Source organism: Nonomuraea sp. NPDC049141 (assembly GCF_040648415.1).
In the GTDB taxonomy this organism is placed as follows: Bacteria; Actinomycetota; Actinomycetes; order Streptosporangiales; family Streptosporangiaceae; genus Nonomuraea.
This window is the reverse complement of the sequence record NZ_JBEZDR010000027.1, coordinates 55667-111392: the sequence shown is the minus strand read 5'-3', so window position 1 is coordinate 111392 and position 55726 is coordinate 55667. Positions and strand designations below refer to the sequence as shown.

Below are 55726 nucleotides of genomic sequence, written 5' to 3'. Positions count from 1 at the left end.
CCTCGGTGAGCCGCATCCCGCTGGACGAGCGGGTGAACAGCTCCACGCCGATCTCCTTCTCCAGTGCCCTGAGCTGCTCGGACAGGGTGGGCTGGGCGATGTGGAGCACGGCGGAGGCGCGGCGCAGGCTGCCCGCGCGGGCGATGGTGATCGCGTTGCGTACGTGGCGTAGATCCATCGCTCACCTCGAGGTGATGGGGATGGGCTATCGGATGATCGCACCTCCGTATTACAAAACGGACTATCTGCTGTGAAGGGGTTCAGTTGCCGTGGGGTGACGATTTCCGTCGCGGCCTGTCGCCGGGAAGTTCGCGCTGCGGCACGCCGAGCAAGCGCTTGTGTATACCCCGCCGTAGCGTTAGCGTACGGGCGAGCACCACATGCGTCACCCGCCGGGGTGGATCGCGCCCTGCCCCGGCGAGTGACCCGGCATTCCGTGACCACAGACCCGTCCGTCCGTCCGTTCGTCCGTCCGTCCGTCCGTTCGTTCGTTCGTTCGTGAGGGCCTGGCAGGAGGTGGGCATGCAGCCCTTCGCGGGCAGGGCGGCCGTGGCCGGTGTCGGCATGACCGCGCTGACGAGGGAGTCCGGCCGCACCGAGCTGGACCTGGCGGTCGAGGCATGCCGTACGGCGTGCGCCGACGCGGGCATCGCACCCGCCGAGGTGGACGCGGTGCTGAGCTACCACATGAACGACTCGGCCCCCGTGACCCAGGTCGCCCGCGCGCTGCACATCGACCGCCTGGGCTGGCACAACGACATAGCCGGAGGCGGCACTCAGGCGGCCTCGATCCTGGGCGACGCGGCCCTGTTGATCCACGCCGGTTTGGCGCGAAATATCCTGATATACCGAGCCCTTAACGGCCGCTCAGGCAAGCGCATGAACACCGTCTCCACCGGCCCGCAGGAGCGGTTCACCTACGGCATGGCCGGCCCGATCCCGCTCTTCGCCCTGGCCGCGACCCGCTACCTGCACGACACCGGCCTGGGCCCCGAACACCTCCACGCCGTCGTCGCCCAGTCCAGGGACAACGCCAAGACCAACCCCCGGGCGCTGCGCCGCGAGCCGCTGTCGTTCGAGGACTACCTGGCCAGGCCGTATGTCTGCACGCCACTGCGGACCGCCGACTGCTGCCAGGAGACCGACGGCGCGTGCGCGCTGCTGGTCAGCGGCGTGCTCGGCGGCCCGCGCATCCAGGCCGTGGTACGCGGCGGCGGCCCCGGCTGCTCCTCGATGGACCGGGCCCCGGACGTGACCGCGATCTTCTCCGAGTACGTGGCCCCCATGCTGTGGGAGGCGTCCGGCATGCGCCCGTCGGACGTGACGGCGGCACTGCCGTACGACGCGTATTCATGGCTGGTCCCCCGGCAGTTGACGGACTTCGGCCTGGTCCGTCGCGAAGACCTGGGCCCCTACCTCCTGGAACGACGGCACGCCTGGCTCAACCCGCACGGCGGCCTGCTGTCGGAGGGCTACGTACACGGCCTGAACAACGTGGCCCAGGCCGTCCGGGAGGTCCGGGCGGGCCGAGAGGTGGCGTTGGTGACGGGCTTCGGCGGCAGCTATGGCAGCGCGGCACTGCTGGCGGCCTGAACCACCCGGCCCGGCGTCACGAAAGGATGTCCCGCGACACGAAGAGCGGATGGCGCTGCTCGGCCTCTTGCGGGCTGAGGTACGAACGAGCGGCCAGCCAGGCCGCCGCCCCCGCGCCGTCTCCGGCAAAGCTCACCGTTTCCTCCCGTAGAAGCGCCAAGACGGCCTGCCGTACGGGGCCTTCCGCGGTGAGGACGCTACCCGCGAGCACGATGGGCAGGCCGGGCACATGCACCTCCATCACCGTCCTGACCAGCCGGATGGCGGCCTCGTTCACGATCTCCAGCGCCACCGGATCGCCGCCCGCCGCGGCCTCGCTCACAAGAGGCGCCAATTCGGCCAGCGCGAGCGGCGCCTGCCCCTGCACCACGGCCGCCAACCGCCCAACCGGATCGTCAAATGGCCCATCGGATAACAGCTGACAGATAACAAGCTCTGTCAGCCGCCCTCGTCGGGGCTGGACATGACCCGCAGTGGTCGGACTGTGTGCGTGCGGGACGTGGCCGGTGGTGGGCGGGCTTTGAGCATCCCGGACCTGGGCGGCGTCGGTCGGGCTGGGGGAGGGGGCCGCTCCCTCAGAGGCATGGGTGGCGGGACTGAGGGTGTGGACGGCGTCGGTCGGATCGAGGGTGGGCGGGGTCGGGGGGAGCGTGGTGATGGGCGGGTTGCGGGCGGAGGCGTTCAGGGCGCGGATGGTGGCGCGGGCGGCAGCTCGGCCGAGCCAGAATGCTGAACCCTCGTCTCCCAGTTGCCACCCGTAGCCGTCCGCTGCGGCCACCTGGACGTGGTCGGTAATTTTTGCCGCGATCGCCCCCGTGCCCGAGATCAGCACCGTGCCCGATGGCGATGCCGTGCCTGCGGCGAATGCCGTGACGACGTCTCCAAGCGTGCGGATCATGTCCACAGGCAGGTGGATCGCCGGCCCCTGTACGCCATTACCGGCCGGCCCGCCCAACACCCGCTCCACTACGGCCTGACGCATCGCCGCGTTACCCGCCATACCGACGACCACCGCCCTGACCAGCGCTCCACCGCTCGTCAGGACGCCGTCTGCCGACGTCAGCGCCCGCCGTACCGCTGTCGCCAAGTTGGCGCAAGCCGTCGGGAAGCCGAGTGCGACCGCGTTGGCGCCGCCCGCGACCCCATAGCCGACCCGCGTGCCCGCCAGCGTGAAGAGTGCGGCGCGGGACGCGGTGCCGCCCGCGTCGACGCCCAGAACCAGGTCCATGTCAAAAATTATTCCCTAACCTCCTTGACGAGGCCAGGATCTGAGCATAATTTTCACCACGTGGAACTACTAGCCCGGATCAGGACCGAGCAGCACGACATGCCCGAGGCGCTGCGCAAAGTGGCGGACGCGATTCTCGGCGGCCCCGCCGAGGCCGCGCGGCTGACGATCGTCGATCTGGCCGAGCGGAGCGGCACCTCCACCGCCACGATCACCAGATTCTGCCGGGCGCTGGGATTCACCGGGTACGCCGAGTTGCGGGTCGCCATCGCGACCGAGACCGGGCGGGTGGCGCAGCAGACCTGGCAGACCGACATCGGGCAGGAGATCCTGCCCGACGACAGCCTCGAACGGGTGCTGGGCGTCGTCTCCGGCAACGACATCCGGCTGATCCAGGAGACCGGTGACCAGCTCGACCTGGCCGTGGTGGGCAAGGTCGCGCAGGCCGTCGCGCGGGCCGGGAGGGTGCTGCTGTTCGGGGTGTCGAGCAGCGCGGCCGTCGCCAGCGAGATGGAATACCGGTTGCAGCGGATGCGCGTACCCACCTGGGGCAGGTCCGACGCGCACAGCGCGCTGACGGACGCGGCGCTGCTCGGGCAGGGTGACGTGGCCATCGGCATCTCCCACAGCGGCCGGACGCGTGAGGTCATCGAGGTGCTCGCCGAGGCGGGCAGCCACGGCGCGATCACCGTGGCCGTGACCTCGCATCCCAGGTCGCCGCTGGCCGAGGTGGCCGAGCTGGTGCTGACCACGGCCAGCCGCGAGACGACGTTCCGTTCGGATGGGTTCGCGGCGATCCATTCGCAGTTGCTCGTGCTGGACGTGGTGTACGTCTCGGTCGCGCAGAAGACCTACGAACGTACCAAGGAGGCCTTCGACGTGACAGTCAGAGCGGTAGCCGGACATCGACTCCCGGAAGGGGATATATGGCGTTAGATCTTGAGGACTACGTCGCCCGCATCGCCACGCTCGTCCAGGACATTCCGAAAGATCCGGAGATCTCCAGGGCCGCCGCACTGTTCACGGCGGCGATCAGCAAGGGCGGCGTCATCCAGGCGTTCGGCTCGGGCCACTCCGAGGCGGTCGCGATGGAGATCGCCGGACGGGCGGGCGGTCTGGTGCCCACGAACCGGCTCGCACTCAGGGACATCGTCCTGTACGGCGGAGCGCCCCGCGACCAGCTTGACCGCTACGACCTGGAACGCGACCCGGCCGTCGCCCACACCATCCTCGACCACGCCCCCGTCCACGACGACGACCTGTTCGTGATCATCTCCAACTCCGGCGTGAACGGCGTGGTCGTCGAGCTCGCCACCCTCGTCAAGCAGCGCGGTCACGACCTGGTCGCGATCACCTCGCGCGCCCACAGCGACGCGGTCACCTCCCGCCACCCCTCGGGCCGCAAGTTGAGCGACCTCGCCGACGTGGTGCTCGACAACCGGGCACCCTACGGCGACGCGGTGCTTCCGCTGCCCGACGGAGGCGCCACCGGGGCCGTCTCCACCATCACCTCGGCCCTGCTCGCCCAGCTCGTCGTGATCGCGACGGTGGGCAACCTGCTGGCGGCGGGCCAGGTCCCACCGGTCTACCTCTCGGCCAACGTCCCCGAGGGCGACGCCCACAACCTCAAGCTCGAAGCGCTGTACGCGGGCCGCATCCGCCGAGGCGCCTGAGCACGTCCCTGATCACAGAGCACGACAGCACTGTTCGGCATGCAGAAAATTCGGGGGCCGTCGAAACAAGGAGAACCCCGCCATGACGCGGAATGCCGTGAGGATCCTCTTCAGCCTGACCCTCCCCCTCATCCTGGTAGCCCTGGCGCTGACCACCCCGGCCAACGCCCAGCAGGCCGTACGCCTCCAGTACAAGACCAGCTCCCCGGGCGCCACCACCGCCCAGGCCGAGCCCTGGTTCCAGCTCTACAACGACGGCACCACGTCGATCCCGCTCAACCAGGTCAAGATCCGCTACTACCTGACCGGCACGGAGACGTACCGCTTCGCCTGCTCATGGGCAGTGGTGAGCTGTTCGACGGTGACGGGGCAGTTCGTCCGTCAGTCGGGTGCCGACCAGTACCTGGAGGTCGCCTTCACCTCCGGCACGCTCGCGCCCGGCGCGAACACCGGCGACCTGCAGCTCCGCTTCTACCGCGCCGACTGGCAGAACTTCACCCAGAGCGACGACTACTCCTTCGGCTCCCAGACCACCTACGCCAACTGGGACAAGGTGACCGTCTACGTCAACGGCCAGCTCGCCTGGGGCCGGCCGACAGGCAGCGACCCGACGCCCACCCCGACACCGACCGTCACCCCGCCCGGTTCGCAGGGCGTGCTGTTCGACGACTTCAGCTACACCAGCTCGGCCGACCCGCGCCTGTCCCAGCGCGGCTGGACGGTCCGCTCCAACTCCGGCGGCCCCGGCGTGGCCGGTGCCACCTGGTCGCCGTCGGCGATCACGTTCCCCGGCGGCCTGCTCACGCTCGACTCCTCGACCAACGGCACCGCCTCGGGCACCGTCCAGACGGAGCTGTCCACCGCCGCCCGCAAGTTCCGCGAGGGTACGTACGCGGCCAGGGTGCGTTTCAGCGACGCCCCGACGAGCGGCCCGGACGGCGAGCACCTGGTGCAGACGTTCTTCACGATCACCCCGCTCACCTTCAACATGGACCCCGACTACGGCGAGCTGGACTTCGAGTACCTGCCCAACGGCGGCTGGGGCGAGCCGGGCAACATCCTCTACACCACGAGCTGGGAGACCTACCAGGCCGACCCCTGGCAGGCCGTGAACACCCACACCGAGGAGCGGACGAGCTTCAACGGCTGGCACGACCTGGTCATCCAGGTCAGTGGCGGGCGCATCAAGTACTACGTCGACGGGCGGCTGTTCGCCGACCACGGCGACATCTACTACCCCGAGACGCCCATGTGGATCATGTTCAACCAGTGGTTCATCGATCTGCAGGGCGGCACCACCCCGCGTAGCTACCGGCAGCAGGTCGACTGGGTCTACCACAGCAAGAACGAGGTCGTCTCGCCCGCCGACGTGCTCAGCCGGGTCAGCACCTTCCGCACCGCCGGAACCGCCTTCCAGGACACGGTCCCCAGCTCCTGAGAGCACCGCCGATACACACCCCCCACCAGAAGGTGAACGACGATGAAGTACCGCATCCTGGCTCTGGCGGCCGTCTTCGCGCTGGGCGCGTGCGGCTCCGATGCCAAGCCGACCGGCGGAGCGCCCGCGAGCAGCGGCCCGGCCAAGCTGACCGTCTGGATCATGGACGGCAGCGTCACGAAGGACCTGCTGAAGACGTTCGAGACCGGCTACGAGGCCGCGCACCAGGGGACGGACCTCGACATCCAGATCCAGGCCTGGGACGGCATCGGCGAGCGCGTGACCGCCGCGCTGGCCAGCACCGACGCCCCTGACGTCATCGAGGTCGGCAACACCCAGGTCGCCCAGTACGCGGCCAGCGGCGGCGTACAGGACCTGACCGGCAAGGTGGCCGACCTCAAGGGCGAGGACTGGCTGCCGGGCCTGGCCCAGCCGGGCAACATCGACGGCAAGCAGTACGGCATCCCCTGGTATGCCGCCAACCGCGTCGTCGTCTACAACAAGGACATATTTCTCAAAGCCGGGATCAAAGCCCCAAAAACCAGGGACGAATGGCTAAATATCACGGCGAAGCTTAATAAGGGGCAGGACCAAGGCATCTACCTCACCGGCCAGACCTGGTACGCCCTGGCCGGGTTCGTCTGGGACGAGGGCGGCGACCTGGCGATCCAGGAGGGCGGCAAGTGGAAGGGCGCCCTCGACACCCCGCAGGCCCTGGCCGGCATGGACTTCTACCAGCGCCTCCAAGCCCTCGGCAAGGGCCCCAAGGACGCCGACGAGGCCAACCCGCCGCAGCACGAGGTGTTCGCCCAGGGCAAGGTCGCCCAGATCATCGCCGTCCCCGGCATCGCCTCACGGGTCCTGGAGGTCGAACCGAAGATGAAGGGCAAGATGGGCTTCTTCCCCATCCCCGGCAAGACGGCCGACAAGCCGGGCACCGTGTTCACCGGCGGCTCCGACCTGATCATCCCGGTCGCCTCGCAGCGCCAGGAGCAGGCGTACGAAGTCGTCAAGGCGCTGGCCGGCGAGCAGTTCCAGACGGAGCTGGCCAAGACGATGAGCTTCGTGCCCAACCGCACCTCGCTCGCCGGCGTGCTGGCCGGCGACGAGGGCACCGCCGCCATGGCCACCGCCGCCGCCAACGGCCGGGCCACCCCCAACACCCCCAACTGGGCCGCCGTCGAGGCCACCTCGGTCATCAAGCAGTACATGACCGCCGTGCTCACCGGCGCCGACCCGGCGGCCGAGGCGAAGAAGGTCTCCGAGACCATCACGACGACCCTGAACAGCAAGTGAGGTCGCGTTCGCTCTGGCCCTACCTGCTCGTCGCGCCCACGGTGGCCGGTGGGGCCTTCCTCCTGCTCTATCCCCTGCTCAAGGCGGCCCTGATCTCGTTCCAGCACTTCCGCATGGGCGAGCTCATCAGGGGCGGGGCCGCGTTCGCCGGCCTTGCGAACTACCGGGAGCTCCTGACGGGCGCGGAGTTCTGGCAGGTGCTGCTGCGCACCCTCGGGTGGACCGCGACCAACGTGGTGCTCATCGTGGTCCTGTCGACCGGCGTCGCCCTGATGCTGGTCCGGCTCCGCCGCGGCCTGCGCCTGGCCGTGATGAGCGGGCTCGCCCTGGCCTGGGCCACCCCGGTCATCGCGGCCACCACGATCTTCCAGTGGCTCTTCCAGTCGGAGCTCGGCGTGGTCAACTGGCTGCTGGTCACGCTGGGCCTCGACTCCTTCCGCGGCTACACCTGGTTCGCGAACGGCACCGCCACGTTCGCCGTGCTCGTCGTCCTGGTCGTCTGGCAGTCGGTGCCGTTCGCCGCGCTCACCCTCTACGCGGGGCTGACCACGATCCCGGCCGAGCTGTACGAATCCGCCAGGATCGACGGTGGCACCGGCCGGCAGGTCTTCTGGAAGATCACGGTGCCCATCCTGCGGCAGCTCTTCGCGCTGATCACCTCCCTGGAGGTGATCTGGGTGGCCAAGTGCTTCCCGCAGATCTGGGTCCTCAGCCAGGGCGGGCCCGACGGCGCCACCACCACCCTGCCCGTCTACGCGTTCAAGATCGCCAGAGTCCTGCACCGGTACGACCTGGGCTCCGCGGTCGCCATGCTCACCGTCGTCATCCTCGCCATCGCCCTGATCAGCAACCTGCGCAGAATGGTCCGCTCATGAAACGGCTCGCGCTCAACGCGGCGGCGCTGGCCGTGCTCGCGATGACGATCTTCCCCGTGTACTGGATGTTCCTCACCGCGTTCAAGCCGACCAGCGACATCCAGGCGGCCACCCCCACGTTCTGGCCGGCACACCCCACCCTCGAACACTTCGCCACGGCCGTCGCTGCGCCTGACTTCTGGACCTACTGGCGCAACAGCCTGGTCGTGACCGTGGTGGCCGTGCTGCTCGCGCTGGTCGTGGCGCTGCTGGCGGCGTTCGCGGTGACCAGGATGCGCTGGCGGGGCAAGGGGGCCTTCGTGCTCGCCGTCTTCGCCGCCCAGATGGCGCCGTGGGAGGCGCTGCTGGTGCCGGTGTTCATCATCGCCAGGGACACCGAGCTGCTCGACTCGCTGACCATGCTGACCGGCGTCTACTTCATGATCACGCTGCCGCTCACGATCGTGACGCTGCGCGGGTTCCTGCAGGCGATCCCGCTGGAGCTGGAGGAGGCGGCGCAGGTCGACGGGTGCGGCCGGCTCATGGCGTTCCGGCGGGTGGTGTTCCCGTTGCTCGCGCCGGGGCTGATGGCGACCTCGCTGTTCGGCTTCATCACGGCGTGGAACGAGTTCGCGTTCGTCAACGTGCTGATCATCAAGGATCAGGACCGGCGGACGCTGCCGGTGTGGCTGTCGTCCTTCCGCGACGTGTTCGGCACCGACTGGGGCGCGACGATGGCCGCGGCCAGCCTGTTCGCGCTTCCCGCGCTGCTGCTGTTCCTGTTCCTGCAGCGCCGCGTCGGCGCCGGCATGACAGCGGGCGCCGTAAAGGGCTGAACGCGGTCAAGGGTTGAGGGTGAACGCCGCGTGCAGCGCCCGCCGGTCGGCCTCCGGCAGCAGGTCGCGCGCCGCCAGCCAGGCCGCCGCCCCTGCCGCGTCCCGCGCCGTGGCCACGCTCTCCCCGCCCAGCAACTCCCGTACGGCCTGCCGTACCGGCCCCTCACTCGTCAGCACGCTCCCCGCCAGCACCACCGGCCCTGACCGGTGCACCCGCCGGACGGTGGCGACCAGCCGCTCGGCGGCCTCGTGGGTGATGCCGAGCGCGAGCGGGTCACCTGCTTCGGCTGCCTGACTGACCACCGCGGACAGGGCGGCGAGGCGCATGTGGTCGGCCTGCGCGAGCCGGACGATCCGATCGGCCACCTTACGCGGCGTGGGACCGCGCTCGGCCCCCAGGAAGTGCTCGACGACCAGCTCGACCAGCACCCCCTCCGAAGAGCCGCGATCCAGCGCGGCGATGACGGCCTTGGCGCCCGCGCGCCCGATCCAGAAGCCCGATCCCGCGTCGCCCAGCAGCCACCCGAGCCCGTCGGCGATCGCGTCCAGCTCGTGGCCGGCGATCCTGGCCGCCACCGCACCCGTCCCCGAGAGCAGCAGCGAGCCGTCCGGCTCGGGCGACCCCGCGACGTACGCGATCACCACGTCCCCCATGAGCCGCGGCCCCGAGGCGATGCCGTGCCCCGCCCACACCTTGCCCAGCTCCGGCTCCATCGCGTCGACGACGCCCGAGACCCCGGCCAGGGAGGCGACGACCGCCGACGCGTCCTGCCCGGCCAGCGCCCGGCCGAGCGCGTCGTCGATCGCGGCCACCGCGTTGGTCAGCCCGTGGGCGGTCGGATTGCCCGCGCCCGCCCTGGCATAACCGACCCGGGTGCCGTCCAGTGCGTGGACCGCGACGCGGGTGGAGGTGGCGCCGGCGTCGACCCCGATGGTGAGCGAATTGGTCACGGTCCGATTGTGGGACTTGACTCAGCGGAGAAGCAAGAATAATTTTCGGCGGAAGACCGGGTATCCGGAAGGAATATTCGTGACTTCAGGTGCCCTCGGGCGTGTGGAAACAGAACTACCCGGTTTGCCGGAGGCGTTGCGCAGGGTCGGCGAGGTGATCCTCGGTGATCCGGCCGAGGCGGCCCGGTCGACCATCATCGCCCTGGCCGAGCGCGCGGGCAGCTCGCCCGCGACCGTGACCAGGTTCTGCCGGGCCTTCGGCTTCTCCGGTTACGCGGAGCTGCGGGTGGCGCTGGCCACCGAGACCGGCCGGGCCGCGCAGGCGGGCTGGGGCGCGGGCGTGGGGCACGAGATCGGGCCCGACGACCCGCTCGACGCGGCGATCGAGGTGATGGCCGCGGCCGACGCCCGGCTCATCCAGGACACCGCCGCCCAGCTCGACTCGGAGATCGTCGCCCAGGTGGCCGACGCCATCGTCGCCGCGCCGCGGGTCCTCCTCGTCGGCGTCTCCACCAGCGGGAACGTCGCCACCATGTACGAAGGCCGGTTCCGGCGCATCGGCGTCCCGTGCTGGAGCGCGGGCGACGCGCACGTCGCGCTGTCGGACGCCGCGCTGCTCGGCTCGAGCGACGTCGCGATCGGCATCAGCCACCGGGGCCGGACCCGCGAGGTCATGGAGGCCCTGGCCGAGGCCGGCAGCCACGACGCCACCACGGTCGCCGTCACCTCGTTCGCCCGCTCACCGCTGGCCGAGCTGGCCGACCTGGTGCTCACCACCGCCAGCAGGGAGACCACGTTCCGGCTCGGCGGGCTGGCGGCCGTCCACTCGCAGCTGTTCGTGCTCGACGCCGTCTACGTGGCGGTGGCCCAGCGCACCTACGAGCGCACCAACCAGGCGTTCGGGCTCACGATCAGCGCCGTGGAGAGCCATCGGGTGGAGAGAGGCTGAATGACGTTCGCAACGAAGGCCCTGGAGCTGGCACACCAGGTCGTGGAGTCGCAGGCGGAGCCGGTACGCCGCGCCGCCGCCCTGCTCGTCACGTCGCTCAGGGCGGGCGGCGTGGTCAACGCGTTCGGATCCGGGCACTCCGAGGCCATCGCGATGGAGATCGCCGGCCGGGCCGGCGGCCTGGTGCCCAGCAACCGGCTCAGCCCGCGCGACCTCGTCCTGTACGGCGGGCAGCCACCGGGCGTGCTCACCTCCGAGCTCGAACGCGATCCGGCGATCGCCCACCGCATCTATGAGCTGGCGCCCGTCGCGCCGCAGGACGTGTTCGTGCTGATCTCCAGCTCGGGCATCAACGGCGCCGTGGTCGAGCTGGCCACGATCGTCAAGGACCGCGGCCATCCCCTGATCGCGCTGACCTCGGTCGAGCACAGCACCCAGATGACCTCGCGCCACCCGTCGGGCCGCAAGCTGCTCGACCTGGCCGACGTCGTGCTGGACAACGGCGCGCCGTACGGGGACGCGATCCTCGAACTGCCGGGCGGCGGCGGTTACGGCGCGATCTCGACGGTCACCTCGGCGTTGCTCGCGCAGATGGTGGTCACCGAGGCGGTGGACGAGCTCGTGGCGCTCGGCGAGACCCCGCCCATCTACCTGTCGGTCAACGTGGCCGGCGGCGACGAGCACAACAAGGCCCTGGAGAGCCGCTACGCAGGGCGGATCCGACGCGGAGCATGACTAGTCAGGAGTAGAAATATGCCGAACACCCCCCGTTTCACCAGGCGAGAGCTCCTCCGGAGCGCGGCTCTGGTCCCCGTGGCGGGCGCGCTCGCCGCGTGCGCGACCCCGGCCGCGAAACCGTCGGCCTCGTCGTCGGCCGCCCCGGTCGCGACCAGCGCGGCCAACCCCTTCGGCGTGTCGGACAGCAAGCCGCTGGAAGTGTGGATCTTCGACGGCGGTTTCGGTCAGGACTACGCCAAGAACATCCACCAGCCGCTGTTCAAGTCGAAGTACCCCAAGGTGGAGATCAAGCACAACGCCACCAAGGAGATCACCAAGGTCCTCCAGCCGAGGTTCGCCGGCGGCAACCCGCCCGACGTGATCGACAACTCGGGCGCCAACGCCATGGACTTCGGCGCCCTCGCCCAGGACGGCCAGCTCCAGGACCTCACCCCGCTGCTCGACGCGCCGAGCTGGGACGACCCGGGCACCAAGGTCAGGGACACCATCGACCAGGCCGTCATCGACATCGGCACCTACGACGGCACGTTCAGCGTGCTCGGCTACGTGAACTACATCTTCGGCATCTGGTACTCGCAGAAGGCGTTCAAGGACAACGGCTGGGTGCCCCCGAAGACCTGGGACGAGTTCCTCAAGCTCAACGAAGCCATCAAAAAGTCCGGCAAGATGGCCCCCTTCACCTACGCCGGAAAATTCCCGCAATATCTGTACGAAGTGCTGCTCACCATGGCCGCGAAGATCGGCGGCGCCGAGGTCCTCGTCAACATCGACAACCTCGAGGACGGCGCTTGGACAACGGAGGCCATGAAGACCTCCGCCACGGCCTGGGCCGAGATCGGCGCCAAGTACCTCATGGAGGGCACCGCCGGCCTCGACCACGTACAGACCCAGACCGCCCAGAACAAGTACAAGGTCGCCATGCTGCCCTCCGGCTCCTGGCTGGAGAACGAGCAGAAGACCACGACCCCGCCCGACTTCGAGTACGGCATGTTCCCCGTCCCCGACTTCACCAGCTCCGACAAGCTGCCCTACGGCACGCTCCACAGCCAGCCGAGCGAGAACTTCATCGTCCCCGCCAAGGGCGCCAACCCGCAGGGCGGCATGGAGTACCTGCGCGCCATGCTGTCGAAGAAGGCCTCGGGCGACTTCAGCGAGATGGTCAAGACCGTCTCGACGGTCAAGGGCGCGGGCGAGGGCCGGCAACTGTCGCCGGGCGCCGCGAGCGCCACCAAGGCCTACACCGCCGCCGGCGCGAACATCGTCTACTACCGCTGGCAGACCTGGTACGCCCAGCTCAAGGACGAGGCCATCGCCGCCACCGGCCAGCTCATGACCGGCGGCCTCACGCCCGACAAGTACCTGGAGCGCCTGCAGAAGAAGGCCGACGAGATCAAGAACGACTCCTCGATCAAGAAGTACAAGCGCTGATGCTGTTCAACAGGTATCGCCGAGGGCTGTTCATCACCGCGTTCCTGGCAGCCCCGGTGACCCTCTATCTGGTTTACGTGATCTCGCCGTACATCCAGGCGTTCTACATCGCGATGACGGACTGGCGCGGCGTCACGGCCACGCCGGCCTTCATCGGGCTGGAGAACTTCGGCCGTCTTCTGGGAGATGAGATCTTCTGGAAGGCGGTCACGCACAACGCCGGGCTGCTCGTCCTGCTGCCCCTGGTCACGATCGTCATCGCGCTGTTCTTCGCCTTCCTCCTCAACGTGGGCGGCGGCGGGCGGGCCGTGGGCGGGATCAGGGGCTCCAAGTTCTACCGGGTGGTGTTCTTCTTCCCGCAGGTGCTGGCCGTCGCGGTGGTGGCGGTGCTGTTCCAGCAGGTGTTCCGGCCGGACGGCAGCGGCATGCTGAACGGGCCGCTGATGGCGCTGGGCGCCAAGCCGATCGGCTTCCTGTCGGATCCGGGCGTCGCGTTCTGGTCGGTGCTCGGGGTCATGGTCTGGCAGGCGGTCGGGTTCTACGTGGTGCTCTTCTCCGCCGGGCTCGCCTCCATCCCGAACGACATGTTCGAGGCGGCGCAGATCGACGGGGCCGGGCGGCTGAGCCTGTTCTTCCGCATCACGCTGCCGCTGCTGTGGGACACCGTCCAGGTGGCCTGGGTCTATCTCGGCATCCTGGCACTCGACGTGTTCGCGATCGTGTGGGTGATGACCGACCAGCACGGCGGCCCCGACTGGTCGACCACGGTCATGGCGGCCGAGATCTACCGCAACGCCTTCCAATACTTCCGCTTCGGATACGCCTCGGCCCTGGGCGTCGTGATGTTCTTCTTCACCGTCGGGTTCGCGATCCTTTCGCTGCGCTTCACGCGGCGTGAACGAATCGAGTACTGATGCCCTGGACCATAGCGACCTCGCGCAAGCTGGCCCGCCAGGAGAGCCGCAGGCGGCTCGGGCCGCTGGCGGTCCTGTCGCACGTCGCGCTGCTGCTGTGGACCCTGCTCACGGTGGTGCCGATCCTGTGGACGTTCCTGGCGTCGGTCAAGAGCGAGGACGAGATCTTCGGCGACGCCTGGTCGCTGCCGTCCACCCTGCACTGGGACAACTTCGCCAGGGCCTGGGAACAGGCGCACATCGGCCAGTACATGCTCAACAGCCTCATCGTGGTCACCTTCAGCGTGTTCGGCACCATGCTGCTCGGCTCGATGGCCGCGTACGTGCTGGCGCGCTATCCCTTTCGCGGCAACCGGGCCGTCTACCTGCTGTTCGTGTCGGGCCTGGCCTTCCCGGTCTACATGGCGCTGACGCCGCTGTTCTTCGTCGTGCAGAACATGGGCAACGTCCCGCTGATCGGCCCGCTCATCGGCCTGAACACCCACGCGGGCCTCGTGCTGGTCTACGTCGCCTACTCGATGCCGTTCACCGTGTTCTTCCTGGCGGCCTTCTTCCGTACGCTGCCCACGGCGGTGGGGGAGGCGGCCATGGTCGACGGCGCCTCGCACACCCGCGTCTTCTTCCAGATCATGCTGCCCATGGCCAGGCCGGGCCTGGTCAGCATCACGATCTTCAACATCCTCGGCCAGTGGAACCAGTACCAGCTCCCCCTGGTGCTGCTGCAGGAGCGCGACAAGTGGGTGCTCACCCAGGGCATCGCCGACATCTCGACGGCCGCGGGCTACGACCAGGACTGGTCGGCTCTGTTCGCCGCGCTGACGCTGGCGATCCTGCCCATGCTGGTCGTCTACACGGTCTTCCAGCGCCAGATCCAGTCGGGGCTGACCGCGGGAGCGCTGAAGTAAATATCGCTCGCGCGCCGGTCCCGGCGGTTCTAGGCTGCGGGTGTGATCGGCGACATCCGCGCGTTGCTGGCCCGCCACCTCCCCGACGTCGAGGTGCGCTCCGTCACCGAGTCCGGGCAGGGCCTGGACAACGAGGTGTACGAGGTCAACGAGGAGTTGATCGTCCGGGGCAGCCGGGCCGCCGATCCGGTGGCCACGCGGCGCGAGGTCGAGCTGCTGGCCACGGTCCGCGACCTGGCCACCGTGGCGGTGCCCGAGGTGCTCTTCGCCGACTACGAGCAGGGCGTGATCGCCTACCGCAAGCTGCCGGGCGAGCCGCTCAACCTGCACCCGGTCCCGGACCCCGCACTGCTGGCCGCCCCGCTGGGCCGCCTGCTCAGCGCCCTGCACAGCGCCGAGCCGGGGGAGCTGCGCGAGCTGGCGCCGCTCGACCGCTACCCGGCGCCCACCCTGCTGATGGACGCCGGGCTCGACTACCGCGACGTCGAGCGGCACGTGCCCTACGATCAGCGGCCGCTGGTGGAGGAGTTCTTACGCGGCACACCACCCGACGAGCCGCCTACCCTGCGCTTCTGCCACAACGACCTGGGCGGCGAGCATCTCCTGGTCGACGTCGCGACGAGCACGCTGACGGGCGTCATCGACTGGACCGACGCCGCCGTCACCGACCCGGCGCACGACTTCGCGCTCATCTACCGCGACCTGGGCCCCGCGGTCTTCGAACAGACCCTCTCGCACTACGACCGCGACTTCGACGAGACGGACCGGGCCAGGGTCCTGTTCTACGCCAGGTGCGCGCTCATCGAGGACCTCGCGTACGGCCTGAGCACCGGCCCACGCCACTACGCCGACGCCGCCCTGGCCCACCTCGCCTGGACCTTCAGCTGATCACGTAGCGCCGAGCTCGTCACGCAGGCGCCTGGTCGCGCCGACCACGTTCGCCAGCGCCGCCTCCACCTGCTCGTAGGTACGGGTCTTCAGCCCGCAGTCCGGATTCACCCAGACCCGCCCGGCGGGCAGCACCTTCAGCGTCTCGCGCAACAGCCCCTCCACCTCGGCCTCGCTCGGCACCCGCGGCGAGTGGATGTCGTAGACGCCGGGCCCGAGCCCACGCCCGAAGGAGCCCACCGCCCCCAGGATCCGGGCCCCGGACCGGGCCGACTCGATCGTGGTGACGTCGGCGTCCAGGCCGTCGATCGCCGCGAGAATCTGGTCGGCGTCCGAATAGCACAGGTGCGTGTGGATCTGGATGCGGTCACTCGCGCCCGAGGTGGCCCTCCGGTACGCGGCCACGGCCCACTCCAGGTAGTCGGCCTGCGAGGCCCGCCTGAGCGGCAGCAGCTCGCGCAGCGCCGGCTCGTCCACCTGGATGATCGACACGCCCGCCTCCTCCAGGTCGCGTACCTCGTCCCTGACCGCGTCGGCCACCTGGAACACGACGTCGCGCAGCGGCAGGTCGTCACGGACGAACGACCAGGCGACGATCGTGACCGGCCCGGTGAGCATGCCCTTGACCGGCTTGTCCGTCAGCGACTGCGCGTGGCGGGCCCACCGGACGGTGATCGGCGCGGGCCGCCCGACGTCGCCGTGCAGGATCGGCGGCCTGGTGCAGCGCGAGCCGTACGACTGGACCCAGCCGTTGCTGGTGACCGCGAAGCCGTCGAGGTGCTCGGCGAAGTACTGGACCATGTCGTTGCGCTCGGGCTCGCCGTGCACGAGGACGTCGAGCCCGAGCCGCTCCTGCAGCCGGATGACCCGCTCGATCTCCGCCTCGACCCGCCGGTCGTAGCCGGCCTCCTCCAGCGTGCCCGCCACCACGGCCGCGCGGGCCGCGCGCAGCTCGCCGGTCTGCGGGAACGACCCGATCGTGGTGATCGGCAGCGCGGGCAGCCGCAGATGCGCGGCCTGCGCCGCGGCGCGCTCCGAGTACGGCCCGCGCCCCTCGAACACGACCGGGTCCGCCAGCGCCACCGACGCCGCCGGGGCCTCGGCGCCGCGGAAGTCGGCGCGCGCCAGCTCGACCACCTCGGCCACCTTCTGCTCGGCGAAGGCCAGCCGCGCCCGCAGCGCCGGGTCGAGCCCGTCTTCCCCCGCCACGTCGTACGGCACGTGCAGGAGCGAGCACGACGTGCTGACCACCACGTCCGCCGCGTGCTCCCGCACCGCCCGCAGCAGGCTCAGCGCCCGCCCCGGAGCGGTACGCCACACGTCCCGCCCGGACACCACGCCCGCCACCACGGTCTTGCCCGCCAGCGCCGAGAGCCGGTCCAGCCCGCCGCGCACCAGGTCCACCCCGACGGCCTCCACCGGCGTCGCGGCCAGGACAGGCAGCGCCTCGCCCAGATCGCCGAAGTAGGAGGCGACGAACAGCCCGGGGCGCGAAGGAGCGGACCCGAGCCGCTCGTAGGCGGCCGTGACGGCGGCCAGCTCCTCGGGAGACCGGTCGGCCACCAGCGCCGGCTCGTCGAGCTGCACCCACTCCACGCCCTCGGCCGCGAGGAGCGCCAGCAGCTCCTCGTAGCAGCCGAGCACCTCCTCCAGCCGCTCCAGCGCGCCGGCCAGCAACAGGAACGTCACCGGACCTATCACCACGGGCCGGGTCTCGAAGCCCAACTCCCGAGCCTGCCGCAGCTCGGCCAGCGGCTTGGCGGCGTCGAGCTTGAACACGGTCTCGGCGTCGACCTCCGGCACGATGTAGTGGTAGTTCGTGTCGAACCACTTCGTCATCCGCAGCGGCGCCAGCCCGGCGGTGCCCCTGGCCATCGCGAAGTAGGGGTCCTCGGCGTCCAGGTAGCGCCGGGGCACCGCGCCGAGCAGCACGGCCGTGTCCAGCACCTGGTCGTAGAGCGAGAAGGTGTTGGACGGCAGCCCGGCCAGGCCCAGCTCGGCGAGCCGCCGCCAGGTCCGCTCCCGGAGCTCGGCGCCGGTCTCCTCCAGCTCCGCGCGGGTCGAGCGGCCGTCCCAGTACGACTCCAGCGCCCGCTTCAGCTCCCTTCGCGGGCCGATCCGCGGATATCCGAGCACGGTGGACCGGGGAAATGACGACATCAGGTTGCTCCCTGCGTGGACGGCTTGATCGAACGCGGAGAATTCACCACACCCGCTACCCCTGGTGCATCCTGTATTCGTGCTGCTTATGCTCAAGGAGGTCCAGTGCTTCGCCCGCGTGGCCGCCCGGCTCAGCTTCTCGGTGGCCGCCGCGGACCTGGGGATGTCCCAGCCCGCCATGAGCCAGGCCATCACCAGGTTGGAGCGCGCCACCGGGACCAGGCTGTTCGACCGGACGGCCCGCGCGGTGCGGCTCACCGCCGCGGGCAAGGCCCTGCTCCCGCACGCCGACGAGCTGCTGGCCGCCGCCACCGCGTTCGCGGCCGAGGCGGCCCGGCTGGGTCGGCCGACTATTCATCTCGCTTATCCACCGCTCGTCGGCGCGCTGGCGGCCAGGGTCGCCCGGCGGCTCGCGGGCCGTACCCCGGCCATCGGCGTGGAGCTCACGGTCGCCGGACGCGGGGTGGCGTCCGACGCGCTGGATCGGGGGGAGGTGTCGGCGGCGATCCTCACCACGCCCGCCCCGGCGCGGTTCGTCACCGCCGCCAGGTTCCACGTCTCCGTGGACCAGCTCGCGGTGCCGCTCGGGCACGCGCTGGAGCCACGGGCAAAGGTCGTGCCCGGCGACCTCGCCGGGCAGGTACTGCTCACGCCGGGTAGCCGGGCGTGGGCCGGGCTGCCGGGGCGCTCGCGCGTGGTGGCCGACGACGACTTCGCCGCCGCGCTCGACCTGGTCGCGGCGGGGGCCGGGGTGCTGCCGATCCCGCAGCTGCTGGCCAGGACGATCCGCCGCGACGATCTGCGGTTCGTCCCGCTGGACGCGGGTGACCTGCGCATCACGTACGCGCTGGCGTGGGCGAGGGAGCGCGTCACGCCCGAGCTGATGGCCCTGGTGCAGGCCGTACAGGATGCTCTGTGGACTAGGTAGCCGGCAGGTTGCGCAGGGCCTCGCGGCGGCTCAGCCCCGAGATGCCCTTGGTCCGCACATAGCGGATGACCTCGGCCGGATTGGTCTTGGCGTATTCGCGCAGCGCCCAGCCGATCGCCTTGCGGGCGAAGAAGTCGTTGTCCGACAGGCTCGGCTCGATACAGGCGTAGAGCAGCCCCGTGTCGGTGCGGGCCTTGAACCTGTTCTGGCACAGGATCGCGGTGCGGCGCTTCCACAGGTCGCCGTCGCGCGCCCAGTCCAGCATGAGCGGGCGCATCGAGTCGGGGAACGCGGTGAGCAGGCCGCCGATCCGGTGCGTGGCCAGCTCGTCGACCAGGTCCCACCAGGCGCCGCTGACGATCATCTCCTCGTACATCGGCACCGTGTAGAGCGTCTGGAACTCCCGATAGAGGTGATAGCCGGTCAACTCGACAGCCGCATAGCGCTCCTCGCGGTATTCGGCCGGACGCCACAGGCCGAGCACCGCCCGGCGCCACTCCGGCGCCGTGCCGATGGGGTGAGCCGCGAACACCCGCCGCAGCGCGGCCCGTCTCCGCACCGCCTGCACGCCGAGGAACGGCATGTCGGACTTCATGTACGCACGCATCGTGGCGGCCTTCGCGGGCTCCGCCGCCTCACGCAGTGCCGTTCGCACCGCCGTACCAAGGCTCATGCCTGCTGAGTGGTCCGCTCACCCGTGGCCAGGCCGTCGAAGAGCACCGTGATGTAGTGCTCGGCCAGGCCGGTCGTGTTGAGCCGGCCGCCGGGGCGGAACCAGCGCACCGCCACCCAGATCGTGTCGCGGATCATCCGGTAGGTGAGCTTCGGGTCGACGTCGGCACGGAACTGCCCGGCCGCCTGGCCCGCCTTGATCTGCGCGACCCAGATCTGCTCGACCTCGTCCTCGGCCTTGACCAGGTAGTTGAACCGCTCGAACTGCCGCAGGTAGTTCCAGTCGTTCTGCATCACGGTGATCGCGGCGCGGTGCGGCTCCAGCGTGCCGAAACCGATGCGCACCATCTCCGACAGGATCGAGCGCGGGTCGGCGCCCGAGCCGATCGCCGTGCGGTAGCGGGCGACCAGGTCGTCGAGGAAGGTGGAGAGCACCTCGTCGACGATCGTCTCCTTGGAGTCGAAATGATGATAGAGACTTCCCGAGAGGATGCCCGCCTCATCGGCGATCTCGCGTACGGTCGTGGCCTGGAATCCCTTGCGGGCGAAGAGTTCCGCGGCGAGCTTGACGAGGTGGTCACGGCGCTCCGACGCCGGTCCCGACGAGGTCGTGCGCTGACGCTTCGCCGGGGCGGTCGTGCTCTGCCCGGAGTTCTTTCGCGTTGTCACGTCTCCCATTATGAGCCCTCAGACAATCGCTTGTTCACCGAACCCGCCCAGCTCACCCGGCGTTCCGCGTGCGACCAAGCGCTTGCTACGATGCGGGTGTGAACGAGGCATACATCGTCGGCGCGGTCAGGACCCCGGTCGGGCGCAAGAACGGCGGCCTCGCCCGGGCCCACCCCGCCGACCTCGGCGCGCACGTACTCGAAGAGCTGATGACCCGCACGGGCGCCGATCCGGCGGCGGTGGCGGACGTCATTTTCGGCTGCGTCGACACCATCGGACCGCAAGCCGGAGACATCGCCCGCACCTGCTGGCTGGCCGCCGGGCTGCCGGAGGAGGTGCCCGGCGTCACGATCGACCGCCAGTGCGGCTCCTCGCAGCAGGCGCTGCACTTCGCCGCCCAGGCCGTGCTCTCGGGCACGAGCGACCTAGTGGTGGCCGGCGGCGTACAGAACATGAGCATGATCCCCATCTCCTCGGCGATGCTCGCCGGCCGCGCCCTCGGCCACGACACCCCCTTCAGCGGCTCCAAGGGCTGGCTCTCCCGGTACGGCACCCAGGAGGTCTCCCAGTTCACCGGAGCCGAACAGATCGCTGCCAAGTGGGACATCTCCCGGCAGGACATGGAGGCGTTCGCCTACGAATCGCACCGGCGGGCCATCGCCGCCATCGACGAAGGACGCTTCGCGGACCAGCTCACCCCCTACGAGGGCGTCACCACCGACGAGGGGCCGCGCCGCGACACCACTCCGGCCAGGATGGCCGGGCTCAAGCCCCTGGTCGAGGACGGGCGCCTCACCGCGGCCCTGGCCTCGCAGATCTCCGACGGCGCCGCCGCCCTGCTCATCGCGTCGCCGCGCGCCGTACAAGATCATGGGCTGCGCCCGCGCGCCCGTGTGCACCACCTGTCGGTACGCGGCGGCGACCCGATCATGATGCTGTCGGCGCCGATCCCCGCCACGGAGCACGCGCTGCGCAAGGCCGGGATGGCGATCGGCGACATCGACGTCGTGGAGATCAACGAGGCGTTCGCCTCGGTCGTGCTCGCCTGGCTGAAGGAGAGCGGCGCCGACCCCGCAAGGGTCAACCCGAACGGCGGCGCGATCGCGCTCGGCCACCCGCTCGGCGCGACCGGCGCGGTCCTGGCCGTGAAGCTGCTGCACGAACTGGAGCGGACCGGCGGCAGGTACGGCCTGCAGACGATGTGCGAGGGAGGCGGCCAGGCGAACGTCACCATCATCGAACGCCTATGACGTCCGAAGATGCCTCTAGCAAATAGGAAACTTTCCTATTAGATTTCGGATCATGCTCAAGAGCGGTGACCTGTTGTGCCTTGCCGATGCCGTACTCCTGCCCGGGTTCGAGGGGCGGACCCCGCCCGACTGGGTCCGCCGCCGGCTGGGGGAGGGGCTGGCCGGGGTGGTGCTGTTCTCCCGCAACATCACGGGAGCGGCCCAGGTCGCCGAGCTGACCGCCGTCCTGCGCGCGGAGAACCCGGCCGTGCTGGTCGGCACCGACGAGGAGTCGGGCGAGGTGACCAGACTGGAGGTCGCCACCGGCAGCAGCCGTCCCGGCGCCCACGCGCTCGGCGTCGTGGACGACATGGCGCTGACCGAGGCGCTGGCCAGGGACCTCGGCGGGGAGCTGGCCGCCGCGGGCATCACGATCGACTTCGCCCCCTCGGCCGACGTGAACTCCAACCCCGACAACCCGGTCATCGGCCTGCGCTCCTTCGGCGCCGACGCCGCCCTGGTCGCCCGGCACACCCGGGCGTTCGTCCGCGGCCTGCAGTCCGCCGGGGTGGCCGCCTGCGCCAAGCACTTCCCCGGCCACGGCGACACCTCGATCGACTCCCACCACGGCATGCCCATGGTCGCCACCGACGGGATCGAAGACGCGCTGACCCCCTTCCGCGCCGCGATCAGGGAGGGCGTCAAGGCCGTCATGACGGGCCACCTGCTGGTGCCCGCGTACGACGCCGTGCTGCCCGCCACGCTGAGCCCCAAGGTGCTCACGGGGCTGCTCCGTGAGGAACTGGGCTTCGACGGCCTGATCATCACCGACGCCATCGAGATGGCCGCCGTCTCCGGGCCGTACGGTATCGGGGGCGCCGCCGCACGGGCGATCGCCGCCGGGGCCGACGCCATCTGCGTCGGCGGGGAGCGCGCCGACGAGGCGACCGCCGTCGAGGTGCGCGAGGCGATCGCCCAGGCCGTACGCGACGGGCTGCTGCCGGAGGAACGCCTGGCCGACGCCGCGCGCCGGGTCGGCGAGCTGGCCGCCTGGACCGCCTCCGCCGCCGCCCCGGTGCCCGAGGACGGCCACCTCGGCCTCACCGCGGCCCGCCGCGCGATCAGGGTCACCCGCCGCACGAACGCCCCCATCCTGCCGCTGACCGCCGCGCCCCACGTGGTGGAGCTGACCCCCGAGATGAACCTGGCCATCGACAAGAACACCCCGTGGGGGGTCGGCGAGCCGCTGGGCAGGCTGCTGCCCGGCACCGCCGTGACCCGGCTGGCGGCCGGCGAGGCGACCGGGGTCGCGATCGAGCGGCTCATCGCCGGCGCCGACGGACGCCCCCTCGTCGTCGTGGTCCGCGACGCGCACCGCCACCCCTGGCAGAGCGAGGCGCTACGGCACCTGCTCAGCGCCCGCCCCGACACCGTGGTGGTCGAGATGGGCCTGCCCGCCCGCTCCGACCTGGGCGCCGTGCACATCGCCACCTACGGCTCGGCCAGGGTCTGCGGCCAGGCCGCCGCCGAAGTGATCACCGGTACCCTTTGACACCGTGAACTTCGAAGACGAGGACCTCTCCCACACCACGCTGACCGACCGGCTCGCCCCGGACGAGACCCACGTCTTCCGCAACTGCGACCTGACCGAGGCCGACCTCCGGCGGGCGCCGCTGGCCGACGCACGCTTCGAGTCGTGCGTGCTGGACCAGGCCGACTTCCGCCGGGCCGACCTCGACAGCGCGGTGTTCTCGGGCGGCGGCGGGATGCGGATCAGGTTCAACGACGCCGAGCTCATCGACGTGGCGTTCACCGACGTCGACCTGTCCTCCGCGCAGTTCGGCGGGGCGCTGGTGACCGACGTGACCTTCACCGGGTGCCGCATGATCGGCGCCTCGCTCACCGGGGCGCGGGGCACCGGCTTCAAGGTCGCCCGGTCCAACCTGACCATGGCCAACCTCGGCGGCTGCTCGCTGCGCGGAGAGTTCATCGAGGGGGTCCGCTTCGACGACGCCGACCTGTCGGGCTGCGACTTCACCGAGGCGACGTTCAGCGACTGCCGGTTGCGCGGCAGCAAGCTGCTCAAGACCGTGTTCGTCAAGGCCGACCTGCGCGGCGCCGACCTGGGCGAGCCCGACGACGCCAAGCTGCGCGCCTACGCGGGGGCGACGATCAACCAGGCCCAGGCGGCGGCCATCCTGGCCGCCCGCGGCATCACGGTGCTCTGAGCGCTTCCAGCACGACCGCTGCCTCTGACATGACGCGGTCGATCAGCTCCCGGCAGGACGGCAGGTCGTCGAGCACCCCGACCACCTGCCCGGAGGCCATCACCCCCAGGTCGGCCCGCCCGTCGACCATGGCGGCCCGCAGCAGCACCGGCGTGTTGGCCGCCTGCAGCACCTGCGCCCAGGTCAGGTCGCGGCCGTGCCGCGTCCGGCGCCCCTCGCGGAGCAGCTGGGCCCACGTCAGCCCCGACAGCCGCTTGAACCTGGCGCCGTTGACCACGGCCCTGAGCAGCCGCGAACGCTCCAGCGACTCCACGAACGGCGTCCTGAGCACCCGGTGCGGCACACCGTCGACCTTGGTGGTGACCAGCGTGTCGGCCGTCGCCAGGTAGACCTTCTTCACCTCGTCCGGCACCGGCGAGTCGCTCGTCAGCAGGAACCGGGTGCCCATCGCGATGCCGCACGCCCCGTACGCCAGCGCGGCCACCAACCCCCGCCCGTCGAAGAAGCCGCCCGCGGCGATCACCGGGATGTCCACCGCGTCCACCACCTGGGGGAGCAGCAGCGTCGTCGCGACCGGCCCGGTGTGCCCGCCGCCCTCGCCGCCCTGCACGATCACCGCGTCCACGCCCCAGGCGGCGACCTTCTCCGCGTGCCGGCGCGCGCCCACCGACGGGATCGTGACCACGCCCGCGTCCTTCAGCCGGTCGATCAGCTCGCGCCGCGGCGCCAGCGCGAACGACGCCACGCGCACGCCCGCGCGGATCATCACCTCGACCCGTTCGGCCGCGTCGTCGGCGTCGGAGCGGATATTGACCCCGAAGGGGGCGTCCGTGCGTTCTCGCACGCTGTCGATCGCCTCGGTCATCTCGCCGACGGACATCGTCGCGGCCGCGATGATCCCGAGCCCGCCCGCCTCGGACGTGGCCGCCGCGAGCCGCGCGCCCGCGACGTACCCCATCCCGGTCTGCACGATCGGATACCGGCACCCCACCAGGTCCGTCAGCGCGGTCCTCATAGCGTGATCTCCGGGCCACTCGGCGCGGTTCCGCCGCCGCTCAGCGCCGCCCTCACGCCGCCACCTCGCGCTCGCGGGACCCGCGCGGGTCGAGCACCTCCTTCAGCAGCCGGCTCTCCTCGGCGGTCGGCTCCCGTGTCTCGGGCACGTCCTCGGGGATCACCAGCTCGAACCCGGTCGCCGCGACCACCTCCGCGACGCTCACCCCCGGATGCACCGAGGCCAGCCGCATCGACCCGTCCGGCGTGCGGAAGTCGAGCACGGCCAGGTTCGTCACCACCCGCCGCAGGTCGTACGCGCCTCTGTCGGTGCCCAGGCCGCTGACCACGTCCACTCGCGGCACGAACACCTTGGGGGAGTGCCGGGGGATCCAGTAGCTCGTCGGATCGCAGCGCGTGTTGCCCGGCGCGCCGCGCACACCGAGGAGCTGAGCCTTGGGCCGCGCCCAGTCGCCGATGCAGGAGATGTTCGAGTTACCGAAACGGTCGATCTGGCTCGCGCCGAGCATCACGTGCCGCCGGCCGTTCAGCACCAGCCACAGGTGATCGCGGAACGGCAGCCAGCCCTCCACCACCTCGGGCCGCTCGCCCAGCGCGGGCACGTCACCCGTCAGCAGGCAGACGCCGTCATGCGTGAGTAGTTCGGGCTCGAACGTCAGCCTGGCCAGCCGGGCCGCCAGCACGGTGACCGCCCCGCCGATCCCGGCCGCGAGGATCTCCCCGTCACCCCTGAACGCCTCCGCGCAGGCGACCACGCACACGTCAGCCCTGCTCATGGAACTCCTCCCACGGCGTGTCCACGTACCGCCGCTGCTCCCGCTCGTCGCGGCCGTAGTCTGGTTCGCACGCGGTGAAGCCCGCGCCGCCCGGCGCCTCGACCACGCCGGTCACCATCGACCGGCTGATCAGCAGCGACTGCACCGGTCCCTCCTTCAGCAGGTCGGCGGTATCCACCAGCCGCTCGCACGACACGTAACAGCGGGCCGCCGCCTTGGCGTAGAGGTCGTCGAAGTACGGGTCGGGGCCCAGGTACTGCGCGTTGCCGCGCCGATCCGCCCGGTTGAGGTGCACCAGCGCGACGTCCATGGCCAGTGCGGGCACGGCGACCAGCTCCTCCCCGTCCTCGTACGGCGAGCGGACCGTGCGCAGGCCCGGGTTGACCCGCATGACGTCGGAGCCGAGCCCGGCCCGCGTGGGCAGGAACGGCAGCCGGTGCGCCGCCGCCAGCAGCCCGAACATGAACATGCCCTCGTCGTACTCGGTGAACTCGATCGTGCCGCCCTGCCTGGCCCGCCTGAAGTGTGGTTCGAGCGGGATGGAGTCCAGCGTGACGAACGGGGCCACCACCCTGCGTACCTTCCCGGCGGCGCAGAGCATGCCGACGTCCGGGCCGCCGTACGAGATGAGGGTGAGGTCCCGGACGTCGGATCGCAGCAGGCCGTCGACCAGAGCCATCGGCTTGCGCCGCGACCCCCAGCCGCCGATCCCGACCGTCATGCCGCTCTCGATCTCCGCCGCGACCTCCTCGACGGACATGACCTTGCTCACGAGCCCTCCACGAAGCGGTCCCGGTGCCTGTCGCCCGCGCCCATCAGGTTCAGCTCGAACGTGAAGCCCTGCTCGAAGCGGTAGGAGCGCTTCACGTCCACGGGGTCGATGCCGTTGAGCGACTCCTTGGCGCGCCGGATCACGTACGGGTCCTTGTCCGCGATCTGGCCCGCCACCTCCAGCGCCGCGTCCCGCAGCTTGTCGCGCGGCACCACCTCCAGCACCGAGCCGAACGCGTGCAGCTCGGCGGCCGTCACGTTCCGGCACGTGTAGACCATGGCGCGCATCAGATGCTGGGGTACCAGCCGGGCCAGGTGGGTGGCCGCGCCGAGCGCGCCCCGGTCCACCTCCGGCAGGCCGAAGTAGGCGTCCTCGCTGGCCAGCACGATGTCCGCGTTGCCCACCAGCCCGACCCCACCGCCGACGCAGTGGCCGTGCACGGCGACGATCACCGGCACCGGGCAGTCGTATACAGCCGCGAACGCCGCAAAGCACCCTTTATTTGCATTTATCAGGGCAGTGTGGCCCTCGGTGGCCTGCATCTCCTTGATGTCCACGCCGGCGTTGAAGCCCCGGCCCTCGGCCCGCAGCACGACGACCCTGGTCTCTTCGTCCCGCCCGGCGTCCGTCACGGCTCCGGCCAGCTCGTGCCAGGCCCGCGCCGGCAGCGCGTTCACCGGTGGAACGTCCACGACGACCTCGGCGATCGGGCCGTCCCGCAGCGTGATTCCCATCCCGCTCCCTGGTTGCACCTAACGCTTGCTTGGTACGGTAGCACCCGTGACGGTGACTTACGACTACACGGGCAAGGTCGTCCTGGTGACCGGTGGGACCAAGGGGATCGGCGCGGGCATCGCCACCGCCTTCGCCACCGCCGGAGCCGAAGTGATCGTCTGCGCCCGACACGATCCCCCGCCCCCGGTGCCGCCACCGAGTCCCCCTCCCCGCTCGGCGGCCACCGGGGTGCGGTTCGTGCGGGCCGACGTGCGGGACGCCGACGACCTGGAGCGGCTGTTCTCCGGGCTCGACCGGCTCGACGTGGTCGTCAACAACGCGGGCGGGTCGCCGTACGCACCGCTGGAGGGCACGTCACCGCGCCTGCACGCGCGCATCGTCGAGCTCAACCTGATCGCCCCGCTGCTCGTCGCGCAGCGCGCGTATCCGCTGCTCGCCGCCTCGGGCGGCTCCGTCGTGATGATCGGGAGCTCCAGCGGCGTGCGGCCCTCGCCGGGCACCTCGGCGTACGGCGCGGCCAAGGCGGGGCTCCATCAGCTGGCGAACTGCCTGGCCGCCGAGTGGGCCCCCGGTGTACGGGTCAACACGGTCATCGTCGGCCTGGCCGCCACCGAGGACTCCCTCGATCACTACGGCGGAAAGGACGTGGGGTCCGCCGTCCCGGCCGGGCGGATGGCGACGCCCGCCGACGTGGCCTCGGTCTGCCTGTGGCTGGCCGCGCCCGGCTACGTGACCGGGGCGCAGGTACACGTGCATGGAGGCGGGGAGATCCCCGCCTGGCAGAACCTGGCTTCCGACGACATTTCCTGATATCTCTGCTTGATCTTCTGGGAGGTCCGTGTGGGAATCTGTGACGGCCGCGTCGTGATCGTGACCGGAGCCGGGCGCGGCATCGGGAGGGAGCACGCGCTGGAGTTCGCCAGGCAGGGCGCCCGTGTGGTGGTCAACGACCTGGGCACCGGCCGCGACGGCGACGGCAGATCCGGCGGCCCCGCGCTGGCCGTGGCCGAGGAGATCCGTACGCTCGGCGGCCAGGCGGTGGCCAGCAGCGACGACGTGGCCGACTGGGACGGCGCGGCCCGGCTGGTGAAGACCGCCGTCAGCGCGTACGGCGGCCTCGACGTGCTGGTGAACAACGCCGGGTTCGTCCGCGACCGCATGCTGGTCTCCATGGGCGAGGACGACTGGGACGAGGTGATCCGGGTCCATCTCAAGGGCCACTTCCTGCCGCTGCGGCACGCGGGCGCGTACTGGCGCGAACGAGCCAAGTCCGGCGACCCCGCGGCCGCCCGCGTGATCAACACCTCGTCGGGCGCGGGCCTGCTCGGCAGCGTCGGCCAGGCCAACTACTCGGCCGCCAAGGCGGGTATCGCCGCACTGACCCAGGTGGCCGCCGCCGAACTGGGCCGGTACGGCGTGACGGTGAACGCCATCGCCCCCGCCGCCCGTACCCGCATGACTGAGGAGGTCTTCGCCGAGACCATGGCCGCACCCGAGTCCGGCTTCGACCCGATGCACCCGGCGAACGTGTCACCGCTGGTGGTCTGGCTCGGCTCGGTGGCGTCGGAGGCGGTGACGGGACGGGTGTTCGAGGTGGAGGGCGGAGTGATCTCGCTCGCCACCGGCTGGACCCACGGCCCACGCGCCGATCGCGGCGCCCGCTGGTCCCCTGCCGAGGTGGGCGACGCCGTCACGAAGCTCCTCGAAGAGGCCCCCGACCCACTCCCCGCCTACGGTGCCCGTCCGTCTGCGGTCTGAGGCCCGTCTATGGCGCTTGGCCGTTTACGGCGCTCGGCCGTCTTCGGCGTGAGGTCCGCTAGGCGTCCACTGGGGGTCGTCTACCGCTTGAGCAGGTAGGCGCCCTCGGACAGGCGCGCGCGGATCTCGGCGGCGGTCTGCTCGGCGGTCAGGCCGCCGGAGTCGAAGGCGTGCGGCTCCAGCTCACCCAGGTCGGCGAACTGCTGGTACATCTGCAGCACCGGCTCGGGATCCGTGAGCGCGTCCAGCCCCCGGCCCGTGGCCCTGAGCAGCGTCGTCTCCCGGTCAGGCCGGAGCACCACATAGTGCAGCGGCGCGCGCCGTACCTCGGCGAAGGCGCCGACGAACCACGGCCCCACGACACCATCCACCACCACGTGATAGCCGCCGTCCGCGTACCCGAAAGCCGCGCCCGCCAGCACGCCCATGACGGTCTCGTTCTGACGCTGAGCCTCCGCCAGGTGCGGCGCGATGCCGCCCCGCCAGATGAACGCCCAGAAATCATCCGTATGCAGGTGCACGCTAGGCGTGACGGCATCGGCCAGCAGCCGGGCCACGGTCGACTTCCCCGCCCCCGGAGGCCCGGACACGATCACTACCTCCATACCCGCCTGCCAGATCACCTCAAAAGCCTTTAACCGGAGCCGAAATCCAGACACGACCGCCGTTACGGACCGTGGCGGCCGGGCGGGGAAGCGGTCCTCCGACATCATTGATCCGATACGTCTCCCACGGCGCTCTCATGAATCGTGGTGCTGCATGAAACCTCTGGCCGCCGTCCTGGCCATCGTCGTTCTCGTCGCCGTGCTGGGTGTCATGGGGATCGGTGTGGGCGCCCTTTCGTTCTTCGCCTCTCATGGCTGTGGCAGCGGCGAAGACCGGTTGGCCCAGTCCCTCGCGGCGCACGGCATCTTCGCCCAGCGCCCGTCCGGAGCCCGGCCACAAGGCGAGCGGACGGCGATCTGTGACGTGGATGACCGGATCGTGGATGTCGAGCAGGTCTATCGCGTTCCCCGGGCGGGGAACGACGTGTTCGATTTCTACCGCGAGGTCGCCGTGAGGGACGGGTGGAAGCCCTCGACCGAGGAGGAGGACGCGGGTGGGTTCTGTTTCACCAAAGCCATCGCCGACAAGGACGTCGATTTTTCGGTTTCGGTGGACAAGCCGGACATGGTCTATGTGCGCATGAGTTCATCCGTAGACGGTGGCGGCTGGTGCTGAACGCGAGGGCCTTTAGCGGAGCGCTGATCGGGCCGTAGGGGCCAGGCGGAGGCGTTGTGGGGGAGCGGTCAGCCGGGACTCCAGTCCGGGCAGCGCCACTTCACGCTCCTCAGAGGGCCGGTCGAACCGGGCGAACCACATGAAGACCTGCTCCCCTGTGCGTACGGGGAGCGCGGGGAAGGTGTTCTCGGCGCTCTCGGTCTCGAAGCACGCCACCGGCGGCACCCCGGCCTCCTTGAGCACGGGTACGGCCTCCCGGGCGAAGAACTCGGCGAACTCGTCCCCGACGTGGTAGATCATCGCGACGTACAGCGACTCGGGCAGGACGGTGGCGCCGACGGGCGGTCGCGCCATACCCGGAAAGGGATCGGCAGCGGGCCGGAGAGCATGGCTGGGCGCGGACTCGTGGGAAAAGCCGGGCGCCGGGCGTAGGAGCAGCACGTTGTCGGAGTCGAGCATCGTCGCGTTGGCCGCGTCCCGGTTGGCCTTCCAGATGGGGCCGCCGTAGAAGTCCGTAAGCGCCGCTCGCCGAGCCTCCATGTCTGGAAATTTCCGCATCCACGGATACATGTTCGGATCGTCCAGATCACGGAACTGGCCCACCACCCCCATCCCGGACGCCTCCTGTCCTTCGATGAACTCCCGCTCGAACAGCTCGATCAACGTGTCGCGCCGGCCGGGACGCAGCGTGTAGTTCCGGAACTCATAAATCATGCGGGGATGCTACGAGCGGACAACTGACACCGACTGTCAGCAGAATCGGGCTAGAAGAATATTCTGATTACCTACAGCTACATAACTACTACGCTTCGTATATGATCGCTTTGGCTTTGATCCCACAACGTCAAGGAAAGTCACTGAAGTGATCAAGAAGTTGCGTGTCACCGGTGCCGTCATGGCGGCGGCCGCCGGCGTCACCCTGCCGGCCGCACCCGCCCAGGCGGACGGCTGGAGCGACAACTGGAGCGGCAACACCTACTCGTCCCAGTCCGGAAACAACTTCGGCGACATCGCGGCGTTCAACGAGGGCGCCGGCAGCGCGACCAACGTCAACAACATCAACGGCATAGCCACCACGGCGTCCAACGGCGGCACCACGGTGACGTACATCTTCTACTGACCCCGATCCCCCTTCCTCGCACACCGGTCGCCATCGTCCGACGGAGTCCCCAGTCCACGAGAACGCTTCGGAAGGAAGTCGAAATGATCAAGAAGCTTTGCGCCACCGGATTCGTCGTCGCCGCGGGCACGGTCCTGATGGCCGCTGCCGCTCATGCCGACACCGACAACCGCAGCTCCAACTCCTCATCCACGCAGTCGGGCAACATCTTCGGCAACCTCCAGGTCAGAAATGCCGGTAGCGGTTCCAGCACCAATGTCACCAACGTCAACGGCAACGCCGCCACGGCCACCGGCCGCAGCGGCGTAGGCGTGAGCACCACCTCCGACTAGGGGCCGAGGCTGAGCACGGTCGGGCCCGGAATGGCTGGACTAACATCTCGGGGTGTCTATCTGTGCGTATGCGACGTTTTACAATCCCGACGACCATGACGATGAGCGCGACGGGGTTCTGGTCGCGTGGCGCGAGGCGGGCATCGAGGGCCGTGCCGAGCAGTGGGACGATCCGACGGTCGACTGGAGCGCCTACGACGCGGTGGTGGTCCGGTCGGTCTGGGACTACCTCGACCGCCGGGCCGACTTCCTCGCCTGGGCTCGCCGGGTAGAGCGCGCCACCAAACTGCTCAACCCGGCCGCCGTGCTCGAATCCAACACCGACAAGACCTATCTCCGAGATCTGGGTGTGCCCATCGTGCCGACCCACTGGTCTCCGGAGCACCTGCCGTACTGGGAGGAGTACGTCGTCAAGCCCGCCATCTCGGCGGGTGCCCGAGACACGATCAGGACCACCGACCGAGGCCAGGCCGAGGCGCACGCCGCCGCGCTGGCGGCAGCCGGACGCGTCCCCATGGTCCAGCCCTACCTCGACATGGTCGAGTCGGAGGGCGAGACCTCGCTGCTGTACTTCAACCGCCGGTTCAGCCATGCGGTCCGGCGCACCCCCATGCTCACCCCAGGAAAGACGGGCGCGGACCAGGTTCTGGCGGATCCGCGCACACCGGCCCCGGACCAGGTCGAACTCGCTGAGAAGGTGCTTGCCGCCATCCCCCAGGCCCTTCTTTACGCCAGGATCGACCTGGTCCGGCTCCCTGACGGCAGCCCGGTGGTCATGGAGGTCGAGCTCACGGAGCCGTACCTGTACCTGCGCTACGAGCCCCACGCCGCCGCGAACCTCGCCACCGCGCTGCGCGAACTGCTCTGAGATCTCCCAGGGGGACTAGCAGGAAATGCCGCCGTCAACCGGAATGACCGTCCCCGTGAGGTAGGCGCCGGCGCGCGAGGACAGGTAGATCGCCGCCCCGGCCATGTCATCGGGGCGGCCGATGCGGCCCATCGGCACACTGGACACGACGCTCTCCCGGATCGCCGGATCATCCAGCGCGAACGCCATCATCTTCGACTCGAACGGCCCCGGCGCGATCGCGTTCACCGTGATGTGCTCGCGCGCCAGTTGCCTGGCCAGGTGCCGGGTCAGCATGTGCACGCCGGACTTCGAGGCGGAGTAGGCGTAGTTCTCCACCGACGGCACCCTTATCCCGTCGATGGACCCGATGTTGATCACCCGCGCCGGATCCTCCGCGCCGGCCGCCGCCCGCAACTGCGGCAGGAACCGCTGGGTCAGGAAGAAGACCCCTTTGACGTTGATGTTCCAGAGCTTGTCGAAGGCGTGCTCCGGATACTCCTCCAGCGGCGCGCCCCAGGCCGCGCCCGCGTTGTTCACCAGCACGTTCAGCGCCCCGTCCACCGCCGCCACCAGCGTGTCCACCCCCTCGGGCGTGGACAGATCAGCCGGTACGGCGACACAGCCGAGCTCCTTGGCGGTCCGCTCCACCTCGGCGGTTTTGCGCGCGGAGATGTACACGGTCGCCCCGGCCTCGACGAATCCGGTCGCGATCATGCGCCCGATGCCACGGGAGCCACCGGTGACGACGACGGTCTTGCCTTCCACCGAGAACAGAGTCATGTTCCGGAAGCATGCCATACCAACCGGTCGGTAGCTAGCGCCGCCGCTCAGCCGGAGTCCTTCACCCACAACCCGAGCAGACCGCGGAAATGCTCCACGAAGCGGTCCCTCTCGTGCGCGGGATACGTGGCCGTCACCGTGTCGACCAGCAGCCGGTCGAAGTCCGGCCCGGCCACCCAGTCCAGCACGATCTCATCGAGGTGGCGTAGCCGGCTGTCGCAGAAGTCCTGGTAGCGGTCGGTCTCGAAGTAGTCGTCGGCCAGCCGCCGATAGGCCGCCAGCCGTTCCTCGTACGACCCGGTGACCGCGAAATACTCCCGCGTATCCAGATCGAGCCGCGGCCGCCGCCCGGTGCCCACGCAGAACACACTCCACCGGACCAGCGCCTTGATCGCCCAGGGGAAGTAGTAGTGCAGGCTCGTCAGCGCGACATCCGGGCAGGCGTTGGCGTAGTCGATCGGGTGCACGTCCGCGCCCTTGACCAGCGTCTCGCAGGAGTTGAACTCCCATCGGAAAAACGCGTTCACCAGCCGGCCGATCGTGACCACCTCGTCGCCCACACTCGGGGCGAGGAACTCGTGGTCCACGACATACCGTGCGTGCATCGGCTCCTCAGGCCGGAACCGCATCACCATGGTCTCCGCCCCGATCGACAGGGACCGGGCGAACGCCTCGTACCCCTCGACCGCCTTCTGCAGATGCATGAGCATCTCGCCGCTCTGGTCGTAGGCCCGATGGAGCTCGTCGGGGTTGCGCACCAGCGACACCCCGCGCCACGCCCCGCCGTCATAGGGCTTCATGAACATCGGATACCCGATGCCCTCCGCGACCGCGTCAAGATCGAACGGCTGGTTGTAGCGGGCCGCCGTGTAGGCGTACTTGGTGTTGTCGGGCGGATTCTTGTACGGCACCAGCACCGTCTTCGGGACCTTCAACCCGAGCCGCATCATGGCGCAGTAGGCGGCGTGCTTCTCCATCGACTGGAAGGTGAACGGGCTGTTCAGCAGATAGACGTCGTCCATCATGGCGATCTTCTTGAGCCACTCGCGCGGGTGGTAGTACCAGTACGCCAGCCGGTCGATCACCAGATCGTGCCGGGGCTGATCGCGCAGGTCGAACGGCTCGATCGTGATGCGTTCCACATCGAACTCGCCGACCCCTTTGACCGGCCCCAGCCGCCGCAGCACCGTCTCGAACGCCGACGGCCAGTCCTCTTCCGTCCCCAGCAGCAACCCCAGCAGATGCCTCACGATGCTCCTTTCGCAGAGCTCCTTTCGCAGAGCTCCTTTCGCAGAGCTCCTTTCGTAGAGCTCCTTTCGTAGAGCTCCTTCCGTAGAGCTCCTTCCGTCGGGACCGCGTCGGAGCGTCGGCGGCCACCCGCACGCCACGGGGGCCAGGCGGTCACACTCCCGGGAGGCGGCCGTTGCGGAAGAGGTCGACGAACCGTTGGTGGTCTTCCCGGGCCTGTGCCCCATAACGGTGCGCAAAATCCACCAGCATCCCGATAAATCCGGGCCTGTCGCCATTTACCACGCGCATGATTGACTCCTCAGTCGAGAAGCTCACCAGGTCGTGGCTGGACTCGTCGTCCGCGACCGAGTGCATGCGCGCCACCGCCCGCCCCAGGTCGCGCATGATCGACCGCAGCTCCGCCGGCTCGTTGACGTCGTCCCAATCCAGGTCGGCGGAGTACGGGGAGACCTCCGCCACCATTTGCCCCACCCCGTCCAGCGTCGTGTACCCCAGCCATGGATCGGCGTACGCCTGCAACGCCCGCTGCGACTCCGCGGTCCGATGCCCCTGGTGGTGGAAGTAACGCGCGACCTTCTCGTCCGGAATGTAACGAGCCACCGCGGGCACCTGCGCCTGCTTCATGTAGAGGATGACGTCGTTCTCCAGCGCCTGCGAGCGTCCCTCCAGCAGCAGGTTGTATGACGGCAGCCCCGCGGACCCGATCCCCACACCCTTGCGCAGCGCCACGTCCTTGATCACGTGCTCGACCGGGTTCGACTCCGTGGGCAGGGTCGTCAGGTAGTCCTCGAACGCGGCCAGCACGGCGTCCCGCGTCGCCGCGCCGACGGGCTCGCGCCCGTCCATGAACGCGAACCGCCGGTCGTAGTCGTCGATCACGGTCTCGACGTCCAGCATCGCCACCCGTGTGCTCAACCGGGCCGTCTGCAGCACCCGGTGCAGCACGCCGCTGGTGGTGTCGAGCGTGAGCGACCCGATCGCGTCGTCCCCACCGCGCGCGATGCCGCCCAGTTCGGCCAGGTACGCGCTGGCGAAGTCGCCCACGAGCCCGCTGATCGCCTCGTCCGACAGGGCCTTGGCGTACCCGATCAGCGCCACGCTGGCGGCGAACCGCTTGAGATCCCAGACGTACGGCCCCACGTACGCCTCGTCGAAGTCGTTGACGTTGAAGACGAGCACCCCTGAGGCGTTCATGTAGGTGCCGAAGTTCTCGGCGTGCAGATCGCCGTGGATCCAGACGCGGCTGGTCGGTTCGTCAAGGTAGGACTGGTCCGCGAATCCTTCGGTGAGGTCCGCGTAGAACAGGCAGGCGCTGCCCCGGTAGAACGCAAAAGGGGAGGCCGCCATCTTCCGAAATTTCCGCCTGAACGCCGCGGGGTCTTGCTTGATCGACTCACCGAACTCCGTCATGAGGACATCTAGCAGGTGGGAAGCGCGTGTGCCCATGTCTCGGACACTAAGTCTTCCCCGCCTGCCCGCCTACCCTGGTCTTTCCCTGTCAGGGTGGAGGCCCGCCGATCTTCAGACGGTCACCTGTCCCGGTCGTACGGCCGGCAGACCGCGGAAGCCCGCGACCGCGAGCAGCACCACCATGACGACCAGCGCCACGCACTGGCCCACGCTGGACGCCCACAGCACGTCCGGTCCCGAGCTCAGGTAGCTGTTGTCCACCACCGACAGCCGCGACGGCAGCATCAGCGTCCCGAGGATCGCCAGCGCGAGCGGCACATACGGGGGCAGGTGGCGCGCGAGGCAGACGATCCCGGCCGCCACGAGCACCACAGTGGCCAGGCCCATCAGGTCCACCCACGGCCACAACAGCGGCACCTTCCCCAGCGCGGGCGCCAGCAGGGCGAGGACGACGGCCCTCAGCACCAGCCCGGCGGCCAGCGGCAGGAGGGTCGGCAGCCATGCTCGCCGCACCGGCGGGACGTCGCTGTGGAAGCCGGCGAACAGGGCCGTCAGCGGTACCACGACGTTCAGGACCGGTGACACCACGTCCAGAGGCACGAACAGGCCGCCCGCGAGCTGCCAGGCGGCGAGCTCGGCCAGGGCCGCCACTCCGGCCGCGAGCGCCACCGGCTTGGCCGTCCGGACGTGCCCGCGCATCAGCAGCACGAACGCCGCCGCCCAGAGAGCCGCCGCGAGCACACCGAGTGGCCGCGTCATCGAGCCGGGCGCCGCGAAGGCGAGGGAGGTGAGGGTGAAGGCGCCGGCCGCCGCGTGGAAGGCGAGCCCCAGTGTCGCCACCAGCCTGACGGCCGCGCCCCAGGCGACGAACCGGGGTATCGCGCCCGCTCCGCCGAGCCGTACGCGCGTCGAGAGGGCGAGCACGCTGGCGATCTCGCCCCAGCCTGGCCGGGGATTCTCCTCGTCGGGCACCTCGCCGCCCTCCATGAACGCGGCCACCATCTCCTCCTCCCGCTCGGCCCGGTACGCACGGGGGAGCAACCGCAGGACGGTGCGGTAACGCTGTTCAAGCAGCTCGTCCAACGCGTTCACCCGGCACCTCCGGCATCGGCGACGGCGGCGGTTCCGCGGAGCAGGCGGGAGAGGGCGGTGGCGGTGGCGGTTCCGGGGTGCAGGCGGGCGGTGCGGTCCCGGAGCCGGGCGGTCGCCGCGCGGGCGTTGGCCGCCAGGCGGGCCGCCTCCTCCTCCAGCGCCCCGGCCCCGGAGTCCGTCAGCCGGTAGTAGCGGCGCAGCCGGCCCTGGGCCACCTCTTCCCGGTCGAGCGCCACCAGCCCTTCCCCGGCCAGCCGGTCCAGCACGCCGTACAGGGAGCCGATCTTGAGTTGCACCCGCCCGCCGGACAGCCGGTCGACCTCCTGGACGATCCCGTAGCCGTGCCGCGGCTCGTCCACCAGCGCGGTGAGCGCCAGGAACATGGGCTCCGTTATATTCACCCTCGCACTATATCTTGTCTCTCAGGACATAGTCACGGGTGCTGCGAGGAGACGGAGACGATCTCGCCGGTCATGTACGAGGAGTAGTCGCTGGCCAGGAAGACGATCACGTTCGCCACCTCCCAAGGCTCCGCCGAGCGCCCGAACGCCTCCGCCGCCGCCAGCTCCGCCAGCAACTCCTCGCTAGTCACCTTCGCCAGGAACGGGTGTACGGCCAGCGAAGGCGCCACCGCGTTGACCCGCACGCCGTGCTCGGCCGCCTCCAGTGCGACGCACCTGGTCAGCGCCATCACCCCGGCCTTGGCCGCCGCGTAGTGCGACTGCCCCCGCTGCGCCCGCCAGCCGATCACGGAGGCGTTGTTCACGATCACCCCGGAGCCCTGCGCGATCATCTGCTTCAGCGCGGCCCTGGTGCAGCGCATGGTGCCGTTCAGGGTCACGTCGATGACGGTGCGCCACTGGTCGTCGGTCATCTCGGCCAGCGACGCCGTACCGCCGAGCCCGGCGTTGTTGACCACCACGTCCAGCCGGCCGTGCGCCTGCACCACCGCGTCGAACAGCGCCAGCACCTGGGCCTCCGACGTCACGTCGCACGGCACCGCCAGCGGCTTGACGCCGGTGAGCTCGGTCAGCGAGTCGGCCGCGGCGGACAGGCGGCGCTCATGCCGGTCCGAGATGACGATCGTGGCGCCCTCCTCGGCGCAGCGCTTGGCCGTCGCGTACCCGATCCCGGCCCCCGCCGCGGCCGTGACCAGCGTGACCTTGCCGTCGAGCAGCCCATGCGCCTTCGGATAGGGGGGTGCCATCGTGCTCCAATCAGCGGGGGGTCAGCGGGGGAGTTCAGCGAGGGGAGTTCAGCGAGGAAGTCCAAGGGTGCGCTCGGCGATGATGTTCCGCTGGATTTCGCTCGAACCCGCATAGATCGTGTCCGCCCGGCTGAACAGATACAGCCGCTGGAGATCGTTGAGCTCACCGTTGCGGGCGACAAGTCCGGACTTCTGCTGTACGGCCTGCGCCAGCTCGCCCAGCCTGCGATGCCACTCCGACCAGTACAGCTTGGCGATCGAGGCCACCGGCCCCGGATCGGCCCGCAGCGCGTTGAGCCGCATGATCTCCAGCTCCAGCCACGAGCGCACCAGCCGGTCGCGCAGCACCGGATCGTCGGCCGCGCCCGTACGCCGGGCGACCTCGATCACCCGGGCCAGCTCCCGCCGGAACCCGATCTGCTGCCCCAGCGTGGAGACGCCCCGCTCGTAGCCGAGCGTGGCCATCGCGACGCGCCACCCGTCGCCGGGCGCGCCGAGCACGTTCCCGGCCGCGGTCCTGGCCCCGTCGAAGAACACCTCGTTGAACTCGGACGTCCCCGTCATCTGCACGATCGGCCGCACCTCGACGCCGGGCTGGTCCATGGGCACGAGCAGGTACGACAGTCCCCGGTGCCGCTGGGAACCCGCTTCCGTACGGCAGAGCGCGAAGCACCAGTCGGACACGTGGGCCAGTGACGTCCACACCTTCTGCCCGGTGATGACCCATTCGTCGCCTGACAAGTACGCCTTCGTCTGGACGTTGGCCAGATCGGAGCCCGCCTCCGGCTCGGAGTAGCCCTGGCACCACAGCTCGTCGCCGCGCTGGATCGGCGGCAGGAACCGGGCCTTCTGCGCCTCGGTGCCGAACTCCAGGATCGTCGGCCCGATCAGCCCCTCGCCGATGAGGCCCACGCGGGCGGGGGCGTCCGCCAGGGCGTACTCCTCGTGGAAGGCGACCTGGTCGGCGAGCGAGGCGTCGCGGCCGCCGTACTCGACGGGCCAGCCCAGGCAGGTCCAGCCCGCCTTGCCGAGGTGGCGCTCCCAGGCCAGGCGGACCTCGTGGCCCTCGTGCTCGCGCCCGGGACCGCCGAGGCCACGGGCGTGCGCGAAGTCACCGGTGAGGTTCTCGGCCAGCCAGGCGCGCGCCTCCTCACGCAGGCTCAACGTGGCCTCCTGAGAGACGGGAGACGGGCTCGGCGAGATCAGGCGGGCTCAACGAAGCCGCCGTAGCCGCCGCGGAAGAACAGCAGCGGACCGCCGTCCGCGTGCGTGTCGAGCTGGAGCACCCGGGCCACCACGATCATGTGATCGCCCGCCATGTGCTCGGCCTCGATCGCGCAGTCGATCCAGGCCAAGGCGCCTTCGATCACCGGGTTGCCGCCGGGCGAACCGGTCCACCGCAGCCCGGCGAACTTGTCGCCGCCCCTGCTCGCGAGCTGGGCGCAGACGTGCTGCTGGTGCTCGGCGAGCACGTTCACGGTGATGACCTTGGCGCCGCGCACCTTGGGCCAGCTCGTGCTGGTGTGCGCCACGCAGAACGCCACCAGCGGCGGGTCGAGCGACACCGAGGTGAAGGAGTTGGCCGCCAGACCGCACGGCTCACCGTTCATCGGGTCGAGCGCGGTGATCGCCACCACACCGGTGGCGAACCTGCCCAGCACCGACCGGAACCTCCGGCTGTCGAGCTGGCCGTTGCCGCTCTCGTGGGACTGGCCGTTCGGCATCGAGGCTCCGTTGAGAGTCCTGCGCTGGTACGGCGCCGGGGGGCCGCCACAGCCGTCCGGCGTGATCAGCCGGGCAGCGTGTGTGCTCATGGTCTCCTCCTCATCGCCGCTTGCATCGTATCTTACCAAGCGCTTGCTTGGACGGTAGGCGTGCGGCGGAAAAGGTGTCAAGCGAAATGCGGCGCAGGTTGGCATGCCAGGCGTACCTCCCCGTTGACATATGTGGACGGTGGGGCCTAGCGTTTCAGGATGGCCAAGCGCTTGCTTGAGTTCCGGGACCGTACGGCCGTGGTGGGGGTCGGTTACACGCCCTTCACCAAGGACTCGGGGGTCAGCACGCTCACCCTGGCCTGTCGCGCGATCCTGGCCGCCCTCGACGACGCCGGCCTCGGCCCCGGCGACGTCGAGGGCTTGGCCACGCACCGAGTCGGCGACTCGGCGGCCCCGTCCCTGGTGGGTCCGGCGCTCGGCATGGCCGATCCGACCTGGTACCTCGACCAGTTCGGCGGCGGCAGCGTCTCGCACGCGGTTGTGGCGCAGGCGGCGCTGGCCGTGGCGACCGGCATGGCCGAGACCGTCGTCTGTTACCGCGCGATCAATGCCCGGTCGGAGTTCCGCATGGGCGGCACCGGGCGGGGCCTTCCGGTAAGCCCCGAGGTGCAATATCAAGCGCCATATGGCTATTTCGCGCCACCACAGCAATATGCGATGTATGCCCAAGCCCATATACAGAAATACGGCACTAAAGCGGAGCATTTCGGGCAACTGGCCGTCACTCAGCGGGCGAATGCCGTCAAGAATCCGCGCGCTCTCATGCGCACCCCCATCACCCTCGACGATTACCTGGCCAGTAGGTGGATCGCCGAGCCGTTCCGCCTGCTGGACTGCTGCCTGGAGACCGACGGCGCGTGCGCCCTGGTCATCACGACCGCCGACCGCGCCCGCTCGCTGCGCCGCCCGCCGGTGCTGATCTCCGGCGCGGCCTGGGGCGGCGGCGACTCGCACCTGTCCGGCGGCCGGGCCGACCCCACCACCACGGCCGCCGCCGCGCTGGCCCCGCGCCTGTACGCCCAGGCCGGACTCGGCCCGGCCGACATCGACGTGGCGGAGCTGTACGACTGCTTCACCTACTCGGTGATCGTCCAGTTGGAGGACTACGGCTTCTGCGCCAAGGGCGAGGGCGGCCCGTACGTCGCGTCCGGCGCGACGGCCCTCGACGGACCGCTCCCGGTCAACACGCACGGCGGCTTCCTGTCGGAGGGCTACGTCCACGGCATCAACCACATAGCCGAGGCCGTCTCCCAGCTACGCGGGGACGCGGGTGACCGGCAGGTCGCCGGCGCCGAGGTGGCGCTGTCGACCGCCCAGCCCGGCTACATCCTGCCCGCCACCTCGGCCCTCCTGCTCAGAAAGGGCTGACCGATGCCTGACCGGTACGGCAGGCCGCCCCGCGGCGTGCGGCCGACCCCTGATCGGGACTCCAAGGACTGGTGGGACCGGCTCGCCGGCCACGAGTTCACGGTCCAGCGCTGTGACACCTGTCACACCCCTCGCTTCCCGGCCAGGGCCTTCTGCCCGGCCTGCCGTACCGAGAGGTGGCATTGGGAGGTGGTCGCGCCGCAGGGCACGGTGGAGAGCTGGATCGTCAACCGCCGGCCGTTCATGCCCGGCTCGACCGAGCCGTACGTCGTGGTGCTGGTGCGGCTCTCCGCCGTGCCCGGCTGCCTGATTCACGGCGGGTGGGACGGCGATCGCGAGCCCGAGTACGGTCAGGCGGTCCAGGGGGTGTACGCGGACATGGGCGATGACCTGGCACTACTCAATTGGCGGCCAGCTGAGTAGCACGCATCCCCGGGAAATCCTTCGCGGCGCCACCAAGTCGGGAACGATAGGTAGTAATGGGCCTGAAAGCCAATCCCGGTCTGGCCGCCTCCGCACCGCGGCCGGCCACGCACGCCGGGCGCCCGCCTCCGGGGCAGGGCTGGACCGGGCTTGGTGTACGGCGCGGGCCTGGCTAGGCGCAAAGAATGGTGGTCAAAGGCGCGAAGTGCCACAAATGTTATGGAAAAGGAGGAACGCGCGCCCTGGCGGGCGTGGGGGACCCGCCAGGACGCGCTTCCTGCCCCGTGTGCGGCGACACCAGGACTCCGGCGAGGGATGGAGTCCTAGGCCGAGTGTTCGCACACGGAGTTCGTGGGGGAGCGACCCTCTTTCGAGGACTCCGGATGTTGGTAGTGGTCGACGATACGTTGGGCCGCGCCGACGGGGTCATCGATGGGATGTGAGACGGTGGCGCCCTCCTCATTCCAGATGAAGGAACCGTCCTTGCTCCACACGGTCAACTCGGACATACCGTTCCCATTGCTCTGGTAGGTGTGGCAGGGGCCCTGGCGGTGCAACGCGTAACGCAGTAAACGTGTTGCTTCACGAGGGTCTCGCCAGGGCAGGTACGGCGTGCCCGCGTGGACTGGTAACACCGGCCCTCACCCCCTCACCGGCCTTTCGATGGATTTGTACCAACGATTGGATGATGCGGCTGTCAATGGCCATTGGTCAAGGGGTTGTGGCCTGTTAGAACCAGATCGTCTAAATTGTTGGAACAAAAGGGGTGAAAGTGGCAAGGTCGGTCCTGTACCAGCTGGTGGCCTCAGAGCTGAGGAGAGCCATCTACTCCGGTGTACTCGGCCCCGGGGCGCAGCTGCCGACCGAGGCGCAGCTCATGGAAGACCATGGGGTGAGCCGCAACACTGTCCGACTCGCCCTTGGGGAGCTGGTCAACGAAGGGTTGGTCACGCGAACCCCGCGGCGTGGCACGGTCGTCCGTGACCGGAGACCGCTGCTGATCTATCCGCAGCGCGAGCTGGAGCCGCAGCCGTCCGGCGAACTACGCGAAGCTTTCGCCTTCGCCGTGACGCAGGAAGGTCGTGCGCCCAGCCAGTACATAGAGGTCTTGACCGTCTCTCCGGTCGAGGAGATCGCCAGCCGGCTCGAACTGGCCGAAGGGGAACTGGCCGTCGTCCGGCGGCGCCTGCGGTTCGTCGACGGCCAGCCGTACAACACCAACGATTCCTACTTTCCACGTGACCTGGTGGCCAGCACGGAGATCGCCCGGCCGGGCGATATTCCGCGGGGGGCCAACCGGGTGCTGGAGGAGCTCGGACACGAGCAGGTGCGGGTGGTGGACGACATCTGGGCGCGTATGCCCAACCAGGAAGAAGCCGAGCGTCTCCAACTTGAGCTCGGCACACCGGTCATGGTTTACGTCCGGGTTGGTTACGACAACGGCGACATGCCCGTGCGTGTCGCGGTGTCGGTGCTCCCCGCCGACAAGCACTTGATCAGATACGAGCTCGACAGCCGCTGAGCGAGCTCGGTTGGGGGTGATCCCACCGGCCGCCTAAGACGAGCCTCCCGCCTCGCTGGGCAAAGGGAGTCCTGCGCACTCCCTTGATGCGCGATTTCTCGATAGATGTCGCCTCAAACCCCCCGTGCGAGCCAGCGCGCGCTCCAATAGTCACGTTCTGTGTTCGCATGGACACCCGATGTCATGAAGGGCTGAACCGTGCTTTCGAACACCCTGCTCCACCCGCTCGCTCTCCGCCGCGCCGACGCCGCCGATCTCCCGGGCGTCCTGACCCTCCTCGCCGACACGTCCGAATGGCTGCACTCCAGGGGAGTGCGGCAGTGGCCGCGGGGAGGCTTCGGGCCCGAGCGGATCGAGCCACTCATCGCCGAGCGGGTGCTCTACCTCGTGGACGACGAGCTCCGGTACCTCGAGCTGGACGACGAGGCCCCGCCCGTCGCCACGATCGCCCTCGACGACCACGCCGACCCGGAGTTCTGGCGGCGGGCCGACGACCCGGGCTCCGCCCTGTACGTGCACAAGCTCGCCGTCGCCCGGCCCTGGTCGGGCTTCGGCCTCGGGGACGCCCTGCTGGACTGGGCGGGCTCCATGGCGCACGCCTCCGGGTCGCGGTGGCTCCGGCTCGACTGCGCCAAGAACAACCCGCGGTTGCAGGACTACTACCGCAAGCGCGGCTTCCGGCACCTGCGTACGGTCGATCTGCCGCACCGCTCCTCGGGCGCCCTCTTCGAGCGGCCCGCGGAGGAGGCCGCGACGACGGCGTTCCGCGACCTCACGGTCGCCGAGTTGATCGGCGTCTGAGCACACCTGACCGGCGTCCGCCGGTACGACCGTGCCCTGCTTCCCTCAGTGGGGCACGGCCGGCGGGGACTTTTATCCCCCTTCACCCACGGAAATGGGCAGAGCACCATATAACCTCTCCAGCATGACCGGATCCCTCCTAGAGGTGATCGCGCTGAACGTGCGCGACGCCGTGGCCGCTGAGCAGGGCGGAGCCGACCGCCTGGAGGTCGTCGCCGACATGGGTGCCGACGGGCTCACCCCTGCTCCGGAGACGGTCGCCGCGATCGCCGCGGAGTGCCCGCTGCCCCAGATGGTGATGCTGCGCTGCGACGCGACCTTCACCGCCGGTCCCGAGGTGCTCGACCGGCTCCGCCTCGACGTCAAGGCGCTGGCCCAGGCGGGTGCGGCGGGATTCGTGTTCGGCTTCCTCGACGATGCGGGCACCGTCGACCTGGCCGCCACCGAGGCGCTGATCCACGCGGCGTCGCCGCTGCCGTGGACGTTCCACCGCGCCGTCGACCACGCGGCCGACGTCCAGGCGTCGTGGCGGGCGGTACGGCTGCTGCCCAACCTGGCCACGGTGCTCACGGCGGGCTCGCCCGCCGGGGTGCGGTCCGGGCTGCCGGTGCTCAAGAGCCGGGCCGACGCGGGCGACGGCTCCATCATCCTGGCGGGCGGCGGACTCAAGCCCGCCTACGTGCCGTCCCTGCTGGACTACGGCATCCGCGCGTTCCATGTGGGCTCGGCCGTACGGGAGAACTGGTCGATGCCGGTTGACCAGCGCCGCGTCCGCCAGTGGCGCACCCTGGTCGACCGCGACTGACCCCAGCGCGCCCGGGCCGGGCGCGACCGCTCTCAGCCGAGCTCAGCCGAGCTCAGCCGAGCTCAGTCTGGGAGCGTGAGCGCCGCGTCGGCGCGGCGGAGCGCGGCGGCGAGCGTCTTGATCGTGGCGGGCTCGTCCATGACGCCGCCCCCGGCCGCCCGCCGCTCCTCCCAGGCCCGCACCCGGTCCCGGTAGGAGTCGTAGCGCGCCAGATGGAAGGCGTAAACCGTGGCGAACCTGCTCACCAGGTGCGAGGGGTGCATGTCCCAGCCCTGGTAGAACCCATGCCCCAGCGAGTGCCTGACGAGCTCGGCGTGCCGCCGCCACAGCGCGTGCACGTCCTCGGCCGACCCGGAGGCGGGGGAGGCGGCCAGCGACCCGTCGGAGAGCTCGACCCCGGTGCCCGCGAACGCCGTCTGCATCACGTGCCGCGCGTGGTCGCAGGCCGGATGGTCGAGCCGCTGTTCGTGCGGCGGCAGCCCGAGCGCCGCCGTGTAGTCGAACACCCCGAAGTGCGCGCCCGCCAGCCGCCCCCCGAACGACTCGGCCAGCTCCCCGCGCAGGAACAGCACGGTCTGCGGCGCCTCGACCTGGATCTCGAACCGCAGCTCGACGTCCAGCTCCCGCTCCAGCCGCTCCAGGAAGCCGCAGAACTGCCCCAGGTACGCCTCCATGAGGACCTTCGGGAAGGTGACCACGAACCCGGCGGGCAACTCGCCCACCCGCTCGACCACCCCGGTGACGAACCCGTCGAGCGTCCGCACCGACCGCCCGGGATCCCCGTCGGCGAACGACTTGACCCGCAGCCCCCACCGGCGCGGCAGCGCTCCGGCGGCCCGCATCACGGCCACGGCCTCGACGGCTTGCTCGACGTGGCCGTCCTCGTCGCCGGGCCGCCCGCCGTAGCCGTCCTCGAAGTCGATCCGCAGGTCCTCGATCGGCTCGCGGGCGAGCTTGCGCAGCACTCTGTCGTGTACGTCCCGCGCGAGCGCGTCCGGCAGCCCGAACACGGCGGCCAGCTCATCGGGGCCGCTCAGATGCTCCTTGACCAGGTCAAGTGCCTGCGCGCGCCACCCCACGACCGTGCTCGGCGACAGCCGGTCGGCGGGCACGTAGACGGTGTGCACCGGCTGCCAGCCCGGCTCGGCGGCCGGATAGCGGGCCCGCTGGACCCGGTGGGCTTCCTCGAATCCGGGAAGGGACTGGTCTCTCACTGTGGCGCGTCCGTGGTCAGGGTCGGCAGGCCCGCAGCATGGCCTCCAGGCCGGCGAGTTTGACGCGCTCGCCCCGGCCCAGCGACTTGGCCAGCGCGCCCTCCGCCGCCTCGATGGCCAGCCATTCGTCGTACGTCACCGGCCGCACACCCCGTTCTAGCAGCAGCGCGTCGATGGGCGCCGACTGTGTCCGATCATGGCCCGCCAGGTCGGACAGCAGCGTGCGGACCGTCTCCGCCGCGTCCGACTTGTTGGTGCCGATCACGCCTGTAGGGCCGCGCTTGAGCCAGCCCGCCACGTACTCGCGGTCGCGCACCCGTCCGGCCTCGTTGGGCACCGTCATCGACCGTTCGTCGAACGGCACCCCCGGCAGCGGGATGCTCTGGTAGCCGACCGAGCGCAGCACCATGCCCACGGGGAGCGTCTCGAACTCGCCCGTGCCCACCACCCGGCCCTCCTCGGACAGCCGGGTGCGTTCGAGCCTGAGCCCCTCCACCCGGTCCGTGCCGAGGATCTCCACCGGGCGCAGCCAGAAGCGCACGTCGAGGCGGCGCGGGCGGCCGACCGGGGGGCGGGCCGCCCAGGACTGAAGGACGTCGATGTTGCCGCGGATCTGCCGAGGGAAGTCGCCGCCCAGTACGACGGCCTCGTCGTCGCGGACGCAGACGTCGGCGTTCGCCAGCTCGCCGAGCTCCCGCAGCTCCTTCAGCGTGAACTTGGCGTGCTCTGGGCCACGGCGGCCGATCATGTGGATCGCCTTGACCTGGCTGGCGCCCAGACGTTCGAGCACGTCGTGCGGCACGTCCGTGGAGCTGAGCTCGTCGGCGGTCTTGGCCAGCACGCGGACGACATCGACGGCCACGTTCCCGACGCCGATGACCGCGATCTCGGCGCTGTCGAGGGTGAACATGGAGGCGGAGACGTCGGGATGGCCGCAGTACCAGTTGACGAAGTCGGTGGCGGCCACGCTGCCCGGCAGGTCCTCGCCCGGGATGCCGAGCTTCCTGTCGACCATCGCGCCCGTGGCGTAGGCGACCGCGTCGTAGTGGCTCAGCAGGTCCTCGACCGACAGGTGCTCGCCGAGCGTGACGCCGCCGAGGAAGCGGACCTCGGGGAGTTCGAGCACCCGGCGGAGGTAGTTGGCGATCGACTTGATCGACGTGTGATCGGGCGCGACGCCGTATCGCACGAGCCCGTACGGCGTGGGCAGCCGCTCGACGACGTCGACCCGCACGTCCTCCTGCGCCTGTTTGACCAGGGCCTCGGCCGTGTAGATACCGGCAGGGCCCGACCCGATGACCGCCACGCGCAACGTCACGCTGCCTCCTCCATGTCGGCGATTCTGTTACACGGGGCAAGCGTCCCACCAGATGCAACCAGGCGCTGTGATCGATGTATCCCCGATCGCCGGGACGAATGAACCCATCTTCCGCAAAGGGGGTTCATTCGGCGGTCCTTCAGGAGGCGGACGCGCGGGCGCGGAGGACCATCTTGTCGATCTTGCCGTTGGCGTTGGCGGGCAGCGCCTCGACCACGATGATCCGCTTCGGCACCTTGTAGTTGGACATGTTGTCCTTCGCCCAGCCGAGCAGCGTGCCCGGATCGACCGTCATCCCCGGCCTGGGCACCACATACGCCCAGCCCGCCTCGCCAGAGACCGGGTCGGGCACGCCGATCACGGCCGCCTGCGCCAGCGAGCCTTCGCGCAGCAGCAGCGACTCCACCTCGGCGGGTGAGACGTTGAAGCCGTTGACGATGTAGAGCTCCTTCTTGCGGTCCACGATGGCGAGATTGCCCGCCGGGTCGAGCACGCCGATGTCACCCGTGTGCAGCCAGCCGTCCGGATCGACGACCTCGGCGGTCTTGCCGGGCTCGTCCCAATAGCCGCGCATGACCCCGTACCCGCGCTGCAGGATCTCGCCGCGCTCCCCGGTGGCGACCTCCTTGCCGTCGTCGTCGACGATCCGCACCTCGATCCCGGGCACCGCTCTGCCGGTGGTCGCGGCGATCACCTCGATCGGGTCGCCGGACCTGGTCATGGAGACGACGGTGCCCTCCATCAGGCCGTACGCGTTGATCATCCGCTCCAGCCCGACCCGTTCGACCAGCCGGGTGATCAGCGCTGCGGGCACGGCGGCGGCGCCGCAGATGGCCACGCGCAGCGACGACACGTCCCAGTCGGCGCGGTCCAGCTCGTCGAGCAGCCGGTGGAACAGCGTCGGCGGGCCCGCCAGGATGCTCACCCGGCCGTCCGAGATCAGCGACATCAGGGCGTCGGGGGTGAAGATCCTGATCGGCATCATGGTCGCCCGCCGGAGCACGCAGGCGATCAGCCCGGCGTTGAGCCCGAAACCATGGCTGAACGGGGCGATCACCGGATATCGGTCGTGCTCGTCCAGGGTGACGATCTCGGACCAGTCCCAGTAGCCGCGCAGGACCTGGGCGTGGTCCAGCATCACGCCCTTGGGGGTGCCGGTGGTGCCGGAGGTGGACATGATCTCGCACAGATCGCCTGGTCGTACGGCCAGCGCCCGCTCCTCGACGCCCGCGGGGTTTGTGAGGAGCCGCGCTCCCCGCGCCGATCCGGGGCTCAGCATGTGGCGCAGGCCGGTGCCCGGCGGCAGGAGGTCGGCGAGCACGACGCCGGGCGGGCCCTCGCCCGTGACCAGGACCTCGGCGCCGGTCTTCGCGATCATCGCCGCCGCCTCCAGGCCCTTGGCGCGCGAGGAGAGCGGCACGATCACCGCACCGGCGTCCCAGATGCCGAAGGCGTGCATCACCCAGTACGGGTCGTTGACGCCCCACATGGCCACCCGGTCACCCGGCCGGACACCGAGCTCGATGAGCTCGTGTGCCACGCGGGCGGCTCCGGCGCGGAGCTCCGCCATGGTCACGCGGGTGCCGCCGTCGACGATCACGATCGTGTCCGGGTGGCGGTCCGCCTGGTCGCGAAGCATGCGGGGGAGCGTCCCCCAGTCCGGCATCGGTCCCATCGGTGCGCGCCTCCGGTTGCACGATCAAACGGTTACACGATCAGCGCCCGGTCGCGGCCCAGGTGGTGGCCGCGCAGGTCGGTCAGCACGCCGGGGCCCGGCGCCTCGGCGATCTCCGGTGCGATCTCCACGCCGAGCGAGATCGGGGTCAGCCCCTGGATCGCCTGCTGGATCCGCCCCCGCCACATCGGATTGCGTACCAGGCTCTCCCTGCCGAACGTGACCGTGAGCACCGCGGTGTCCAGCGTGCCCGGCCGGCTGATCGTCAGCTCCCATCGGGACACGCCGTCGATCTTGGCCAGCGCCTTCTCGATCCGCGGCAGCGACAGCCACACGCCCCGGACCAGCACGTGCTCGCCGACCGTGTGCGCGGGAGCGGGCAATCCTGGGTCACCGGCTCGCGTGTCGTCGCCGGACGCGGGGGAGTCGGAAGCGGGCGAGTCGGACGCGGGCGAGTCGGTACGCACCACCTGGCCGGTACGCAGGACGGCGTCGCCGAGCGCCGAGTGACCGTGAGGGGTGATCACCAACTCGGCCACCCCGGACGGCTCCGAGTGCCGCAGCACGTCCTTGGTCAGCGAGGCCAGGTGCAGCACGCCGTCCGCCAGGGGAGTGAGCGGGTCGTTCTCGGCCGCCCGCCAGGCCAGGGCGCCGCCGCTGAAGGGGTTGGCGTACACCTCGGTCACGTGGGCGTCGAACTCGCCCGCCAGGTGGCGGAGCGTCCGCTTCGAGGCGATCTCCCCGGTCAGGACGATGTGCCGCAGTCCCAGGTCAAGCGGGTCGAGAAGGAACTCCAGGTGCAGCCTGGCCAGCAGGTCCATCGCACCCGTCGGGGTGGCGACCAGCGTGGTGGCGCCCAGGGCGGACAGCGCGTGGATCAGCCGCATGCGGCCGCGCGGCCCCACGGAGGCCGCCGCCGACGCCACGTCCGCCGCCGCGGTGGCCCAGAGGGCGCCCGCCGGTTCGGACAGCGCCACCACGACCCGGTCGCGTCCGCCCACGCCTGCCGCACGCAGCGCCGCCCCGGTCAGTCCCGCCGCCTCCGCGCGGTCGCCGGACCCGAGCGGGAAGGCGCTGGAGGCGTCGGGAGCGACCAGTAGCAGCCCCGTGGCGGACCGCGCGCCCGCCCGGAGATCGTCCCGCGTCAGCCACCGCGCGGCGGCGGCCTCGGCCGACGCGTCCCGGCCGCTCGCGGAGCCGGCCGTCGGGCCGGCCGTCGGGTCGGTCGTCGGCCCGGTCGTCGGGTCGGCCGTGGAGCCGGTCCCGCCGGTCTCCGGGGCGGTCACTTGGCCACCTCGGTCATGAACAGCGTCATCGCCTCGCACACCCGGTCGTGCGCCAGCCCGCCCACCTGCGCCTGGATGATCAGATCCGTCGCCCCGGCCTCCGCGATCCTGGCCAGGGCCTTGCGCGAGCCCGCCACGTCGTCCACCACGACCATCAGGTGCTCACGCAGCGTCGCCATCGCCTCCTCCGGCGGCATCCCGGCCGCGAGCTGGCCGAGGACCCGATGGGTGGCGTGCCGCGCGTCGTAGTAGTCCGGTGGGGTGACGAGGTTGACCTGGCGGCGGATGTACCAGAGGACGGCGTCGGCGGCCGTCTCGTTGGCCTCGTCGCGGGTGGGCGCGACGAACCAGGGGATCATCAGCGCGACCCGGCGCGAGGCGGGATCGAACCCGGCCGCGGCCAGGCGCTCGCGGTACTGGGCGATGTCGGCGGCCACGTCGTCGATGCCCTTGACCATCGTCATGCCGAGCAGGTTGTAGCCGTGCTCGGCCGCCGCCAGGTAGCCCTCCAGTGATGTCGAGGCCACCCAGACCGGCGGGTGCGGCTGCTGCACCGGGCGCGGATAGACGGCCACGTCCGGGATCTCGAAGAACTCGTTCGAGCGGCTGACCGGCTCTCCGTCGGCCCGCCAGATGGCCAGTGTCGCCTCCAGCGAGTCCTCCCAGATCTGCCGCGACTTCTCGAACGGCCGCTGGAACGCCTGGTACTCCAGGGGTGAGGCTCCGCGCCCGGTGCCGAACTCCACCCGGCCGCCGCTCAGCACGTCAAGGGTGGCGACCCGCTCCGCCGTACGGATCGGCGACTGGAACGGCAGCAGCACCACGCCCAGCCCGAGATGGATCCGTTCGGTCCGCTGGGAGATCGCGGACAGCACCAGATCGGGCGCGGAGGAATGGGAGAACCCTCGGGTGAAGTGATGTTCGACGAACCAGGCGGTGTCGAAGCCGAGCCGGTCGCCGAGCACGACCTGGTCGATCACGTTCTGGAACGCCTGTTGTTCGACCTCGCGGGAGCGCCCGCGGACCTCCAGCTCGTACCCCAGGCTGATCCGTAGGGACGTCATCGCGCCTCCGGCGAAAGTAGTAAACCAAGCGCTCGCTTGGTAGAGACTATCAGCACCAAAGACTTGCGGGAAGGGCGCGTTCGCGATCAGAGTGATGCACGTGAGGCGAAAGCACGCGCTAAGGCGGCCGAAAGATGGCACGCTTCCCGATATGCGGGACGATGACTTCTCGCTCACGAGCGGGCGTGGTTTCGAGGCGTTCGGCCGGGTGATGGCCGCCCTCGCGACCGAGGCCGAGTTCATCGAGACGTGCCGGGATCTGACCTGGTGGCGCGGCGCCGACCACAGCTGGCACATCGAATGGCGCGACGGCCCGTACGCCTCCGAAGTGGCGGCGCTGCTGGCCGCGCAGGTGCGCAATCCCGCGTACGAGGACGAGCTCGGCAGGCCCGCCGGGCCGGGCGACAGCCGGTCGGCGGTGCTCGACGTGATGGGCGTCCGCTTCGAGCTGCGGGCCATCGATCCGCTGGGCCGCGAGCGCGTACGCGACAAGCCGGGATTCTGGCGGCTGGCCGAGGCGCTCGACACCACCCGCAGCACGAACGCCCCGCGCCCCTGGGAGACGCTACTGGGCGGTTGACCGGCCGGCGGGGCCCTGGAAGACGTACGCGGCCAGCCGTTCGCGGTGCGCCCGCGGCGGGCAGAAGAGCTGCGCGTCGGAGGTGGCCCGTTTGAGGTAGCGGTGGGCCGGATGCTCCCAGGTCATCCCGATCCCACCGTGGACCTGGATGTTCTCGCCCGCCGCCGTCAGATACGCCTCGGTGCAGTACGACCCGGCGATCGCCGCGAAGGACTCGGACCCGGCCGCCGCCCGCGCCGCCGACCTGGCCGACTCGACGAGCAGCAGCAGGTCGGCCAGCTTGTGCTTGACGGCCTGGAAGGAGCCGATCGGCCGGCCGAACTGGTGGCGCAGCTTCGCGTGCTCGACGGCCATCTCCAGGCAGCGTTCGGCCCCGCCCACCTGCTCGGCCGCCAGCGCCGCGATGCCGAGGTCGCGCACCCGGCTCCACGCCGCGCCGTCGCCGGCCGGCCGTACCTGGACGTGGTCGAAGGACAGCTCGGCCAGCGGCCGGCTCTCGTCCATGGTCTGGTGCGCCACACGCCGCGTGGGCACGGCCTCGACCAGGAGCCCGTCCGCGTAGGCCAGCACCACGTCGCCCTCCAGCGCGTACGGAACGACGCCCGTGAGCAGGCCGTCCTGGAGGGTCAGGTCGCCCTCGCCCGGCAGGACGACGGTCGCTGTCACCGAGCCGTCGGCCAGCGCGGGCAGCAGCCGGCCCATCGCCGCCTCGTCGCCGCCCGCCTTGAGTGCCTCGACGGCCAGGACGGCGCTCTGCAGGAAGGGGTGGGGGGACAGGGTCCTGCCCAGCTCTTCGGCCACGACCGCGGTTTCGGCCGGGCCGCAGCCCGCTCCGCCGTACTCCTCGGGAACGGCGAGGCCGGCGGTGCCGAGGTCGCGCGCGAACGCCGGCCAGGGCGCGGCGGGACGGTCGGCGAGATAGGCGCGGACGACGGCGCGCAGCTCGTCTGTGACGGTCACCGGGCAAGCTTAACCAAGCGATTGCTTGATTACATACGGTTGTCCTAAATTTGCCTTTTCTGTACAGGCACATAATCTGATTACGGTCGTTCCCAGAAGTTCTCGGGGGAGGGATGACCAGGGACTGGAGATGAAAGAGACAGCACTCGACTATGCCGAGTTCGCCGCATACGAGCGGCGACTACGCCACATCGAGCGACACGTAGTAGCGGCTTTCCTGGGTGGACTGGCCGTCGGCCTGGTCGGCATATTCGCCTCCGACCGGATGCCCCAGTGGCTCGGCCAGCTCTATGAGCCTTATATGTACCTGGCCCTGGCACTGGTCGTCGGGGCGAGCGCGGCGGGCTTCGGGTGGGCGCTGCTCACCACGTTCCTGGCCGCTCTGTCCATGATCGTCGCGACGCTCGGCGGCAACATGCTGCGCGGCGGGACGGACATCAGCCCTGTCGCCGGTGAGCCCGCGGTCGGGTTGAACTGGGCGCTGGTCCTGCTGGTCGGGGTGGGGCTGCTCGCCTACGTGACGAGCCGGACTGACGTCTGGGGCGATGTCGCCGCCGGTGTCATCGGGGCCCTGCTGCTCGCCGACACGGTCGACCGCGCGACGCCCGGCTTCATCGACAGCGAGCCCGCGTTCTGGCCCGGTCCCGCGATCGTGATCGGTGTCCTGTCCGTCGCGCTGGTGCTGGCAATGCGCAGGAGCCTGGCGGGCCGGGTGCGCGCGCTGGCGCTGGCGGCGGTCCTGACCGCCCTGTTCGCGGTCGAGGTGACCGGCGCGCTGGCCGGCTGGATCCCCATCGCCGGATAAGGCCGCGCGGTAGGTTGCTCCGAGTCGATAGCCTGTAGTCCTCCATGTCCGGGCCCCACCAAGGAGTAGCCGTGTTGCTGCGCATGTCGTCGTTGTTTCTTCGCACCCTGCGGGACGACCCGGCAGACGCGGAAGTGCCGAGCCACAAGCTCCTGGTCCGCGCCGGTTACGTCCGGCGGGTGGCGCCCGGCATCTACTCGTGGCTGCCCCTCGGCAAGATGGTGATGGAAAACGTCGCCAAGGTCGTCCGCGAGGAGATGAACCGGATGGGCGGCCAGGAGGTGCTGTTCCCCGCCCTGCTGCCGCGCGAATACTACGAGGCCACCGGCCGCTGGACCGAATACGGTGACACGCTCTTCCGGCTCAAGGACCGCAAGGGCGCCGACTACCTGCTCGGCCCCACGCACGAGGAGCTCTTCGCCGACATGGTCAAGGGCGAATACTCCTCGTACAAGGACTATCCGGTCACGCTCTACCAGATCCAGACGAAGTACCGCGATGAGGCCAGGCCCCGCGCGGGCATCCTGCGTGGCCGCGAGTTCCTGATGAAGGACGCCTACTCCTTCGACCTCGACGACGACGGGCTCAAGCACTCCTACGAGCAGCACCGCGAGACCTACATCCGGACGTTCGACCGGCTCGGCATCAGCTACAAGATCGTGTTCGCCACGTCGGGCGCGATGGGCGGCTCGGCCTCCGAGGAGTTCCTGGCGCCCACGCCCACCGGCGAGGACACGTTCGTCGCCTGCCACTCCTGCGGCTACGCGGCCAACGCCGAGGCCGTCACCACGACCGCGCCCCCGGTCGTCGCCCTCGACGGGCTGGAGTCGCAGCGCGTCCTCGACACCCCCGACACCCCGACCATCGAGTCCCTGGTGTCGTACGTCAACGAGCACCACGGCCTGTCGATCACCGCCGCCGAAACGCTGAAGAACGTCGTCGTCAAGGTCACCACGCCCGGCTCCGACAAGGTCGAGACGCTGATCGTGGGCGTGCCCGGTGACCGCGAGGTCGACTTCAAGCGACTGGAGGCCGCGCTGGCCCCCGGCGAGCCCGCCATCTTCGAGGCCGAGGACTTCGCCAAGCACCCCGGCCTGGTACGTGGTTACATCGGGCCGCAGGTCCTGCGCGACCTCGGCATCCGCTACCTCGTCGACCCCCGCGTGGTCACCGGCACCTCCTGGGTGACCGGCGCCAACGAGCGCGGCAAGCACGCCGCCGGCGTGGTCGCGGGCCGTGACTTCACCCCCGACGGCACGATCGAGGCCGCCGAGGTGCGCGCCGGAGACCCCTGCCCCCGCTGCGGCTCGCCGCTGTCCATCGACCGCGGCATCGAGATCGGGCACATCTTCCAGCTCGGCCGTAAATACGCCGACGCGGCCGGGCTCGACGCCCTGGGCCCGGACGGCAAGCCGATCCGCATCACGATGGGTTCCTACGGCATCGGCGTCTCGCGGGCCGTGGCGGTCATCGCCGAGCAGGCCCACGACGAGCTCGGGCTGGTGTGGCCGCGCGAGGTCGCGCCCGCCGACGTGCACATCGTGGGCACGGGCAAGGACAACCAGATCGAGGCGGCCCTCGAGCTGGCCGCCGACCTGGAGGCACGCGGGCTGCGCGTCCTCGTCGACGACCGGACCGGGGTCTCGCCGGGGGTCAAGTTCAAGGACGCCGAGCTCCTCGGCCTGCCCACGATCGTGGTCGTCGGCCGCGGGCTGGCCCAGGGCGTGGTCGAGCTCCGTGACCGCGTCTCGGGCACCAAGGAGGAGATCCCCCTCGACACGGCCGCCGACCGCGTGCTGGCCGCCTGCTCATAAGGCAAGAACACGGCTCCCCCGCCACTGGCGGGGGAGCCGTGTTTTTTGCGTCAGTCCATCGCCGCGGGCATCTTGATCTTGCCGCGGCGGCGGAGCACCACGGGCCCGATCAGGCAGGCGGCGGCGATCACGAGGATGGCCAGTGACACGGGCCGGGTGAAGAACACCGCCGGATCTCCTTCGCTGAAGGCCAGCGCCCGCCGGAACTGCACCTCCATCAGCGGCCCGAGCACCGCCCCGAGGATCAGCGGCGCCACCGGATAGCCGGCCCGCCGCAGCACGAACCCCACCAGCCCGAACCCGTACGCCACCAGGATCTCGAACACGCTCTGCGAGGTGGCGTAGACGCCCAGCGTCGCGAACGTCAGGATCGCCGCCGTCAGCAGCGCGGCGGGCACGCTCAGCAGCTTCACCCACAGCC

General features: G+C 70.2%; 57 protein-coding genes and 1 pseudogene (2 of these 58 cut by a window edge). 31 read left to right on the top strand and 27 right to left on the bottom strand.

Going from position 1 to position 55726, the window contains the following annotated elements; genetic code table 11:
• Positions 1–178, bottom strand: partial view of a LysR family transcriptional regulator gene (locus AB0B91_RS53000; protein WP_358338657.1) — the 5' portion only. Its footprint begins 671 nt before the window's first position; 178 of the gene's 849 nt are visible here — the first part of the coding sequence; the start codon lies at positions 176–178; the stop codon falls past the left edge of the window.
• Positions 179–522: 344 nt separating this feature from the next.
• Here AB0B91_RS53000 and AB0B91_RS52995 point away from each other — a divergent pair, with 344 nt between their 5' ends.
• Complete coding sequence (locus AB0B91_RS52995) at positions 523–1593, top strand: acetyl-CoA acetyltransferase (RefSeq protein ID WP_358338654.1); 1071 nt, start codon at positions 523–525, stop codon at positions 1591–1593.
• Positions 1594–1609: 16 nt separating this feature from the next.
• Here AB0B91_RS52995 and AB0B91_RS52990 read toward each other — a convergent pair whose 3' ends face one another.
• The gene (locus tag AB0B91_RS52990; RefSeq protein ID WP_358338651.1) at positions 1610–2821 is read right to left on the bottom strand and encodes a BadF/BadG/BcrA/BcrD ATPase family protein; all 1212 of its coding nucleotides are present in this window, start codon (positions 2819–2821) and stop codon (positions 1610–1612) included.
• 60 nt (positions 2822–2881) lie between these two features.
• Between AB0B91_RS52990 and AB0B91_RS52985 the strand changes: the two genes are divergently transcribed.
• The 6 genes from AB0B91_RS52985 (at position 2882) to AB0B91_RS52960 (ending at position 8918) form a co-directional block, all read left to right on the top strand.
• A complete protein-coding gene (locus tag AB0B91_RS52985; protein ID WP_358338648.1) occupies positions 2882–3757 on the top strand; it encodes a MurR/RpiR family transcriptional regulator in 876 nt (291 codons plus the stop codon).
• The gene (locus tag AB0B91_RS52980) at positions 3748–4494 is read left to right on the top strand and encodes an SIS domain-containing protein (protein ID WP_358338645.1); all 747 of its coding nucleotides are present in this window, start codon (positions 3748–3750) and stop codon (positions 4492–4494) included. The genes AB0B91_RS52985 and AB0B91_RS52980 overlap by 10 nt, the downstream gene beginning before the upstream one ends.
• An 82-nt stretch (positions 4495–4576) precedes the next feature.
• Positions 4577–5932, top strand: coding sequence for a cellulose binding domain-containing protein (locus AB0B91_RS52975; RefSeq protein WP_358338642.1), 1356 nt, complete (start codon positions 4577–4579; stop codon positions 5930–5932).
• Positions 5933–5974: 42 nt separating this feature from the next.
• On the top strand, positions 5975–7228 hold the full coding sequence (locus AB0B91_RS52970) for an extracellular solute-binding protein (protein ID WP_358338639.1): 1254 nt from the start codon (positions 5975–5977) through the stop codon (positions 7226–7228).
• Positions 7225–8103: a sugar ABC transporter permease gene (locus AB0B91_RS52965; RefSeq protein ID WP_358338636.1), complete on the top strand. Its 879-nt coding sequence runs from the start codon at positions 7225–7227 to the stop codon at positions 8101–8103. Before AB0B91_RS52970 ends, AB0B91_RS52965 begins: the two co-directional genes overlap by 4 nt.
• On the top strand, positions 8100–8918 hold the full coding sequence (locus AB0B91_RS52960; RefSeq protein ID WP_358338633.1) for a carbohydrate ABC transporter permease: 819 nt from the start codon (positions 8100–8102) through the stop codon (positions 8916–8918). Before AB0B91_RS52965 ends, AB0B91_RS52960 begins: the two co-directional genes overlap by 4 nt.
• A 6-nt stretch (positions 8919–8924) precedes the next feature.
• Here the strand turns inward: AB0B91_RS52960 and AB0B91_RS52955 are convergent, their stop codons facing one another.
• Entirely contained in the window at positions 8925–9869 is a 945-nt protein-coding gene (locus AB0B91_RS52955; RefSeq protein ID WP_358338630.1) for a BadF/BadG/BcrA/BcrD ATPase family protein, read from the bottom strand.
• Between the two features lie 103 nt (positions 9870–9972).
• On the opposite strand from AB0B91_RS52955, the gene AB0B91_RS52950 reads away from it, so the two are divergent.
• The 6 genes from AB0B91_RS52950 to AB0B91_RS52925 are packed head-to-tail and all read left to right on the top strand — an operon-like array spanning position 9973 to position 15691.
• Positions 9973–10818, top strand: coding sequence for a MurR/RpiR family transcriptional regulator (locus AB0B91_RS52950; protein ID WP_358338627.1), 846 nt, complete (start codon positions 9973–9975; stop codon positions 10816–10818).
• Positions 10819–11553, top strand: coding sequence for an SIS domain-containing protein (locus tag AB0B91_RS52945; protein ID WP_358338624.1), 735 nt, complete (start codon positions 10819–10821; stop codon positions 11551–11553). It begins immediately after the preceding gene.
• 18 nt (positions 11554–11571) lie between these two features.
• A complete protein-coding gene (ngcE, locus tag AB0B91_RS52940) occupies positions 11572–12984 on the top strand; it encodes an N-acetylglucosamine/diacetylchitobiose ABC transporter substrate-binding protein (RefSeq protein WP_358338621.1) in 1413 nt (470 codons plus the stop codon).
• Positions 12984–13898: a sugar ABC transporter permease gene (locus tag AB0B91_RS52935; RefSeq protein WP_358338618.1), complete on the top strand. Its 915-nt coding sequence runs from the start codon at positions 12984–12986 to the stop codon at positions 13896–13898. Before ngcE ends, AB0B91_RS52935 begins: the two co-directional genes overlap by 1 nt.
• Positions 13898–14803, top strand: a complete 906-nt coding sequence (locus AB0B91_RS52930; protein ID WP_358338615.1) for a carbohydrate ABC transporter permease — start codon at positions 13898–13900, stop codon at positions 14801–14803. Before AB0B91_RS52935 ends, AB0B91_RS52930 begins: the two co-directional genes overlap by 1 nt.
• A gap of 42 nt (positions 14804–14845) precedes the next feature.
• Complete coding sequence (locus tag AB0B91_RS52925) at positions 14846–15691, top strand: phosphotransferase (protein WP_358338612.1); 846 nt, start codon at positions 14846–14848, stop codon at positions 15689–15691.
• Here the strand turns inward: AB0B91_RS52925 and metE are convergent, their stop codons facing one another.
• Entirely contained in the window at positions 15692–17851 is a 2160-nt protein-coding gene (gene metE, locus AB0B91_RS52920; protein ID WP_358338609.1) for a 5-methyltetrahydropteroyltriglutamate--homocysteine S-methyltransferase, read from the bottom strand.
• 88 nt (positions 17852–17939) lie between these two features.
• Between metE and AB0B91_RS52915 the strand changes: the two genes are divergently transcribed.
• On the top strand, positions 17940–18779 hold the full coding sequence (locus tag AB0B91_RS52915) for a LysR family transcriptional regulator (RefSeq protein WP_358338917.1): 840 nt from the start codon (positions 17940–17942) through the stop codon (positions 18777–18779).
• On the opposite strand, the gene AB0B91_RS52910 is transcribed toward AB0B91_RS52915, so the two are convergent.
• Together AB0B91_RS52910 and AB0B91_RS52905 are read right to left on the bottom strand one after the other, a co-directional pair.
• Positions 18772–19452: a DNA alkylation repair protein gene (locus AB0B91_RS52910; RefSeq protein WP_358338606.1), complete on the bottom strand. Its 681-nt coding sequence runs from the start codon at positions 19450–19452 to the stop codon at positions 18772–18774. The two genes, AB0B91_RS52915 and AB0B91_RS52910, sit on opposite strands and share 8 nt — an antisense overlap.
• Positions 19449–20120 carry a TetR/AcrR family transcriptional regulator gene (locus AB0B91_RS52905; RefSeq protein WP_358338603.1) on the bottom strand — a complete coding sequence of 224 codons (672 nt, stop codon included), beginning with the start codon at positions 20118–20120 and terminating at the stop codon, positions 19449–19451. Before AB0B91_RS52905 ends, AB0B91_RS52910 begins: the two co-directional genes overlap by 4 nt.
• Positions 20121–20218: 98 nt before the next feature.
• Here AB0B91_RS52905 and AB0B91_RS52900 point away from each other — a divergent pair, with 98 nt between their 5' ends.
• From AB0B91_RS52900 to AB0B91_RS52890, 3 genes are read left to right on the top strand one after another with little or no spacing between them, the layout of a single operon-like run.
• Positions 20219–21370, top strand: a complete 1152-nt coding sequence (locus AB0B91_RS52900) for an acetyl-CoA C-acetyltransferase (protein ID WP_358338600.1) — start codon at positions 20219–20221, stop codon at positions 21368–21370.
• Positions 21371–21422: 52 nt separating this feature from the next.
• Positions 21423–22901: a glycoside hydrolase family 3 N-terminal domain-containing protein gene (locus AB0B91_RS52895; protein ID WP_358338597.1), complete on the top strand. Its 1479-nt coding sequence runs from the start codon at positions 21423–21425 to the stop codon at positions 22899–22901.
• 4 nt (positions 22902–22905) lie between these two features.
• A complete protein-coding gene (locus tag AB0B91_RS52890; protein WP_358338594.1) occupies positions 22906–23577 on the top strand; it encodes a pentapeptide repeat-containing protein in 672 nt (223 codons plus the stop codon).
• Here the strand turns inward: AB0B91_RS52890 and AB0B91_RS52885 are convergent.
• From AB0B91_RS52885 to AB0B91_RS52870, 4 genes and pseudogenes are all read right to left on the bottom strand, one after another.
• Positions 23564–24595 (bottom strand): annotated as a pseudogene (locus tag AB0B91_RS52885) (nitronate monooxygenase); the annotation flags it as partial. The gene AB0B91_RS52890 and the pseudogene AB0B91_RS52885 overlap by 14 nt on opposite strands.
• Before the next feature lie 49 nt (positions 24596–24644).
• Complete coding sequence (locus AB0B91_RS52880) at positions 24645–25367, bottom strand: CoA-transferase (RefSeq protein ID WP_358338591.1); 723 nt, start codon at positions 25365–25367, stop codon at positions 24645–24647.
• On the bottom strand, positions 25354–26127 hold the full coding sequence (locus AB0B91_RS52875) for a CoA-transferase (protein WP_358338913.1): 774 nt from the start codon (positions 26125–26127) through the stop codon (positions 25354–25356). The genes AB0B91_RS52880 and AB0B91_RS52875 overlap by 14 nt, the downstream gene beginning before the upstream one ends.
• A gap of 8 nt (positions 26128–26135) precedes the next feature.
• Complete coding sequence (locus AB0B91_RS52870) at positions 26136–26873, bottom strand: enoyl-CoA hydratase family protein (protein WP_358338588.1); 738 nt, start codon at positions 26871–26873, stop codon at positions 26136–26138.
• Between the two features lie 46 nt (positions 26874–26919).
• Here AB0B91_RS52870 and AB0B91_RS52865 point away from each other — a divergent pair, with 46 nt between their 5' ends.
• Both AB0B91_RS52865 and AB0B91_RS52860 read left to right on the top strand, forming a co-directional pair.
• Entirely contained in the window at positions 26920–27684 is a 765-nt protein-coding gene (locus AB0B91_RS52865; protein WP_358338585.1) for an SDR family oxidoreductase, read from the top strand.
• A gap of 30 nt (positions 27685–27714) precedes the next feature.
• Complete coding sequence (locus AB0B91_RS52860; protein WP_358338582.1) at positions 27715–28632, top strand: SDR family oxidoreductase; 918 nt, start codon at positions 27715–27717, stop codon at positions 28630–28632.
• An 80-nt stretch (positions 28633–28712) separates the two neighbouring features.
• Here AB0B91_RS52860 and AB0B91_RS52855 read toward each other — a convergent pair whose 3' ends face one another.
• Complete coding sequence (locus AB0B91_RS52855) at positions 28713–29237, bottom strand: AAA family ATPase (RefSeq protein ID WP_358338579.1); 525 nt, start codon at positions 29235–29237, stop codon at positions 28713–28715.
• Between the two features lie 154 nt (positions 29238–29391).
• Between AB0B91_RS52855 and AB0B91_RS52850 the strand changes: the two genes are divergently transcribed.
• Positions 29392–29853 carry a hypothetical protein gene (locus AB0B91_RS52850; RefSeq protein WP_358338575.1) on the top strand — a complete coding sequence of 154 codons (462 nt, stop codon included), beginning with the start codon at positions 29392–29394 and terminating at the stop codon, positions 29851–29853.
• A 12-nt stretch (positions 29854–29865) separates the two neighbouring features.
• Here the strand turns inward: AB0B91_RS52850 and AB0B91_RS52845 are convergent, their stop codons facing one another.
• The gene (locus AB0B91_RS52845) at positions 29866–30567 is read right to left on the bottom strand and encodes an NIPSNAP family protein (RefSeq protein WP_358338572.1); all 702 of its coding nucleotides are present in this window, start codon (positions 30565–30567) and stop codon (positions 29866–29868) included.
• A 148-nt stretch (positions 30568–30715) separates the two neighbouring features.
• Between AB0B91_RS52845 and AB0B91_RS52840 the strand changes: the two genes are divergently transcribed.
• The 3 genes from AB0B91_RS52840 to AB0B91_RS52830 all read left to right on the top strand — a co-directional run bounded on the left by AB0B91_RS52840 (position 30716) and on the right by AB0B91_RS52830 (position 32173).
• Complete coding sequence (locus AB0B91_RS52840; protein ID WP_358338569.1) at positions 30716–30973, top strand: hypothetical protein; 258 nt, start codon at positions 30716–30718, stop codon at positions 30971–30973.
• Between the two features lie 83 nt (positions 30974–31056).
• On the top strand, positions 31057–31305 hold the full coding sequence (locus AB0B91_RS52835; protein WP_358338566.1) for a hypothetical protein: 249 nt from the start codon (positions 31057–31059) through the stop codon (positions 31303–31305).
• 52 nt (positions 31306–31357) lie between these two features.
• Entirely contained in the window at positions 31358–32173 is an 816-nt protein-coding gene (locus AB0B91_RS52830) for a hypothetical protein (RefSeq protein ID WP_358338563.1), read from the top strand.
• A 15-nt stretch (positions 32174–32188) separates the two neighbouring features.
• Here AB0B91_RS52830 and AB0B91_RS52825 read toward each other — a convergent pair whose 3' ends face one another.
• The 8 genes from AB0B91_RS52825 to AB0B91_RS52790 form a co-directional block, all read right to left on the bottom strand.
• Positions 32189–32935, bottom strand: a complete 747-nt coding sequence (locus AB0B91_RS52825) for an SDR family oxidoreductase (RefSeq protein ID WP_358338560.1) — start codon at positions 32933–32935, stop codon at positions 32189–32191.
• Positions 32936–32982: 47 nt separating this feature from the next.
• Positions 32983–34185, bottom strand: a complete 1203-nt coding sequence (locus AB0B91_RS52820) for a hypothetical protein (protein WP_358338557.1) — start codon at positions 34183–34185, stop codon at positions 32983–32985.
• Positions 34186–34336: 151 nt separating this feature from the next.
• Entirely contained in the window at positions 34337–35632 is a 1296-nt protein-coding gene (locus tag AB0B91_RS52815) for a DUF2252 domain-containing protein (protein ID WP_358338554.1), read from the bottom strand.
• A gap of 75 nt (positions 35633–35707) precedes the next feature.
• Entirely contained in the window at positions 35708–36688 is a 981-nt protein-coding gene (locus AB0B91_RS52810) for a hypothetical protein (protein ID WP_358338551.1), read from the bottom strand.
• A complete protein-coding gene (locus AB0B91_RS52805) occupies positions 36685–37089 on the bottom strand; it encodes a PadR family transcriptional regulator (RefSeq protein ID WP_358338548.1) in 405 nt (134 codons plus the stop codon). Before AB0B91_RS52805 ends, AB0B91_RS52810 begins: the two co-directional genes overlap by 4 nt.
• A gap of 32 nt (positions 37090–37121) precedes the next feature.
• Positions 37122–37895 (bottom strand): SDR family oxidoreductase, encoded by a 774-nt coding sequence (locus AB0B91_RS52800; protein ID WP_358338545.1) that lies wholly within the window; start codon positions 37893–37895, stop codon positions 37122–37124.
• A gap of 48 nt (positions 37896–37943) precedes the next feature.
• Positions 37944–39059, bottom strand: a complete 1116-nt coding sequence (locus AB0B91_RS52795) for an acyl-CoA dehydrogenase family protein (protein WP_358338542.1) — start codon at positions 39057–39059, stop codon at positions 37944–37946.
• A gap of 38 nt (positions 39060–39097) precedes the next feature.
• Positions 39098–39619 (bottom strand): flavin reductase family protein, encoded by a 522-nt coding sequence (locus tag AB0B91_RS52790; RefSeq protein ID WP_358338910.1) that lies wholly within the window; start codon positions 39617–39619, stop codon positions 39098–39100.
• Positions 39620–39868: 249 nt separating this feature from the next.
• Between AB0B91_RS52790 and AB0B91_RS52785 the strand changes: the two genes are divergently transcribed.
• The 5 genes from AB0B91_RS52785 (at position 39869) to AB0B91_RS52765 (ending at position 44589) form a co-directional block, all read left to right on the top strand.
• Positions 39869–41038 carry an acetyl-CoA acetyltransferase gene (locus AB0B91_RS52785; RefSeq protein ID WP_358338539.1) on the top strand — a complete coding sequence of 390 codons (1170 nt, stop codon included), beginning with the start codon at positions 39869–39871 and terminating at the stop codon, positions 41036–41038.
• Between the two features lie 3 nt (positions 41039–41041).
• Complete coding sequence (locus AB0B91_RS52780; protein ID WP_358338536.1) at positions 41042–41461, top strand: OB-fold domain-containing protein; 420 nt, start codon at positions 41042–41044, stop codon at positions 41459–41461.
• Positions 41462–42233: 772 nt separating this feature from the next.
• Positions 42234–42983, top strand: coding sequence for a GntR family transcriptional regulator (locus tag AB0B91_RS52775; protein ID WP_214642998.1), 750 nt, complete (start codon positions 42234–42236; stop codon positions 42981–42983).
• A gap of 198 nt (positions 42984–43181) precedes the next feature.
• Entirely contained in the window at positions 43182–43784 is a 603-nt protein-coding gene (locus tag AB0B91_RS52770) for a GNAT family N-acetyltransferase (RefSeq protein WP_358338533.1), read from the top strand.
• 124 nt (positions 43785–43908) lie between these two features.
• Positions 43909–44589, top strand: coding sequence for a copper homeostasis protein CutC (locus AB0B91_RS52765; RefSeq protein ID WP_358338530.1), 681 nt, complete (start codon positions 43909–43911; stop codon positions 44587–44589).
• A gap of 62 nt (positions 44590–44651) precedes the next feature.
• Here the strand turns inward: AB0B91_RS52765 and AB0B91_RS52760 are convergent, their stop codons facing one another.
• From AB0B91_RS52760 to AB0B91_RS52740, 5 genes are all read right to left on the bottom strand, one after another.
• Positions 44652–45803, bottom strand: a complete 1152-nt coding sequence (locus AB0B91_RS52760) for an aldolase (protein ID WP_358338528.1) — start codon at positions 45801–45803, stop codon at positions 44652–44654.
• A gap of 16 nt (positions 45804–45819) precedes the next feature.
• On the bottom strand, positions 45820–47121 hold the full coding sequence (locus tag AB0B91_RS52755) for an FAD-dependent oxidoreductase (RefSeq protein ID WP_358338526.1): 1302 nt from the start codon (positions 47119–47121) through the stop codon (positions 45820–45822).
• A 139-nt stretch (positions 47122–47260) separates the two neighbouring features.
• Positions 47261–48760: an AMP-binding protein gene (locus AB0B91_RS52750; RefSeq protein WP_358338523.1), complete on the bottom strand. Its 1500-nt coding sequence runs from the start codon at positions 48758–48760 to the stop codon at positions 47261–47263.
• A 68-nt stretch (positions 48761–48828) separates the two neighbouring features.
• Positions 48829–50082: a hypothetical protein gene (locus AB0B91_RS52745; protein WP_358338520.1), complete on the bottom strand. Its 1254-nt coding sequence runs from the start codon at positions 50080–50082 to the stop codon at positions 48829–48831.
• Complete coding sequence (locus tag AB0B91_RS52740) at positions 50079–51146, bottom strand: LLM class flavin-dependent oxidoreductase (protein ID WP_358338517.1); 1068 nt, start codon at positions 51144–51146, stop codon at positions 50079–50081. The genes AB0B91_RS52745 and AB0B91_RS52740 overlap by 4 nt, the downstream gene beginning before the upstream one ends.
• Before the next feature lie 151 nt (positions 51147–51297).
• Between AB0B91_RS52740 and AB0B91_RS52735 the strand changes: the two genes are divergently transcribed.
• On the top strand, positions 51298–51726 hold the full coding sequence (locus tag AB0B91_RS52735; protein WP_358338514.1) for a hypothetical protein: 429 nt from the start codon (positions 51298–51300) through the stop codon (positions 51724–51726).
• On the opposite strand, the gene AB0B91_RS52730 is transcribed toward AB0B91_RS52735, so the two are convergent.
• Positions 51712–52686, bottom strand: coding sequence for an acyl-CoA dehydrogenase family protein (locus AB0B91_RS52730; RefSeq protein WP_358338511.1), 975 nt, complete (start codon positions 52684–52686; stop codon positions 51712–51714). The genes AB0B91_RS52735 and AB0B91_RS52730 overlap by 15 nt on opposite strands.
• 130 nt (positions 52687–52816) lie before the next feature.
• Between AB0B91_RS52730 and AB0B91_RS52725 the strand changes: the two genes are divergently transcribed.
• On the top strand, positions 52817–53491 hold the full coding sequence (locus AB0B91_RS52725; RefSeq protein ID WP_358338508.1) for a hypothetical protein: 675 nt from the start codon (positions 52817–52819) through the stop codon (positions 53489–53491).
• A 71-nt stretch (positions 53492–53562) separates the two neighbouring features.
• A complete protein-coding gene (locus tag AB0B91_RS52720) occupies positions 53563–55305 on the top strand; it encodes a proline--tRNA ligase (RefSeq protein ID WP_358338505.1) in 1743 nt (580 codons plus the stop codon).
• Positions 55306–55355: 50 nt separating this feature from the next.
• Here the strand turns inward: AB0B91_RS52720 and AB0B91_RS52715 are convergent, their stop codons facing one another.
• On the bottom strand, positions 55356–55726 hold the 3' portion of the coding sequence (locus tag AB0B91_RS52715; protein WP_358338502.1) for a tripartite tricarboxylate transporter permease. 1135 nt of this gene lie beyond the right edge of the window; only the last 371 of its 1506 coding nucleotides appear in the window; its start codon lies beyond the right edge, outside the window — the gene reads right to left on this strand; the stop codon is at positions 55356–55358.

Bases quoted from the DNA above. Each gene is read 5' to 3' on its own strand.
- AB0B91_RS52995 (WP_358338654.1), top strand. From the start codon at position 523: ATGCAGCCCTTCGCGGGCAGGGCGGCCGTGGCCGGTGTCGGCATGACC.
- AB0B91_RS52780 (WP_358338536.1), top strand. From the start codon at position 41,042: ATGCCTGACCGGTACGGCAGGCCGCCCCGCGGCGTGCGGCCGACCCCT.
- AB0B91_RS52750 (WP_358338523.1), bottom strand. From the start codon at position 48,760: ATGCTTCGCGACCAGGCGGACCGCCACCCGGACACGATCGTGATCGTC.
- AB0B91_RS52725 (WP_358338508.1), top strand. From the start codon at position 52,817: ATGAAAGAGACAGCACTCGACTATGCCGAGTTCGCCGCATACGAGCGG.
- AB0B91_RS52975 (WP_358338642.1), top strand. From the start codon at position 4,577: ATGACGCGGAATGCCGTGAGGATCCTCTTCAGCCTGACCCTCCCCCTC.
- metE (WP_358338609.1), bottom strand. From the start codon at position 17,851: ATGTCGTCATTTCCCCGGTCCACCGTGCTCGGATATCCGCGGATCGGC.
- AB0B91_RS52895 (WP_358338597.1), top strand. From the start codon at position 21,423: ATGCTCAAGAGCGGTGACCTGTTGTGCCTTGCCGATGCCGTACTCCTG.
- AB0B91_RS52980 (WP_358338645.1), top strand. From the start codon at position 3,748: ATGGCGTTAGATCTTGAGGACTACGTCGCCCGCATCGCCACGCTCGTC.
- AB0B91_RS52875 (WP_358338913.1), bottom strand. From the start codon at position 26,127: ATGTCCGTCGAGGAGGTCGCGGCGGAGATCGAGAGCGGCATGACGGTC.
- AB0B91_RS52990 (WP_358338651.1), bottom strand. From the start codon at position 2,821: ATGGACCTGGTTCTGGGCGTCGACGCGGGCGGCACCGCGTCCCGCGCC.
- AB0B91_RS52935 (WP_358338618.1), top strand. From the start codon at position 12,984: ATGCTGTTCAACAGGTATCGCCGAGGGCTGTTCATCACCGCGTTCCTG.
- AB0B91_RS52825 (WP_358338560.1), bottom strand. From the start codon at position 32,935: ATGACTCTGTTCTCGGTGGAAGGCAAGACCGTCGTCGTCACCGGTGGC.
- AB0B91_RS52815 (WP_358338554.1), bottom strand. From the start codon at position 35,632: ATGGGCACACGCGCTTCCCACCTGCTAGATGTCCTCATGACGGAGTTC.
- AB0B91_RS52930 (WP_358338615.1), top strand. From the start codon at position 13,898: ATGCCCTGGACCATAGCGACCTCGCGCAAGCTGGCCCGCCAGGAGAGC.
- AB0B91_RS52915 (WP_358338917.1), top strand. From the start codon at position 17,940: ATGCTCAAGGAGGTCCAGTGCTTCGCCCGCGTGGCCGCCCGGCTCAGC.
- AB0B91_RS52960 (WP_358338633.1), top strand. From the start codon at position 8,100: ATGAAACGGCTCGCGCTCAACGCGGCGGCGCTGGCCGTGCTCGCGATG.
- AB0B91_RS52870 (WP_358338588.1), bottom strand. From the start codon at position 26,873: ATGGGAATCACGCTGCGGGACGGCCCGATCGCCGAGGTCGTCGTGGAC.
- AB0B91_RS52735 (WP_358338514.1), top strand. From the start codon at position 51,298: ATGCGGGACGATGACTTCTCGCTCACGAGCGGGCGTGGTTTCGAGGCG.
- AB0B91_RS52910 (WP_358338606.1), bottom strand. From the start codon at position 19,452: ATGAGCCTTGGTACGGCGGTGCGAACGGCACTGCGTGAGGCGGCGGAG.
- AB0B91_RS52785 (WP_358338539.1), top strand. From the start codon at position 39,869: ATGGCCAAGCGCTTGCTTGAGTTCCGGGACCGTACGGCCGTGGTGGGG.
- ngcE (WP_358338621.1), top strand. From the start codon at position 11,572: ATGCCGAACACCCCCCGTTTCACCAGGCGAGAGCTCCTCCGGAGCGCG.
- AB0B91_RS52970 (WP_358338639.1), top strand. From the start codon at position 5,975: ATGAAGTACCGCATCCTGGCTCTGGCGGCCGTCTTCGCGCTGGGCGCG.
- AB0B91_RS52800 (WP_358338545.1), bottom strand. From the start codon at position 37,895: ATGGCACCCCCCTATCCGAAGGCGCATGGGCTGCTCGACGGCAAGGTC.
- AB0B91_RS52835 (WP_358338566.1), top strand. From the start codon at position 31,057: ATGATCAAGAAGCTTTGCGCCACCGGATTCGTCGTCGCCGCGGGCACG.
- AB0B91_RS52740 (WP_358338517.1), bottom strand. From the start codon at position 51,146: ATGACGTCCCTACGGATCAGCCTGGGGTACGAGCTGGAGGTCCGCGGG.
- AB0B91_RS52790 (WP_358338910.1), bottom strand. From the start codon at position 39,619: ATGCCGAACGGCCAGTCCCACGAGAGCGGCAACGGCCAGCTCGACAGC.
- AB0B91_RS52850 (WP_358338575.1), top strand. From the start codon at position 29,392: ATGAAACCTCTGGCCGCCGTCCTGGCCATCGTCGTTCTCGTCGCCGTG.
- AB0B91_RS52765 (WP_358338530.1), top strand. From the start codon at position 43,909: ATGACCGGATCCCTCCTAGAGGTGATCGCGCTGAACGTGCGCGACGCC.
- AB0B91_RS52855 (WP_358338579.1), bottom strand. From the start codon at position 29,237: ATGGAGGTAGTGATCGTGTCCGGGCCTCCGGGGGCGGGGAAGTCGACC.
- AB0B91_RS52945 (WP_358338624.1), top strand. From the start codon at position 10,819: ATGACGTTCGCAACGAAGGCCCTGGAGCTGGCACACCAGGTCGTGGAG.
- AB0B91_RS52880 (WP_358338591.1), bottom strand. From the start codon at position 25,367: ATGAGCAGGGCTGACGTGTGCGTGGTCGCCTGCGCGGAGGCGTTCAGG.
- AB0B91_RS52845 (WP_358338572.1), bottom strand. From the start codon at position 30,567: ATGATTTATGAGTTCCGGAACTACACGCTGCGTCCCGGCCGGCGCGAC.